At 33.9% G+C, this 57,671-nt stretch carries 61 protein-coding genes and 1 tRNA gene (1 of these 62 running past the window's edge); 37 read left to right on the forward strand and 25 right to left on the reverse strand.

The window, feature by feature from the left end:
• Positions 1 to 268: 268 nt before the first annotated feature.
• On the forward strand, positions 269 to 691 hold the full coding sequence (locus tag KO515_RS14605) for a DUF2141 domain-containing protein (protein WP_215937081.1): 423 nt from the start codon (positions 269 to 271) through the stop codon (positions 689 to 691).
• 78 nt (positions 692 to 769) lie between these two features.
• Here the strand turns inward: KO515_RS14605 and KO515_RS14610 are convergent, their stop codons facing one another.
• Positions 770 to 1,249 (reverse strand): Dps family protein, encoded by a 480-nt coding sequence (locus tag KO515_RS14610; RefSeq protein ID WP_179336220.1) that lies wholly within the window; start codon positions 1,247 to 1,249, stop codon positions 770 to 772.
• 102 nt (positions 1,250 to 1,351) lie between these two features.
• Here KO515_RS14610 and KO515_RS14615 point away from each other — a divergent pair, with 102 nt between their 5' ends.
• Positions 1,352 to 2,290 carry a LysR substrate-binding domain-containing protein gene (locus KO515_RS14615; RefSeq protein WP_215937082.1) on the forward strand — a complete coding sequence of 313 codons (939 nt, stop codon included), beginning with the start codon at positions 1,352 to 1,354 and terminating at the stop codon, positions 2,288 to 2,290.
• Positions 2,291 to 2,355: 65 nt separating this feature from the next.
• Here KO515_RS14615 and KO515_RS14620 read toward each other — a convergent pair whose 3' ends face one another.
• From KO515_RS14620 to KO515_RS14630, 3 genes are all read right to left on the reverse strand, one after another.
• Positions 2,356 to 2,553, reverse strand: a complete 198-nt coding sequence (locus KO515_RS14620; RefSeq protein ID WP_215937083.1) for a hypothetical protein — start codon at positions 2,551 to 2,553, stop codon at positions 2,356 to 2,358.
• A 234-nt stretch (positions 2,554 to 2,787) separates the two neighbouring features.
• Entirely contained in the window at positions 2,788 to 3,585 is a 798-nt protein-coding gene (locus KO515_RS14625; RefSeq protein WP_215937084.1) for a TIGR00266 family protein, read from the reverse strand.
• Positions 3,586 to 3,757: 172 nt separating this feature from the next.
• Positions 3,758 to 4,216: a DUF4442 domain-containing protein gene (locus tag KO515_RS14630; RefSeq protein WP_215937085.1), complete on the reverse strand. Its 459-nt coding sequence runs from the start codon at positions 4,214 to 4,216 to the stop codon at positions 3,758 to 3,760.
• A gap of 146 nt (positions 4,217 to 4,362) precedes the next feature.
• Between KO515_RS14630 and KO515_RS14635 the strand changes: the two genes are divergently transcribed.
• From KO515_RS14635 to KO515_RS14655, 5 genes are all read left to right on the forward strand, one after another.
• Entirely contained in the window at positions 4,363 to 4,809 is a 447-nt protein-coding gene (locus tag KO515_RS14635) for a DUF4870 domain-containing protein (RefSeq protein ID WP_215937086.1), read from the forward strand.
• Positions 4,810 to 4,903: 94 nt separating this feature from the next.
• Positions 4,904 to 5,245, forward strand: a complete 342-nt coding sequence (locus tag KO515_RS14640; protein ID WP_020896132.1) for a PadR family transcriptional regulator — start codon at positions 4,904 to 4,906, stop codon at positions 5,243 to 5,245.
• The gene (locus tag KO515_RS14645; RefSeq protein WP_215937087.1) at positions 5,242 to 7,068 is read left to right on the forward strand and encodes a PspC domain-containing protein; all 1,827 of its coding nucleotides are present in this window, start codon (positions 5,242 to 5,244) and stop codon (positions 7,066 to 7,068) included. The genes KO515_RS14640 and KO515_RS14645 overlap by 4 nt, the downstream gene beginning before the upstream one ends.
• Positions 7,069 to 7,171: 103 nt before the next feature.
• On the forward strand, positions 7,172 to 7,888 hold the full coding sequence (locus KO515_RS14650) for a head GIN domain-containing protein (protein WP_215937088.1): 717 nt from the start codon (positions 7,172 to 7,174) through the stop codon (positions 7,886 to 7,888).
• A 255-nt stretch (positions 7,889 to 8,143) separates the two neighbouring features.
• Positions 8,144 to 8,980 carry a GIN domain-containing protein gene (locus KO515_RS14655; RefSeq protein WP_252723886.1) on the forward strand — a complete coding sequence of 279 codons (837 nt, stop codon included), beginning with the start codon at positions 8,144 to 8,146 and terminating at the stop codon, positions 8,978 to 8,980.
• Between the two features lie 8 nt (positions 8,981 to 8,988).
• Here the strand turns inward: KO515_RS14655 and KO515_RS14660 are convergent, their stop codons facing one another.
• The 4 genes from KO515_RS14660 to trxB all read right to left on the reverse strand — a co-directional run bounded on the left by KO515_RS14660 (position 8,989) and on the right by trxB (position 12,715).
• Positions 8,989 to 9,588 carry a YceI family protein gene (locus KO515_RS14660; protein WP_215937089.1) on the reverse strand — a complete coding sequence of 200 codons (600 nt, stop codon included), beginning with the start codon at positions 9,586 to 9,588 and terminating at the stop codon, positions 8,989 to 8,991.
• 67 nt (positions 9,589 to 9,655) lie between these two features.
• Positions 9,656 to 10,933 carry a hypothetical protein gene (locus KO515_RS14665; protein ID WP_215937090.1) on the reverse strand — a complete coding sequence of 426 codons (1,278 nt, stop codon included), beginning with the start codon at positions 10,931 to 10,933 and terminating at the stop codon, positions 9,656 to 9,658.
• Positions 10,934 to 10,969: 36 nt separating this feature from the next.
• Complete coding sequence (locus KO515_RS14670; protein WP_215937091.1) at positions 10,970 to 11,557, reverse strand: YceI family protein; 588 nt, start codon at positions 11,555 to 11,557, stop codon at positions 10,970 to 10,972.
• Positions 11,558 to 11,731: 174 nt separating this feature from the next.
• Positions 11,732 to 12,715 (reverse strand): thioredoxin-disulfide reductase, encoded by a 984-nt coding sequence (trxB, locus tag KO515_RS14675; protein WP_215937092.1) that lies wholly within the window; start codon positions 12,713 to 12,715, stop codon positions 11,732 to 11,734.
• A 161-nt stretch (positions 12,716 to 12,876) separates the two neighbouring features.
• Here trxB and KO515_RS14680 point away from each other — a divergent pair, with 161 nt between their 5' ends.
• Positions 12,877 to 13,356, forward strand: coding sequence for a hypothetical protein (locus tag KO515_RS14680; protein ID WP_215937093.1), 480 nt, complete (start codon positions 12,877 to 12,879; stop codon positions 13,354 to 13,356).
• Positions 13,357 to 13,451: 95 nt separating this feature from the next.
• On the opposite strand, the gene KO515_RS14685 is transcribed toward KO515_RS14680, so the two are convergent.
• The 6 genes from KO515_RS14685 to KO515_RS14710 all read right to left on the reverse strand — a co-directional run bounded on the left by KO515_RS14685 (position 13,452) and on the right by KO515_RS14710 (position 16,057).
• A complete protein-coding gene (locus KO515_RS14685; RefSeq protein WP_047547597.1) occupies positions 13,452 to 13,613 on the reverse strand; it encodes a DUF1328 family protein in 162 nt (53 codons plus the stop codon).
• A gap of 198 nt (positions 13,614 to 13,811) precedes the next feature.
• Positions 13,812 to 14,261 (reverse strand): ferritin-like domain-containing protein, encoded by a 450-nt coding sequence (locus tag KO515_RS14690; RefSeq protein ID WP_215937094.1) that lies wholly within the window; start codon positions 14,259 to 14,261, stop codon positions 13,812 to 13,814.
• Positions 14,262 to 14,570: 309 nt separating this feature from the next.
• Entirely contained in the window at positions 14,571 to 15,005 is a 435-nt protein-coding gene (locus KO515_RS14695; RefSeq protein WP_215937095.1) for a hemerythrin domain-containing protein, read from the reverse strand.
• Positions 15,006 to 15,165: 160 nt separating this feature from the next.
• A complete protein-coding gene (locus KO515_RS14700; RefSeq protein WP_215937096.1) occupies positions 15,166 to 15,372 on the reverse strand; it encodes a DUF6327 family protein in 207 nt (68 codons plus the stop codon).
• A 1-nt stretch (position 15,373) separates the two neighbouring features.
• On the reverse strand, positions 15,374 to 15,721 hold the full coding sequence (locus KO515_RS14705; protein WP_215937097.1) for a hypothetical protein: 348 nt from the start codon (positions 15,719 to 15,721) through the stop codon (positions 15,374 to 15,376).
• Positions 15,722 to 15,724: 3 nt separating this feature from the next.
• On the reverse strand, positions 15,725 to 16,057 hold the full coding sequence (locus tag KO515_RS14710) for a YtxH domain-containing protein (RefSeq protein WP_215937098.1): 333 nt from the start codon (positions 16,055 to 16,057) through the stop codon (positions 15,725 to 15,727).
• A gap of 196 nt (positions 16,058 to 16,253) precedes the next feature.
• On the opposite strand from KO515_RS14710, the gene KO515_RS14715 reads away from it, so the two are divergent.
• Together KO515_RS14715 and KO515_RS14720 are read left to right on the forward strand one after the other, a co-directional pair.
• Complete coding sequence (locus KO515_RS14715) at positions 16,254 to 17,618, forward strand: NAD-dependent succinate-semialdehyde dehydrogenase (protein WP_215937099.1); 1,365 nt, start codon at positions 16,254 to 16,256, stop codon at positions 17,616 to 17,618.
• 12 nt (positions 17,619 to 17,630) lie between these two features.
• Entirely contained in the window at positions 17,631 to 17,783 is a 153-nt protein-coding gene (locus KO515_RS14720; protein ID WP_215937100.1) for a hypothetical protein, read from the forward strand.
• 37 nt (positions 17,784 to 17,820) lie between these two features.
• On the opposite strand, the gene KO515_RS14725 is transcribed toward KO515_RS14720, so the two are convergent.
• Positions 17,821 to 18,780: a bile acid:sodium symporter family protein gene (locus KO515_RS14725; protein WP_215937101.1), complete on the reverse strand. Its 960-nt coding sequence runs from the start codon at positions 18,778 to 18,780 to the stop codon at positions 17,821 to 17,823.
• 242 nt (positions 18,781 to 19,022) lie between these two features.
• On the opposite strand from KO515_RS14725, the gene KO515_RS14730 reads away from it, so the two are divergent.
• The 6 genes from KO515_RS14730 to KO515_RS14755 all read left to right on the forward strand — a co-directional run bounded on the left by KO515_RS14730 (position 19,023) and on the right by KO515_RS14755 (position 25,001).
• Positions 19,023 to 19,388, forward strand: coding sequence for a hypothetical protein (locus KO515_RS14730; RefSeq protein ID WP_215937102.1), 366 nt, complete (start codon positions 19,023 to 19,025; stop codon positions 19,386 to 19,388).
• 296 nt (positions 19,389 to 19,684) lie between these two features.
• Positions 19,685 to 20,608, forward strand: coding sequence for a FixH family protein (locus tag KO515_RS14735; RefSeq protein WP_215937103.1), 924 nt, complete (start codon positions 19,685 to 19,687; stop codon positions 20,606 to 20,608).
• A 2-nt stretch (positions 20,609 to 20,610) separates the two neighbouring features.
• The gene (locus KO515_RS14740; protein ID WP_215937104.1) at positions 20,611 to 22,599 is read left to right on the forward strand and encodes a TonB-dependent receptor plug domain-containing protein; all 1,989 of its coding nucleotides are present in this window, start codon (positions 20,611 to 20,613) and stop codon (positions 22,597 to 22,599) included.
• A gap of 27 nt (positions 22,600 to 22,626) precedes the next feature.
• Positions 22,627 to 22,995, forward strand: a complete 369-nt coding sequence (locus tag KO515_RS14745; protein ID WP_215937105.1) for a hypothetical protein — start codon at positions 22,627 to 22,629, stop codon at positions 22,993 to 22,995.
• Between the two features lie 34 nt (positions 22,996 to 23,029).
• Positions 23,030 to 23,896, forward strand: a complete 867-nt coding sequence (locus tag KO515_RS14750; protein ID WP_215937106.1) for an MbnP family protein — start codon at positions 23,030 to 23,032, stop codon at positions 23,894 to 23,896.
• 76 nt (positions 23,897 to 23,972) lie between these two features.
• The gene (locus tag KO515_RS14755; RefSeq protein ID WP_215937107.1) at positions 23,973 to 25,001 is read left to right on the forward strand and encodes a cytochrome-c peroxidase; all 1,029 of its coding nucleotides are present in this window, start codon (positions 23,973 to 23,975) and stop codon (positions 24,999 to 25,001) included.
• 124 nt (positions 25,002 to 25,125) lie between these two features.
• Here the strand turns inward: KO515_RS14755 and KO515_RS14760 are convergent.
• Positions 25,126 to 25,200: transfer RNA gene (locus KO515_RS14760), tRNA-Pro, on the reverse strand.
• A gap of 102 nt (positions 25,201 to 25,302) precedes the next feature.
• Here KO515_RS14760 and KO515_RS14765 point away from each other — a divergent pair.
• From KO515_RS14765 to scpA, 6 genes are read left to right on the forward strand one after another with little or no spacing between them, the layout of a single operon-like run.
• Positions 25,303 to 26,403, forward strand: coding sequence for a PQQ-dependent sugar dehydrogenase (locus KO515_RS14765; RefSeq protein WP_215937108.1), 1,101 nt, complete (start codon positions 25,303 to 25,305; stop codon positions 26,401 to 26,403).
• Positions 26,400 to 26,843, forward strand: coding sequence for a c-type cytochrome (locus tag KO515_RS14770; RefSeq protein WP_215937109.1), 444 nt, complete (start codon positions 26,400 to 26,402; stop codon positions 26,841 to 26,843). The genes KO515_RS14765 and KO515_RS14770 overlap by 4 nt, the downstream gene beginning before the upstream one ends.
• Positions 26,844 to 26,900: 57 nt before the next feature.
• Complete coding sequence (gene udk, locus KO515_RS14775; protein ID WP_178984805.1) at positions 26,901 to 27,506, forward strand: uridine kinase; 606 nt, start codon at positions 26,901 to 26,903, stop codon at positions 27,504 to 27,506.
• A complete protein-coding gene (locus KO515_RS14780; RefSeq protein ID WP_215937110.1) occupies positions 27,506 to 27,832 on the forward strand; it encodes an FtsB family cell division protein in 327 nt (108 codons plus the stop codon). The genes udk and KO515_RS14780 overlap by 1 nt, the downstream gene beginning before the upstream one ends.
• Positions 27,825 to 29,204 (forward strand): methylmalonyl-CoA mutase subunit beta, encoded by a 1,380-nt coding sequence (locus tag KO515_RS14785; RefSeq protein WP_215937111.1) that lies wholly within the window; start codon positions 27,825 to 27,827, stop codon positions 29,202 to 29,204. Before KO515_RS14780 ends, KO515_RS14785 begins: the two co-directional genes overlap by 8 nt.
• 55 nt (positions 29,205 to 29,259) lie before the next feature.
• A complete protein-coding gene (gene scpA / locus KO515_RS14790) occupies positions 29,260 to 31,383 on the forward strand; it encodes a methylmalonyl-CoA mutase (RefSeq protein ID WP_215937112.1) in 2,124 nt (707 codons plus the stop codon).
• A gap of 59 nt (positions 31,384 to 31,442) precedes the next feature.
• Here scpA and KO515_RS14795 read toward each other — a convergent pair whose 3' ends face one another.
• Entirely contained in the window at positions 31,443 to 34,160 is a 2,718-nt protein-coding gene (locus KO515_RS14795) for a M16 family metallopeptidase (protein WP_215937113.1), read from the reverse strand.
• A 368-nt stretch (positions 34,161 to 34,528) separates the two neighbouring features.
• Here KO515_RS14795 and KO515_RS14800 point away from each other — a divergent pair, with 368 nt between their 5' ends.
• From KO515_RS14800 to KO515_RS14840, 9 genes are all read left to right on the forward strand, one after another.
• Positions 34,529 to 35,467, forward strand: coding sequence for an alpha/beta hydrolase (locus tag KO515_RS14800; protein ID WP_215937114.1), 939 nt, complete (start codon positions 34,529 to 34,531; stop codon positions 35,465 to 35,467).
• 101 nt (positions 35,468 to 35,568) lie between these two features.
• Positions 35,569 to 38,406: a M16 family metallopeptidase gene (locus KO515_RS14805; protein ID WP_215937115.1), complete on the forward strand. Its 2,838-nt coding sequence runs from the start codon at positions 35,569 to 35,571 to the stop codon at positions 38,404 to 38,406.
• A gap of 139 nt (positions 38,407 to 38,545) precedes the next feature.
• Entirely contained in the window at positions 38,546 to 39,313 is a 768-nt protein-coding gene (locus KO515_RS14810; protein WP_215937116.1) for a ParA family protein, read from the forward strand.
• Positions 39,313 to 40,215 carry a ParB/RepB/Spo0J family partition protein gene (locus tag KO515_RS14815; RefSeq protein ID WP_215937117.1) on the forward strand — a complete coding sequence of 301 codons (903 nt, stop codon included), beginning with the start codon at positions 39,313 to 39,315 and terminating at the stop codon, positions 40,213 to 40,215. The genes KO515_RS14810 and KO515_RS14815 overlap by 1 nt, the downstream gene beginning before the upstream one ends.
• On the forward strand, positions 40,205 to 40,792 hold the full coding sequence (locus tag KO515_RS14820; protein ID WP_215937118.1) for a DUF5683 domain-containing protein: 588 nt from the start codon (positions 40,205 to 40,207) through the stop codon (positions 40,790 to 40,792). Before KO515_RS14815 ends, KO515_RS14820 begins: the two co-directional genes overlap by 11 nt.
• A 91-nt stretch (positions 40,793 to 40,883) precedes the next feature.
• Positions 40,884 to 41,585 carry a 4-hydroxy-tetrahydrodipicolinate reductase gene (gene dapB, locus KO515_RS14825; protein ID WP_215937119.1) on the forward strand — a complete coding sequence of 234 codons (702 nt, stop codon included), beginning with the start codon at positions 40,884 to 40,886 and terminating at the stop codon, positions 41,583 to 41,585.
• Positions 41,586 to 41,647: 62 nt separating this feature from the next.
• A complete protein-coding gene (gene lepB / locus KO515_RS14830; protein ID WP_215937120.1) occupies positions 41,648 to 43,264 on the forward strand; it encodes a signal peptidase I in 1,617 nt (538 codons plus the stop codon).
• Positions 43,265 to 43,421: 157 nt separating this feature from the next.
• Complete coding sequence (locus KO515_RS14835; RefSeq protein WP_215937121.1) at positions 43,422 to 44,024, forward strand: WbqC family protein; 603 nt, start codon at positions 43,422 to 43,424, stop codon at positions 44,022 to 44,024.
• 56 nt (positions 44,025 to 44,080) lie between these two features.
• On the forward strand, positions 44,081 to 44,389 hold the full coding sequence (locus tag KO515_RS14840; RefSeq protein WP_215937122.1) for a DUF6122 family protein: 309 nt from the start codon (positions 44,081 to 44,083) through the stop codon (positions 44,387 to 44,389).
• On the opposite strand, the gene KO515_RS14845 is transcribed toward KO515_RS14840, so the two are convergent.
• The 7 genes from KO515_RS14845 to KO515_RS14875 all read right to left on the reverse strand — a co-directional run bounded on the left by KO515_RS14845 (position 44,390) and on the right by KO515_RS14875 (position 50,763).
• The gene (locus KO515_RS14845) at positions 44,390 to 45,412 is read right to left on the reverse strand and encodes an endonuclease/exonuclease/phosphatase family protein (protein ID WP_215937123.1); all 1,023 of its coding nucleotides are present in this window, start codon (positions 45,410 to 45,412) and stop codon (positions 44,390 to 44,392) included.
• A 32-nt stretch (positions 45,413 to 45,444) separates the two neighbouring features.
• Positions 45,445 to 46,314: a rhomboid family protein gene (locus KO515_RS14850; RefSeq protein WP_215937124.1), complete on the reverse strand. Its 870-nt coding sequence runs from the start codon at positions 46,312 to 46,314 to the stop codon at positions 45,445 to 45,447.
• 2 nt (positions 46,315 to 46,316) lie between these two features.
• Positions 46,317 to 47,138 (reverse strand): rhomboid family intramembrane serine protease, encoded by an 822-nt coding sequence (locus KO515_RS14855; protein WP_215937125.1) that lies wholly within the window; start codon positions 47,136 to 47,138, stop codon positions 46,317 to 46,319.
• 3 nt (positions 47,139 to 47,141) lie between these two features.
• On the reverse strand, positions 47,142 to 49,001 hold the full coding sequence (mutL, locus tag KO515_RS14860; protein ID WP_215937126.1) for a DNA mismatch repair endonuclease MutL: 1,860 nt from the start codon (positions 48,999 to 49,001) through the stop codon (positions 47,142 to 47,144).
• A complete protein-coding gene (locus KO515_RS14865) occupies positions 49,001 to 49,291 on the reverse strand; it encodes a hypothetical protein (protein WP_215937127.1) in 291 nt (96 codons plus the stop codon). Before KO515_RS14865 ends, mutL begins: the two co-directional genes overlap by 1 nt.
• Before the next feature lie 197 nt (positions 49,292 to 49,488).
• Positions 49,489 to 49,995 carry a 6,7-dimethyl-8-ribityllumazine synthase gene (gene ribH, locus KO515_RS14870; RefSeq protein ID WP_215937128.1) on the reverse strand — a complete coding sequence of 169 codons (507 nt, stop codon included), beginning with the start codon at positions 49,993 to 49,995 and terminating at the stop codon, positions 49,489 to 49,491.
• 3 nt (positions 49,996 to 49,998) lie between these two features.
• Entirely contained in the window at positions 49,999 to 50,763 is a 765-nt protein-coding gene (locus tag KO515_RS14875) for a tetratricopeptide repeat protein (RefSeq protein WP_215937129.1), read from the reverse strand.
• A gap of 140 nt (positions 50,764 to 50,903) precedes the next feature.
• Between KO515_RS14875 and recF the strand changes: the two genes are divergently transcribed.
• The 6 genes from recF to KO515_RS14905 all read left to right on the forward strand — a co-directional run bounded on the left by recF (position 50,904) and on the right by KO515_RS14905 (position 56,174).
• Positions 50,904 to 51,983 carry a DNA replication/repair protein RecF gene (gene recF / locus KO515_RS14880; RefSeq protein WP_215937130.1) on the forward strand — a complete coding sequence of 360 codons (1,080 nt, stop codon included), beginning with the start codon at positions 50,904 to 50,906 and terminating at the stop codon, positions 51,981 to 51,983.
• Complete coding sequence (locus KO515_RS14885; RefSeq protein WP_215937131.1) at positions 51,980 to 52,399, forward strand: lipocalin family protein; 420 nt, start codon at positions 51,980 to 51,982, stop codon at positions 52,397 to 52,399. Before recF ends, KO515_RS14885 begins: the two co-directional genes overlap by 4 nt.
• 14 nt (positions 52,400 to 52,413) lie before the next feature.
• On the forward strand, positions 52,414 to 52,710 hold the full coding sequence (locus KO515_RS14890; protein ID WP_215937132.1) for a DUF721 domain-containing protein: 297 nt from the start codon (positions 52,414 to 52,416) through the stop codon (positions 52,708 to 52,710).
• Positions 52,711 to 52,925: 215 nt separating this feature from the next.
• Entirely contained in the window at positions 52,926 to 55,343 is a 2,418-nt protein-coding gene (locus KO515_RS14895; protein ID WP_215937133.1) for a penicillin acylase family protein, read from the forward strand.
• A complete protein-coding gene (locus tag KO515_RS14900; protein ID WP_215937134.1) occupies positions 55,343 to 55,702 on the forward strand; it encodes a hypothetical protein in 360 nt (119 codons plus the stop codon). Before KO515_RS14895 ends, KO515_RS14900 begins: the two co-directional genes overlap by 1 nt.
• Before the next feature lie 37 nt (positions 55,703 to 55,739).
• Positions 55,740 to 56,174, forward strand: a complete 435-nt coding sequence (locus KO515_RS14905; RefSeq protein ID WP_215937135.1) for a BLUF domain-containing protein — start codon at positions 55,740 to 55,742, stop codon at positions 56,172 to 56,174.
• 84 nt (positions 56,175 to 56,258) lie between these two features.
• Here the strand turns inward: KO515_RS14905 and KO515_RS14910 are convergent, their stop codons facing one another.
• Positions 56,259 to 57,671 carry the 3' portion of a T9SS type A sorting domain-containing protein gene (locus tag KO515_RS14910; RefSeq protein ID WP_215937136.1) on the reverse strand. The gene runs 63 nt beyond the window's last position, so only the last 1,413 of its 1,476 coding nucleotides appear in the window; the start codon falls outside the window, past its right edge; its stop codon occupies positions 56,259 to 56,261.

Raw genomic sequence — 57,671 nt, forward strand, 5'->3', positions numbered from 1 at the left:
AGTGATTAGTGATTAGTGAAAAATTTAAATTATTAGCTATAAACATTTAACTCTTACATCTTTTCTTTCATCTCTTTTCTTTTATCTCTTTTCTTTTATCTCTTTTCTTTTATCTCTCTACTCTCTACTCTCTACTCTAAAATACAGCTCATCACATTAAAATGACATTTCGGTAATTCCAATTACGTCAACCTGAAGTTTTGTTAGATATTTGAATCATCAACAAAAAAGAACAGTAGTTTACATTAACCATTAAATCAAACGCATTATGAAAAAATCAATCTTAACACTAGCAATCATTTTAACAGCACTATTTGGACACACACAAGAAGACGATAGAGGGATTACAATCACTATTACTATAGACAACGTGATAAACGATAACGGAAAAGTTATGACCGCGTTACACACTTCAGAGACCTTTATGAAAGGGAAAGGTCTTCAGAATGCAGAAACAGAAATAAAAGATGGAAAAGTAACGATTATATTTAAAAACGTCCTACCTGGTGAATATGCCATAATGACTATGCATGATGCCAATGATAATAAACGTATGGACTTTCAAGACAACGGAATGCCGTTAGAATCTTACGGTATCTCTAATAACGTCATGTCATTTGGACCACCAAATTACGATGAAGCTAAATTTATAGTTGAAGACAAAGACCTAGACTTAAATATTCGTTTTTAGAATAATATATACATCAATCAAAACAAAAAAAAGACTGCTAAATAGCAGTCTTTTTTATGATATAAAAATAAATCAGTCTTAAACTGTTTCGCCTAACCAAGCTTTCATCATCCAAACTGTTTTTTCTTGTTCGGTAATGAAGTCACTCATCATTGAGTTGGTACCTTCATCATTTGCATCACCTGCAGCTTCTAAAATAGAACGCTCCATTTTTAATAATTCTGAAAGTGAATCCACAATTAACTCAACTGCTTTTTCATCTTTAGAGATATTTTTACCTACAGGCACTTTTGCAGCCTTTGTATAATCTTCAAACGTATGCAATGGTGTTTCACCTAATGTTAAAATACGTTCAGCAATTTCATCTACTTTTAGATTAGCATCTGTGTATAATTCTTCAAACTTAACATGCAGGTCAAAAAATCCACGTCCTTTAATATTCCAGTGGATACCTCTTAAATTTTGATAATATAATTGAAAATTTGCCAATAATTGATTTAAATCATCAGCTAATCCTTTTGTTTTTACGGTATCTAAACCTATGCTATTTAGTTTCATAATATGATTATTTTGTTTACTCAAATTTACGAAATATTTAAGCCTTCTTCAGCATAGTTTTTATGAATACTTTTAATACTTTTATAGCCTAAATTAATAGTTATGACGATTACCCAACTAAAATATGCTTTAGCCATAGCAGAGCACAAAAATTTTACCAAAGCAGCAGAAAAATGCTTCGTCACACAACCCACTTTAAGCACACAAATTCAGAAATTAGAAGACGAATTAGACATTATTATTTTCGATCGCGGAAAAAAACCGATTGAATTAACAGATGTTGGACGTAAAATTGTGTATCAAGCTCGAAATATTGTTAACGAAGCAGATAGAATACAAGATATCGTAGATCAGCAAAAAGGATTTATTGGAGGCGAATTTCGATTGGGAATTATTCCCACGGTAATGCCAACACTTTTGCCGATGTTTTTAAAGAATTTTATAAAAAAATATCCAAAAGTTAAATTAAAAATTGAAGAGTTAACCACAGAAGAGATTTTAATACGACTTAATGATGGTCATTTAGATGCTGCCATTGCTGCCACACCTTTAGAGAGTGACAATATAAAAGAACGCGTGTTATATTACGAACCTTTTGTAGCATATATTCCAGAAAATCACCGATTAAAGGATAAAAAAACTATTGAAGTTTCTGATTTAAATATAGACGACATGTTGCTTTTAGAAGATGGGCATTGCTTTAGAGATGGAGTAATTAATCTTTGTAAAACATTTAAAGACCAAATAGATGAAACATTCCAATTGGAAAGTGGCAGTATAGAAACTTTAATCAAATTATCTAACGAAGGCATGGGAATGACCTTGCTTCCATACTTACATACATTAGACGTAAGAGAAAAGTTAGCGCCCAACTTAAGACATTTTAAAGAACCATCTCCAGCCAGAGAGGTCAGCATTATTTATCATAAAAGTGAATTAAAAATGCAAATTATAGATGCCATGCACAATGTAATTTCTGGAATTATTCGTGGTGCAATTGCTTTTCAGAATGTAGAAATTATAAGTCCGAAAGCAAAGTAATGTTGTCTACTTCCGCATGGAACAGAACTAAAAAAAGCGACTCAAAAATGAGTCGCTTTTTTTAATTATGCTTTTAAATATATTAAACATTGATTTAAGTCTGGGTTTTGATTGATTAAGGACTGAATAAAAATTCTTAGTTCTTCAAGTTCGTAAGGCAGTAATCGTCTTACTGCTTTTTGTACTTCCTTACAGAATAATGTCGCATCAAAACTAACTTTGCTGAGTACCGTTTTAGTGTACTCGTACATTGCTCGCGCCATAGCTATATTTTTTTTGGTTTTAGTTAGGTTAACAAAAAGTAAATCTCTTCTATAGGCTATTGTTTCAATTCAGTTTTAAAGATAGCAAAATTTAATAATGAAAATCATTTTCTAAAAAAGTTTAACAGCATGTTATGTTAAAAGTTTTAAACTATTCGTTGAACGCTATCGGTTTTTTAAGATAATTCTTTCAAATTAATTAATTGACTTACAACTAGTTACATAGACAAAATATTAAAATCGATTATCACCATCTAATAAATCTCCTAAACCACCAAGGATACTTCCTTCGCCTTTAGACTTTCCTCCGCTTGGCACTGAGGCTAAAACTCTACCTGCTAATCTACTAAATGGTAGGGATTGTACATATACTTTTCCTGGGCCTTGAAGTTTAGCAAAAAACAAGCCTTCGCCTCCAAAAATGGAGTTTTTAATACCTCCTATAAATTCTATATCATAATCAATACCTTGTGTAAATCCAATGATACATCCTGTATCTACTCGTAATGTTTCACCTGCTGCTAAAGTTTTAACAGCTGTTGTTCCTCCGGCATGCACAAACGCCATACCATCTCCTTCTAACTTTTGCATAATAAAACCTTCACCACCAAAAAGTCCACGTCCTAATTTTTTAGAAAACTCTATTCCTACACTTACTCCTTTTGCAGCACATAGAAAAGCATCTTTTTGACAAATGAACTTCCCGCCATATTCTGTTAAGTCGATGGGAATAATTTTTCCTGGATAAGGAGATGCAAAAGATACATTGCGCTTACCTGTAAGATCGTTATAAAAAGCTGTCATAAACAAACTTTCACCTGTAAGGATTCGTTTCCCAGCTCCTAAAATTTTTCCTAAAAACCCAGAATCTTTTCCTGAGCCATCTCCAAAAATAGTGTCCATTTTAATACCATCATCCATCATCATAAAACTTCCAGATTCTGCAATAACACCTTCTTGTGGATCGAGTTCTATTTCTACATATTGCATTTCTTCTCCATAGATACGGTAGTCAATTTCGTGTGCTGTCATAATAAAAAATGTTTTAGTTGTTACATTGATTCCTATATAAGTTGTTAAACGTGACGATTTGTTACAGCTCTTTTTTTAAACTCTAAAATCGAAACTATAAATACGCATGCTTCAAACCTAAAAACTTAATTCTCTATGTCTTTTGATTGAAACAGCATTCTGTCTAAAAACACTATAACGATTTAACTTTTAACGTCCATTCAAAATTAAATGTTGAGACTTCGACTCCATCAGCATTTACACCCTTTGCATTTAACCATACCGTTTGCCCTTCACCGGTATCAATCGCTTCCAATATGGCCTCATCTATTTTACCGCCTTCACTGCAGCTAAACGTAATTATTCCGGTAGCTTTTTTTGTAAACGATGCGTTATTAGAAGCAACTAACATCGAAATTTTTTCACCACTACTTTTAATCTTTTTCATGACGAGTGCACCTGTTGTTAATTCGGCAGCCATACCTTGAACCGCCCAAAACATAGATTTAAACGGATTTTGATTTACCCAACGATGTTTTACGGTCACAATACAAGCGTTTTCATGCAACTCTTTGGTTCGTACGCCTGTAAAATAAGCCGCAGGCAACTTAAACATTAGGTATTTATTGAGTTTAGATGGAGTTATATTCATAAGTATTAACCATATTTTTCACTAAAATAATCGAAATAATCCAACCTTACTAATGTTAAAAAAATGTTAATTTTAAGTACTATGCGTAACATAATACCTTCTTAAAGACATATATTTGTATAAGCAACTATTATATCTTTTAAGTTATGACAAATAATCACCATAGAAATCTAGCGACATTTATTCATCTGTCCACCTTTTCAAGATTTTTTATTCCGTTTGGGAATTTTATTGGACCTATAGTATTATGGGCTGCCAATAAAGATAAATCTGAATTTGTTGATCAGCATGGTAAACAAGCTATTAATTTTCAGATTAGTGTTTTACTTTATGCTATAATTTTAGGGACGCTAAGTGTACCGTTTTTCATATTTAAAGTATTCCGAGGTATGGATATTATAGACTTTAATGGATTCCATAAATTCCATATTAACATCGGTGAGCCTTCTCCTCTACTTTATATTGGAGGTGGATTGGGAGCGCTAGCCATCATAGCCTTTATTATTGAGTTAGCTTTAATCGTTAAAGCGAGTTTATCCGCTAGAGATGGACACATTTATAAATACCCATTAACCATTAATTTTTTAAAGTAAGGTTGACTGAAATCATCGCAGTAATCAAAATAATCATCAATAATCAAATCAATCAAAAAATGAACAGTTTAATTAAATTTAAGACACTCTTAATATGAAGATAGAAAACACAAAAGCACAAATGCGTAAAGGTGTTCTAGAATATTGCATATTATCTATCCTGAAGGACGAAGATGCGTATGTGGCAGAAATTCTAGGCACACTAAAGGACGCAAAAATGCTTGTTGTAGAAGGCACTATATACCCACTATTAACAAGATTAAAAAATGCAGGATTGCTCAACTACCGTTGGGAAGAATCAACGTCTGGTCCACCAAGAAAATATTATGGGCTTACAGAGACAGGAAAACTGTTTCTTAATGAATTAAACTCCACTTGGAGCGATCTACAAAATGCCGTTAACCTAGTCACTAATACAAAAACACCAAAGAAATGAATAAAACAGTCAATATAAATTTAGCAGGTATATTCTTCCATATAGATGAGGATGCATATCTCAAATTATCGCGCTATCTTGAGGCTATAAAACGTTCATTTACGGACTCTCAAGGTCGTTCAGAAATCATTGCTGATATTGAAGCACGCATTGCCGAATTATTTGCAGAGCGTATTCAAAACGAAAAACAAGTTGTTGGTGTTAAATTAGTTGACGAGGTGATTACCATTATGGGACAACCTGAAGACTATTTAGTAGATGATGAAATTTTTGAAGATGAACCACAACAACAGTACAAGCAAAAATCAAGTCCATCAAGACGCCTGTATAGAGATACAGACAATTCTTATGTTGGTGGTGTCTCTGCTGGATTAGGACATTACTTTGGAATAGATGCCTTATGGGTGCGTCTACTTTGGGTACTTTTAATCTTTGGTGCTGGTACTGGTATTTTGCTCTATATTTTATTGTGGGCTTTGATTCCTGAAGCAAAAACGACAGCGGAAAAACTCACCATGACAGGTGATCCTGTAAATATTAGTAACATCGAAAAAAAAATTAAAGACGGCATTGATACGGTGTCCGAAACGGTAAAAAATGTCGATTTAAAAAAACATGGAGATAAATTAAAAAAAGGATTTGACCATGTCTCTGATAATATTTCTGAAACCGTAAAAAATGTTGATTTTCAAAAACAAGGAACGAATTTAAAATCGAGCTCTCAAAACTTCTTTGATACCATTGGAAACATCATCATGTTTTTTCTAAAATTGTTCACCAAATTTATTGGTCTCATATTAATTTTTACGGGAATCACAGCTTTAATTGCCTTAATTGTTGCGTATTTCACAGTTGGTATTACAAATGCAATCTATTTTCCTCCTATGGATTTCTTAGATGCAGCAAATGCAGCTAACGTTCCAATGTGGTTAATGTCTACATTATTGTTTTTTGTATTTGCTATTCCTTTTTTCTTTGTCTTTTATTCAGGATTAAAAATATTAGTGAACAACCTAAAATCGATTGGTAATGTTGCAAAATTTACACTTTTAGGCTTATGGCTAATGTCCATAATCGGAATCGTCGTTATAGGTGTAAAACAAGCAACAGAACATGCTTATGACGCTGAAATTATGTCTAAAGCCAACCTTAACATAAAGGCCAACGATACCTTAAAAATTAAGATGGTAGGTTTTGATCGCTTTAATAGCTTCGTCTATAGCGACCACAATAATTTCAGGATAACAGAAGATGACAATGGTCGCAGCCTAGTATCTTCCAACATAAGAATAATTGTATACTCAACAACAGATTCTGTCGCCAAAATCAACATTATAAAAGAAGCTAGTGGCAGCAATTATAGTAGTGCAAAAGAACGTGCCGAAAATATTAGCTACGACTACACATTCTCTAATAACGAATTACAACTAGAAGCTTATCATGCATCAGATGTAGAAAATAAGTACAGCGAACAAGAAGTTAGAGTGATCCTTTATCTACCTGAAGGAGCTGTCCTTTATTCTGACGTAAATACCAGTAGATATATAAATCGTTATTACAACAGTTACAACAGTCTTTTAACGAATTCTAATGATGGGCATTATTTAAAAATTAACAAGAATGAGGTTGAATGCTTGGATTGTGAAGAAGAGGTTATTGAAGAAATAGAAATCATAGAAGAAGAAAAAGAAGAATTTATTGAAGAATCCACTGAAATCATAGAGAGCATCACTAATGAGACACCATCTCAAATTAACAAACCAGAAGTGAGCATCAAAATAAATGATGAAGACGGCGTTAATATTGAAGTTAATGACAATTGACACTTAAGATTCAACAACTCATCACTTTAAAATATGAAATAACGCTTCATAAATTTAAATTTACATTAGAAATCATTCATCAATCAAAAAACCAACAGAAATTATGACTACGTTAATCAGAATTATCCTAATTAGTATTATTAGTATTACCATGCTATCCTGCAATATAATGACAGGTATTGACGGCAACGGTAATGTTGTCGTCGCAGACCGAAGCCTTTCTGATGACTTTAGTGAAATTAAAGTCAGCCAAGGTATAGATCTCTATATTACACAATCGAATGCCATAGCAGTAACACTTGAAGCTGATGAAAATCTGCATAATCTTATTAAGACAGACGTAGAAAATGGAGTGTTAAAAATCTATTCAACAGAAAATATAAGACGTGCTACATCAAAAAAAGTGATGGTAACTGTTAAAACTATTTCAAGAATTAATGCTACGAGTGGCAGTGATGTTTATTCAACAAACACTATTAATGTTTCAAATTTAGAATTGAAATCAACCAGCGGAGCAGACATCACTTTAGACCTTAAAACCGACACTTTAAATTGCAAATCTACGAGTGGTAGCGATATGGAATTACGTGGTGCTACTGTAACATTCATTGCCGATGCAACGAGCGGAAGTGATATCGATGCTTCTAAATTACAAGCAGAAATCTCTAAAGTAAACGTCACAAGTGGAGCCGACATTTCCGTTAATACCTCTAAAGAGCTCACGGCCAATGCTACGAGTGGAGGAGACATCAAATATTATGGGAATCCTGAAAAGGTAAAAAAATCTGATAGTTCTGCAGGAAGTATTAGACAACATTAAACATGTACGCATGGCATAAATAATTATTTTTATTCAATTTAAACAATTACTAATCAATCAATTGTAAACCATCTTAGACTTCTTTTAGAGTTTGGGATGGTTTTTGCTTATCTTAGTTTATTCACTTTAAATTAACCAATATTAAACAGAAATCATTAATATTGACAACCAGAACTTCATATTAAGTTAAAAACGATAAAAAGTGACTTATTTTATGAGTTTTGTGTCTCTTTTAAAGACAGTAAACTTTAGAACATGAAAAAAACAATACTCCTTCTACTTTCAATGATGATCGCTATACCAGTAGCACAAGGGCAATCTAATGACAAAATTAAGGGTGACAGAAATGTTACTATTAAGCAAACCTTCGTCGATAACTTTAATTCTATAGTGGTAGATGGTGATTTTTCGATAGAAATCGTTTATAACAGCAAACCGTCAGTAAATATTGAAGCCGATGATAATCTTCATGAGGTGATTCAATTTAATGTAACCGACGGAGTACTTTCTTTTACAGAAACGACTCGTATTATGTCTAAAAAGAAATTGAATATTACCGTCAATTATAGTGATGGCCTTAGTGCTATTGAAACTAGAGGTGACGGAGAAATAAGATCATTAACATCCATGGAACTCGGAGATGTCACTTTAACAACTGCAGACAACTCTAGAGCCTATTTGAATATTAACGCTAAAAACTTCACGTATAAAAGTTCAGGAAAGTCTAAAACAAGATTAAATTTAACTGCTAATAACACTAAAATAGAATTAACCGATAATAGTAAGCTAGATGCTTTAATTACTAGTAAAGTTGCAGATTTTGATTTGTACTTACGATCTGATGCTGTTATTGAAGGTAATGCCAATACATCAGTGATTAGAATGGATAATTCTACCAATTTTAACGGATCAAAATTTGACGTTAAAACTTCGGAAGTAAGTCTAGAAGACAATAGCGATGTAACTATAGCTGTTAGCGAAAACATTTCTATTGCTGCCTCAGGAAATAGTGAAGTTTACCTTTTTGGAAATCCAGCTATTACCATTACTAAATTTGAAGATACAGCTAAGTTGCAAAAGAAACAACGTTAAATTAATGACTAGCTCTCTAAAATCTTAAGAGAAAATTGAATCTCTATTTTAGGAGAAACTTTTACCATACCTAACATTTTAGTAGGCGCAGTTAAATGAAAATCATTAATATCCAATGGTAAAATGCCACTAACATGTAAATCAGCATCCTTACTAATATGAATTGGAACGGTATACGTTTTCACAATATTACTTAAGGTAATTTCTATAACTGCCGAAGTAGAATCATCGTTTAGCTTTACTGTAGAAATCTCTTTTAACTTAAGCGTAATTTCAGGATACTCTTCAGTATTAAGTAATTTATTAAAGTCTTTATTAATAGCCTTACCACCACAATTAAACTCTAAATTAGGTAAGGTTAATTTAGTGTCTTTAAATTTAATAGACTCATCGTAATGATTGTATTTAATAGGTATTGCATCAGAAAGCGTGTGTATATTAAATTGACATTCAAACGTACTAACATTAGTTTTACCTTTAATTTTGAGATAACTCTCCGAAGATAAAAGCACCGTTGATTCTTTAGATTCTAAATTTTCTACTTCAGAAAACGTAGAACTTATAGACCCTAGAAAGAATAAAATGAGAAATGATATAGTTTTAAACATAACTAAATATAAAAAAAATAAGACCTCCATCTAAAGGATGGAGGTCTTTTTAAAGAAAAATTACTACTTAGAAACTGATAACTGCTTCTAACATAAGGCCATTAAACTGAGCATCTTCAAGAAGATTTCCTGTTCCATAACCACTGTATTCTTGGTTAACATATTCAGCTTTCATTAAGATATTTTGAGTTAAAAACCATCCAGCACCTAACTGAAATCTATTGATATCTATATCATCACCGCTTGCTAACTCAGCACTCACAGTATTATAACGTGCACCTAAGTATACGTTTTCAGCTTCTCCAAATCTGTAAAGAACTTCACCTGCATATTGTGTAGCATCTCTTCTGTCTGCTTCCGATAATGCTCTACCAGAAGATAATTCAACTGTACCAAATACTTCAAGACCACCATATTTTACAAATGGGTTAATCATAATTGCAGTAATTTGGTTTGAAAATCCAGGTGTAAAACGACCTGATCTAAAGTTATCACTTGTTGCTGTAGCATCTTGTAATACATCATAATATCTAGAACCTGCTCTATCTGCGTTATATAAATACACGTTTGGCGCATATCCTGTATTGTACAATGAACCTGTTAATCTAAATCTTAAATCATCTGAGATTTGCTTGTCATATCCTAATTTAGCTAAAAATACTGCTCCACCAGTTGATCCGTTAGATTCCTCTACACTTTGATTTAATTTACCATTAGTAAATCCTAACATTCCAAAAAATCCATTACCAGTGTTATAGTAAACTTCTGCTCCAACTTCTGTAGTAAAAGAATCCATGATTAAATTACCTACAAATGGGTTGTGAATTGCTTGAGCATTATCACTTCTTCTAAAGTGTGCATCACCATAATTATTTTCCATATGACCAATTTTAATAGTCGTATGCTTCATAATATCTTCTAAGAATCCTTCCTTGATAAAATCTAATTTATCAACTTGAAAATACCCACCCTTTACATAAGGTTCATTGTGGTGTCTAGAAGACAAATACGTTCTTAAATGCATACTAACACCATCATAAAGTGCTACATCAAGATCTAAATTTGCAGTTGCTAAATTAAAGTTATATCCAATCTCTTTTAATGGCACCACTCCTGAATTTTCATTATCAAGTGCTTGATACTGAAGTGCAAAGGAACCACCGATTCTAACATGAAGATCTTCAAAAGTTGTAAGCGTATCTTTCTTAGGTTCAAAAACGTTAACTCCTCTTTGATCTGGTTGTCTATAATTATCAAAGTTTCTTGGATTTTTGTCTTGGGCAGATATAGAATATCCCATTAATAGCACTATAGCTAGCGTTACGAGTTTTAATACTGATTTCATAATTATTTAATTTTAAGTTGATTTTTATTTTGATTTTTACTTGTTAAATACACTTTTGAATACGATTTTAATCGCATCACCTGTTTTAATGGTTCCTAATAAGGCTTTAGGAGGATCAATCCCGAAATCGGTCATTTTAAATGATTTTTCACCATTAAGTGAAACCTTATCTCCTTCTAGCTTAACTGTCATGTCTACAGAAATCGTTTTTGTTACTCCAGAAATAGTCATTTTACCTGAAGCAGAAACTTTAAAAGAATTATCTGATAGCTTTTCCACACTTTTCACAGAACTTAATGTAAAATCCATAGTTTTATGATCATCTGTGTTTAAAGCTTTATAAGTGTTTTTGTCCATTGAAGACTTTCCACTTTTCAGACTTTCCGCTTGTACTGAAATATTAAGGCTACCAATTTCTAACTCCGCTGAGTTTGTAATTACGATTTTACCAGATTGCTTTTCAGTTTCTAATACCCAATCATGTAAAGAAGATGTACCGTGCACTTCTAAAACAGAAGATGAATTATTTAAACTGTAATTTTGAGATGAAGCAACCTGAAAAGAAAGCAGACTACATAAAAAAACTGCAAAAAAGAATACTGAGAATTTAATTGAATGTTTCATAATATTGTTTGTGTTTTAATGATACCGCAAAGATTTGCATAAAAAGCGTTTTAAATTATGATAAATGTCATATCCCAGCCATTTCAAAAAAGAATTAGCAATTTTAACCCTTTAAAAATTGCACAAAAAAAAGCCGAAGTGGTTAACTTCGGCTTCATGTATGTTCTAATTAAATTAGTTGTAACTCGAGGTAGCAATCTCAAAGTCAGCGTCCTTAGCTGCCAAATATCGTTCTGCATCTAAAGCTGCCATACAACCTGTCCCTGCAGCTGTAATAGCCTGCCTATAAACATGGTCTGCCGCATCTCCACTTACAAATACTCCTTCTACATTGGTTTTACTAGTTCCTGGTATGGCATTAATAATATAACCTGTTTCATCTAAATCTAAATAATCTTTAAAAATATCTGTATTCGGTTTATGACCAATGGCAACAAAAAAGCCAGTAGCTTCAATGTCGTGTTTTTCGTTAGTTTGATTATTAATTACTCTTACACCAGTCACCACTTGTCCATCACCTAAAATCTCATCAGTTTCTGTATTGAATAATATGTCAATGTTCTCCGTATTTTTAACACGTTGTGCCATAATTTTAGACGCTCTAAATTCATCACGTCTCACCAACATAGTTACCTTTTTACATAATTTAGATAAATAATGTGCTTCTTCACATGCAGAATCTCCAGCACCAACAATAACAACGTCTTGATTTCTATAAAAGAATCCGTCACAAACCGCACAAGCTGAGACTCCACCACCTAACTTTAAATATTTTTGTTCAGAAGGCAAGTTTAAATACTTTGCAGAAGCACCTGTAGAAATTATTATCGTGTCGGCATGAATTTCCTTTTCTTCATTTACCCAAACTTTATGAATCCCACCTGAAAAATCAACTTTAGTAATCCAACCATGGCGTATATCTGTTCCAAAACGTTCGGCTTGCTTTTGTAATTGCATCATCATTTCTGGTCCTGTAATACCTTCGGGATAACCTGGAAAATTCTCAACATCATTAGTTGTTGTTAATTGACCACCTGGCTGTTCACCTTGATATAAAACTGGATTCATATTTGCTCTAGACGCATATACTGCAGCTGTGTAACCTGCTGGTCCAGACCCTATAATTAAACACTTTACTTTTTCGATTGTATCAGACATATTCTTGTATTTTATTATATAAACAAAAGTAGGTTTTTTGTTCAAATCCTTACAATGAAGTTATTAACAGTCATTATAACGTCATTAATTTTATCAATCCAAACGCGCTCTGCGTATAATTTCGTAACTTAAAGGTGTTTAATCCTAAAACCTTAGAAATTATGAAGTACAAAATAGTCCTTTTAAGTATGGCTTTAATGTTTATATCTTCTTGCAAAGAACACGATCAAAAGGCGATAGAAAATGTTGAAACGGGAGAAATTTCGGAAACAAGTAAGAACAAACTCAAAGGTACCTGGGAACTTGTTGGCTTTTATAATTATAAAGATAATATGGTTGTTGATTCATTTTCTAATAACACCATCTCTAGACAAGTGAAAATATATACTGACAACAAGGTGATGTGGTGTAAACTTCTAAAAACCGATTCCATAGAGTTTTTCGGTTATGGCACTTATGATTACAATGACGATGATCTAACTGAAGTTTTAGAGTTTGGCTCGGCATTTATGAATGACGTTATTAAAGAACAACAAGAATTTAATTTTAAACTTGAATTATCTGACGATCGCTTTGAGCAAATTGAAATCGACGACGATGGCAATAAAATATATTCTGAGAATTACAAACGTGTTGAATGACATTATAGCCGCTCCACTATTAAGACATAAAAAATAGCCATGAAAATCTAAATTTCCATGGCTATTACATTCAATACGTGTATGTATTAAACTATTTATTTCTTAATGACTCCTTTTAATAAAGACAGTACAAAGAGTACTATAAATATAAAGAAGATAATTTTTGCTATTCCTGCTGCTGCTCCTGCGATTCCTCCGAATCCAAGAATGGCTGCAATGATTGCTATTATAACGAATGTGATTGTCCAACGTAACATATTTTTTTGGTTTTAAGTTAATTGATTAGTACCTCTAACCTTCACTACAAAGATGGCTTATAATTAGACGTTAGCTTTGCTCATACGCTGTTGATTTTAACCGTATTACTAATACCTACAGTCTAGTATAAATACAAAGAGTGTATTCCAAAACATGGAATACACTCTCGTTATATTTCAACTGAATTTATATCAGTTTTATTTCAAATTTTCTAAAGATTTTACCTTAGATAAATCCGTCTGAATCTGATTCTTTTGAGATAATAAAATTGATTTCGTACTGCTTGGTAAACTTGCTTCTTGCAATACTTCATCGTATTCATTTACAGATGCTTTTTCACCTCTAATGGCTTCTTCTAACATAGACTCTTCATTATCTGCTGAAAATAGAGCCTTAACATCCATCCAAGTTCTATGAGCTGAACCTGTAAAACTTCCACCTTTATCTACACCTTGTCCAAAGGCTTTAATCTCTGATTTCAAATCGTGTCCAAACATTCTACGTTCTTGTGATTTACGGTTAAAAAAACTACTCAGCCCTGAGTGCTCTGTATTCTCAGCAGCTTTTGCATATCCTTTTTCTGCATCGTAATTTTTCTCTAATAAACCATTTAACTTATTTCCTACTTGTTCTGTGTATGTTTCCATTGTGTTTTCTATTTAGTTTAAGGTAACTTTGCTATTAAGATGCTTACCTATTTACATCATTAGTACTACTCATAGCACTTATTGATACTCAAAAGTAATTAACTTTATAAGGATAGATTAATTCAAATAACAGAGACATTAACGCTATTAAATACCGCTATAAAACTTAACATACATTAAGATAAGAAAAGGTTAAACCAACACAAATTATCACTCATATAACCACAATACAAAAGAAAAAGCTACCCTCTAAAATGTTAAAGGGCAGCTTTAATCCGTGATTTAATTTTTCTTTTTCTATCTATATTTTTATCGATGCGCTTTCATATAAGCAGTATATTTTGTGGCGAGTGTTTCCTTCTCTTTGTCATTAAACACCTTTCCAGATAATTGAAAAAACGAGTGCTCTTCATCTTCTAAATGGTGCTCTACTTTATGTTTTAAATCTTTAGCCACTTTTAACCAAGCCGAAGAATCCATTTCTGTTTCTTCTAACTTTTCAATAAGCTCATCAATTTCATGATGTTCAGCAATTCCATGCCTAGCGTGGTCTTGCATCATATCTGATGGAATTAAAGGCTTATAAAAATGGCGCTCTTCAGCGTTCGCATGTATCGTTAATTCTTTGCGTAATTCTTTAAATAAATCACTTCGTGTTTTGGTATCTCCAGATGTCTCCACTAATTTATCCAACAAATTGCGTTGAATATCATGGTCGTGTCTTATGGCTTCATATATGTTCATAATAGTATTGTTTTAGTTGAAGTTGCTGATATTATAGTAGATATACTTAATACTGGGTTAAACTATTTTAAATTGACTGCGTTACCAAATTGTAAGTATCACAAGACGTATTTTTTAGCATTAAAAACGTTCATCGTTAACAAAGTCATCGTAGATCATCTTACTTTTTAAATATCCATTTCTTAATTAAGGCTATAAAACTGTATTTTCCAGTTAATTTTAAAGCAGAATTCACCCAATTTAAGGGCTGTAAATCTTCCTTAAATTCATGTTTTGTCATTTTCAGTTCTTCCCATGCAATATCACGCTCTAACTTAAAACGCTTTAGATCGTTATCTATATCTTCAAATGTTTTATAAGTCTCCATATTAATTAAAGAATTTAGGTCCTACTTTTTTTATAATGTACGCGTTCAATTTAGAGCGCAGTAAATAGATGAGTATTGAAAGCACAACGTAAATCAACCCAACCAATAAGAACCCAAGAGCATGACTACCAGCCCAATTACCAAGTTCTAGAGCACCAGCGATAGAGAGAAAAACAAATCCTGCAAAGAAGAGACTTCCCACGGCTAACACCTTCGTTACTAAACTTAACGATAGCGTTAGTTGTTGAAAAATTTTCAATCTAAAATATTGGTGAGACGCTCTTATATAGCGCTCACCAATTTGAGAAGCTTTTTCTGCAGTGTGATTTATGTCGTTAAATACACTCATGGATTAGGCTTTTTTCTGTAAATTTTTATTCTTAGCTTTTAAATCTTTCAATCGTGATTCAAGCGTAGTAATCACATCTTCTGCTTTGTAACTTGCATTAGATACAATGGCTTCTACTTGATGATCTAAATTTTCTTTTTGAGAAGAAATTGTGTTCCCTAAGGAATCTCTTAATTCAGAAGCCTTTTCAGCCATTAAATCTCTTTTCGTTGCAGCTTCATCAGCTATTCTTTGTCGTGTTACACTACCTTTATCTGGTGCAAACAAGATGCCTAGTACAGCTCCCACTGCTGTTCCTGCTAATATTCCTAATACTGTATTTCCGTTATTACTCATGATGTTATGTTTTTATGTTAATTTTAATGTTCAGCACGTTGCTGTGTTACAAAGATAAATGCAACACCCGCCATAGCTTAACTCTTTAGAAAGTGATATTAGCTGTAATGCTATTTAGGATTAGCGTTAAACATTTTTGTAATAGAATTAACCTCAAATATGGAATAAATTTAAATTTGAAAAGACCTAAGATAACATGAAAACAAGTATAAAAACATACAATCCTTATAATGGAAATCATCTCGAAACGTATACGAAAGATTCCAAATCCGTAATAGACGAAAAATTAAACTTAGCGGACAGCACTTTCAATACTTGGAAACAATTTGAAATTGAAGACCGTACAGGTTTACTTCAAAATTTAGCAGATGAAATCTATAAAAATAAACAAGGGCTCAGCACATTGATGACCGAAGAAATGGGTAAACCTATTCTTGAAAGTGAAGCTGAAATTGAAAAATGTGTCTATCTCATAGATTTCTACATCAAAAATGCAGAACAGTTTTTACAAGATGATATTATAGAAACCGATGCACATGAGAGTTTTATCAGTTATGATCCTTTAGGATGCATCCTCGCTATTATGCCTTGGAATTATCCATTTTGGCAAGTATTTCGTTTTGCTATTCCAACGCTTACCGCTGGAAATGTAGCCTTACTGAAGCACGCTTCGAATGTTACAGGTTGCGCGATTGCAATTGAAAAATTATTTCTTGATGCAGGATTCCCCAAAGGTTGTTTTCAAACATTAATTACGGATCATGAAACTATTGAAGAGCTTATGGCCAATGACATTGTAAAAGCAGTGTCTTTAACAGGAAGTGAGAACGCAGGACGTAAAATTGCTGAGCTTGCTGGTAAAAACTTAAAACCATCGCTTTTAGAATTGGGTGGAAATAATGCCTGTATTATATTAGAAGATGCGGATTTAGATCAATACATCGACACCATGGTTAAAGCTCGAATGCAAAATTCTGGTCAAAGTTGTATCGCTGCCAAACGTTTTATTGTCGTCGACGCGATCTATGAAGAGTTTATAACCAAATTTACCTCAAAAGTTGAAACCTTAAATTATGGAAATCCATTAGAGGAAGAGACCACCGTATCGTGTTTAGCTCGTGAAGACTTAGCTGAAGATTTAGAAAACCAAGTGCAAAAATCGATCGATTTAGGCGCTCAAGTAAAATTTGGTAATCAAAGAGACGGAGCCTATTTCCAACCCACCATTTTAACTGACGTCACAGCAGAAATGCCAGTGTTTAAAGAAGAAACCTTCGGACCTGTTGCTGCTGTTATTAAAGTCGAAACTGAAGATGAAGCTTATAAAATTGCCGCAAATTCAAGATTTGGTTTAGGCACCATGGTTTTTACTTCTAATTACAACGCAGCAACAGAACGCATATCAGAAATTGAAGACGGAGGCTTTTTTATCAATGAAATGGTAAAATCAGACCCAAGACTACCATTTGGTGGTACTAAAATTTCAGGTTTTGGACGTGAATTATCTAAGGAAGGTATGTTGGCCTTCGTAAATATTAAAACAGTATATATTAATAAATAAAATAAAGAAATTATGAAATTTGTAAAAGAAGAGGAAGAAGAACGAAGAGATTACGTTTTTCAAAAAGATGCTAAAACTAAATTTGGAGCGAAATTTATAATACTCATCCTTATCGTATTAGTGGGAGCCGTAGTCGCTTCCGGAATTCACTTTAAGTGGTTCTAAATATATTTAGAAAAGCAAATGCATTAACAATTGTATGTTAATCATTTGCTTTTTTTGATGCCAGAACACTAATAATTAGAATTTGTGTGGCATGAAACAACATTAATGGTAACAACATTATACCCAAAGTAGCCATATTTCCAAATAGTATTTTAGAGAACACAGTACCGTGAACTAATGATTTTTTAGTTCCACAAAATTGTGCTGTAATTTGATCCTTTGTATTTAAACGCAAGGCTTTAGCTAAAACACCAATAAGCGTATAAACAACTACAAATAAAACTAGGACACCCGCAAAAAGAAAGAGCAAATCTATAAGTGAAACCACACTAAACATGTCATTGTAAAACGAGGCCGCAAAACTCTTGTAGATAATGAGAAGAATAATAGACTTATCAAATAACGTTAATTTACTACTGTGTTTACGAGCAAAACCACCCCAATAACGTTGTAAAAAAAGCCCCACAATTACAGGTACAATTATCTGAATAATGAGTTTGAGGTAAATATCAGTAAAGTCGAAATCAGTTTGAGTATTATCTATAAATAATCCCATCCATAGCGGAGTAATTAAAATACCTATAATTCCAGAAATACTAGCATTAAAAATTGCTGCAGGAATATTGCCTTTTGCCATGGATACCATCACCACAGATGATGAAACGGTAGATGGTAATGCTGCCAAAAAAAAGAATGCCAACCAAATCGTTTCTTGTGCTTCATTTTGAAGAAACGGTCGCATTAATAGAACTAATAGCGGAAAAAGTAAAAACGTTGACCCTTGCACTAAGACATGTAATTTCCAATTCTTGAGTCCGGCTTTGAGCTGTGTAGGACTTAATTTCAGACCATAAAAAAAGAATATAAATGATATTCCTATAGCGCTAATTGTATCTAATGGAATCGCACTACGCTCTATTCCCCATTCGGGAAAAAAGTAAGCCATTATTATGATTACAATAATAGATAGGACGAATTTATCAATCTTGATGCTCATGTATAACTATAATACTATTTTTTAAAACGCTAAAATACTATCAAATAATTTCATAAAAGCGTTAAGTACTTTCTAAATTCTATCAGCACTTAAATTGCTTTAAGTATTTCAAAAATCACAATTCATTAAATAGTTTTATGCATTAAATCACTTATTTATATCCCTAGCTACTCAGCTTTCTACGCATCATTTCAAATCTTAAAACATTAGGAAATTTTAAAAATTATCAAGACCTTTGCGTAGTGAAAACAGCAACACTTTTTTTAGCATTATTTATGCTTTTGAAACCTACTATTCCATTTGTGGAGTACGCTGCTTTTTATGATTATATTAAAAATGAACTTTGCGTTAATAAGGATAAGCCCCAATTAGCTTGTAATGGGAAATGTCATTTAAAAAAGGAATTAGCTAAAGCTTCAGATTCTGAAAAAAGTAATGATAAAAACCATTCGTCGTCATCAGAACATCAAGTTGTATTCTTTCAACATATTTTTGAAAACAATGTAATTTTCATCTCTAATACACAAGGTTCTGAAATTACACCAACTTACAATAAAATTTATAAATTCGATTTTATGAATTTTATCTTTCATCCTCCACTCGTTTAATTTTAAATACAAACTCTTCCTTGCATAGCACTTTTGTTTAGCGCTTACCAGCGATACAAACACGGCTACATAATACTGCATATAGTCATATCATCACATGGTATGATGCAAGTATGGTAAAACCTATGCTATACAGTTGAGTTTTCTGACAATTTTATGTGGCTATTTTAATGGCAGCACTTGTCCTTCTTAATTCTAATTAATTTAATGTTTAACCGAGTTACATCAAATTATAAGAGTTAGGACGAAACAGCTACATATCCAAGTTTTTATTTAAAATTAAAACACCCTAAGTGATGAAAAAATTCATGCTTTTTGTGGCTACACTATGTGTTGTAGTGACATCTTGTACCCTAGACAAAACAGATTACGAATCTGAAATAAGCACTGTCGTTACTGAATATATTGAATTTGACGAAGTGGTATCCATAATTGAAGGCAATTATCAAATACGTATCAATGCTTTAAACGGAACGTTTTATAAAGGCTATAATGCTATTCAATTAACCATCACCAATACACAAACTAATGAAAGTCTGAATAGCTCAGAGGTTACGTTTTTACCTATTATGACCAACTATAATGGTAACCACACCTCTGGCCCGCATCAATATAATTTAGAATATAATATTGATGACGATTATTACGCTGGTTATACTGTATTCACCAGTGAAACTAATGATTCTCAATATTGGGAGCTCTATATTTCATTTTCAGATAATGGAGAAACATATTCAGTAACCCAAAGTATAAATGTGGAAGCGCAAACGAATATGAATTTAAATATGACCGCTTTCACAGGAAGTGATGGTGAACACTATTTTATAGCCTTAGTAGCTCCTCAGAAACCTAAAATTGCAGAAAACGAATTGGTTGCAGGCATTTACAAATACAATCAACCGACAGGTGAAGCAGGCATTTTTCCAGATCCTTCACAGTTTTCATATTCAGAAGTAGAAGACTACACCTTATTACTAGACCCTAGAATGCCAGAACCTTCCATGGGAAATCATTCCTCTCCAAATAATGAAGATCTAACACAACAGGACGATGGTTTATATTATGGAGTGGTTAATTATACCATGACTGGAAATTGGACTTTAAATTTTAGGTTACAAAATTCGTACGGAGAGATTATTAAAGGTACAGAAGTCTCAACAGAATTTACACCTGGCATTGAGGGAGCCAGAAGCGAATTGCATATCGATATATTATTTTAATAATGAAAAGATCCATAACATTAATAATATTGCTTTTTGTAGGTCTATACGCTACTGCTCAAAACACAGAGACTAAGAAGGATAGTGTTGTAGCTCTAGACGAGGTTCAATTAATTACTATCATCAAAAAGAAAATTGAAACCGATATGAAAATGGCCGTTTCAGTTGATGAGTTTTTAGCGTCTTCAGATCAAATTAGTTTTATTAAACGTGGTGCTTATGCTTGGGAACCTTTATTGAATAATATGAGCTCGGAACGCTCTTCGATTACTATTGATGGTATGCATGTGTTTGGCGCGTGTACCGATAAAATGGATCCTATCACCTCGTATGTTGAGAGTAATAATTTAGCGTCGATTGATATAAAATCTGGACAAGAAGGAAACATGCATGGTGCAACTGTTGCAGGAAGTATTGATTTAAAACGAAAAAGCACTCCTTTCAATCTGTCTAAAACATGGAGTGGAGCTTATCAAACCGGATTTGAATTAAATAACAAGCAGTTTTTCAACCTAGCGAACGCCTCTTATTCTAGTAACAAATTTGTTGCTGATGGAAGTTTAGCCTACCGAAAGGCAGAAAATTATAGTGACGGCAATAACGATGAAGTCAACCACTCGCAATTTACAAAATTCAATGCATCTTTAGGCTTAGCGTACAAAACAAGTGAATTATCGTCTGTAAAAGTAGAAGCGATTTACGATCAAGCCAATGATGTTGGTTATCCAGCGTTGCCTATGGATTTATGGTTATCACGCGCCCTAATTACCTCAGCAACCTATAAACACGTATTTGAAGAGGGTTTATTTAGAGCGTTAGACACCAAAATCTATTTTAATGCTATAGAACATTATATGGATGATACGACTCGTCCTGAAAATCTAGTGCACATGGACATGCCAGGTTGGAGCACGACTTATGGATTATTATCTAAAGCTAATTTAAAAAGCAACAAGATTAGTTCAGAAATTCAGCTGAATGCTTATAATAATCTATCTACCGCAGAAATGCGCATGTATCCACAAGACCGAAGCGAACGAACGATGTTTGCTTATAGTTGGCCTGGAGTCACCACAACTTTTGCTGGGCTTTCCATCAACAACGCTTGGGAGATATCTGACAAAAGTCTATTGAATTTTGGCGGTTCTTTAGGTATCAATTACAATCATTCTAAATATGTGGAATTCAATTGGATTTTTCACCCAGGAACTCCTCAAGAAAAAACAAGACTATTACCTAGCTTACACGCGGGTTATCAGTTAGATATTAACAAGTTCAATTTTTCAGTAGGAGGTGGTTATGGCCACAGAGCACCTTCCGTTTCTGAAGGCTATGGCTATTACATTTACAATAGTTTTGATCGTTATGATTATATAGGCAATCCAGACCTTGATAATGAAATTTCGTATGAAGCGAATGCCAGCGCAGGGTTTTCAAATGACAAACTTAGCATACAAGCCCATGTGAATTATTTCTATATTGAAAATTATATCATTGGTCGTATTTTAAGTTTAGGAAGCCCAATGAATTATCAATCGATAGGTGTTAAAGGTTACACCTCTTTAGATTATTCAACCTTATTTAATTTTTCATTAAATACAAGCTATACCATTTTAGACGATTTACACTGGAAAGGCGTTCTAACTTACGCTCGTGGAAAAGATGAAAATGAAAATAATTTGCCGTTTATTAGACCTTTAAGCTACCAAACTTCACTTCATTATAAATATAACAAATTCAATTTTCAAACCTCTGTGAATGGAGATTTAGAACAAATCCATTACAGTCCAGAATACGGAGAAGATGAAACCCCTTCATATACGATATGGAATTTATCTGCAGACTATACATTCCGTATTAAAGATTATAGAACTGTTGCGCAAGTTGGAGCAGAAAATATATTAAATGAATACTATAGCACCTATGCTGACTGGGGTAATATACCAAGAATGGGACGTAATATTTTCACCTCTATAAAATTCAATTTTTAACGGATGCACAAAGTTTTTAGCTACATAATGACTATTATATTTCTGTTTGTTGTTTCTCAGCAAGCCGTGGTCATTATGCACTTTAAACTGAACCAACAAGCTATCATAAAAGAGTTTTGTATCAACATCAATAAACCCGAATTACACTGTAACGGGAAATGTCATTTAAGTAAAGAATTACAAAAAACTGAGCAAAGCGATTCTGAAAAAATAATGACTACCAAAAATTTTGATTTGGCTTTTGATTCTCATCCCGAATTTGAATTAGAACCATCAAACGTTATTAATGATAAAATAAAATTGAGGTATGTAGAATTCCACCATCAGGAACCTTATCTAGACATTTCAGTTCCTCCTCCCATGTTAGCACCTGACTTTAAACATACTTATTATTAAAAAAACATACATATCAATTAACATAATATCTAAAATGAAAAATCTTAAAAAATATATTTTATCAGCAGCCGTATTAGTTGCTTTCATGTCTTGTAGTAGTGAAGATGACAACCCAGTAGCAAATAGTGTAACACTAGAATTCAATAACACGTTCGGTGATACACCTATTATACTTGGAGATGCGACATCGAGTTCAGCAACTGTTAACACATCTGATGCAGGTCAAGTGCACCACTTTCAAGAAGTTAAATACGTAGTTAGTAACATTCGTTTAATTAAAGCCGATGGGACAGAAATTCCATATAACGTGAATGATTTGGACAATGGAGCTACCGTAGTCAATCAATCAAATCCTGAAACTTTAAGTTATGTTTTAAGTGATATTCCTGTTGGTGACTATTCTGAAATCAAATTTGGTTTAGGAGTAAGATCTGATTTAAACACTTTAGACCAAGTGAGCTTTCCTGATTTTTATGATAATGCAGGTGCAAATGATACACAAATGCATTGGGAATGGGGAACAGGATATCGCTTTACAAAAATTGAAGGATTCTACGATACAGACAACAAAGAATTGTCTTTTCACTCGGGAAGCACCTTAGAAGGCGAAGAAGGTAATTACACCCAAGGTGTTGATGCGTATAGAGATATTACATTAACACTTCCAACCACAGCAGTTGTTGGAAATAGCGCACCAACGATTTCAATCAAAGCAGATTTTGATTATTTATTAAGTGGAGATAGCTATACAGTGACCTTAGTTTCTACAGAAGATATTACTAACAATGCCACACCAAGTGCTCACACAGCTACTGAAATGATGAAATTTGTTGATAATATTGGAGGAGACTCAAACACTACAAGTCCTGGAATGTTCTCTATCATTAGTATAGAAAACTAATCTAGTTTAGAGTCGTCTGAATATAGTGTTTCAGACGACTCTATTTTAATTTGTCATGATTTTAAAGCCCTTTTAAATGAAAAAAATCGCATCTGTTTTATCCATGATAGTATTAATTATGTCGTGCAGTAATGATGATAACTATGAGCCTACAACTTTTGAAAACCCTGAGTTGGACTTAAATATACCTGCTGATTTTCCATTATTGAACAGTTCATTTTACGACAATATACCCACAACCTATGGTGTTGAATTGGGCGAAAAATTATTTACAGAAAAAAGATTTAGCATTGATAATTCGGTTTCATGCTCTAGTTGCCATATTCAAACCAGCGCTTTTGCAGACCATAATTCATTAGCCATTGGCGTTGAAGGACGCGTTGGTCTTAGGAATACTCCTCCACTTCAAAACTTAGCTTTCATGAATTTTTATAATTGGGACGGCAGTAAACTTCAATTAGAAAACCAACCCTTAGTACCTATCATTACCCATGAAGAGATGGATTCTTCAATTTTAGAAGTTATAGGTAAAATTGAAAATGATCCTGAATATGAAGACCTATTTGAAAAAGCTTATGGAGATGAAGACGTAACAGCAGACAGAATATACAATAGTATTGCACAATATGAATACACCTTAATTTCTGCTAATAGTAAATACGATAGAATACAAAGAAATGAAGGGGAAACTTATACTACAGATGAAGCTCAAGGCGCTTTAATTTTTGAACAAAAATGTGCGAGTTGCCATAGTACAGCCTTATTTACGGATCAAAGTTTTAGAAACATAGGATTTCCAATTAATCCAAATACCGAAGAAGCCGGACGCGCAAGAGTAACAGGAGATATAGAAGATTACATGAGTTTTCGGGTACCGACTTTAAGAAATATTGAACATACCGCACCTTATGGTAGTTTTGGTCAATTTGAAACATTAAGAGCTGTTCTAGATTATTTTGATAATGGGGTTATAGCGTCAGATAATCTCGACCCTATTTTAAAAGATAATAACAATAGAATTCCCCTTACTGAAGAAGAAAAAACAAATCTTATCGCCTTTCTTACAACCTTGAGTGACAATGAATTTTTAGGCTTGGAATATTAGTCTTGAAATGTCAAATATGATTTCATCCAATCACCACTGATTACTTATATAATTTTTCAATTACGAGAATAACAATCTAAAAACAAAAAAAAGCTCAGCAAATGCTGAGCTTTCTTTTAAGAAGTCGGGGTGGCAGGATTCGAACCTGCGGCCTCCACGTCCCAAACGTGGCGCGATAACCGGGCTACGCTACACCCCGAAGTTGTATTCCCAATTTCGGACTGCAAATATAGATATTTTCTTTAAAATCCAATAACATTTATTAACTTTAAACATTAATTTGTTTTAAGACATTCAAACTATGGAATTAAGAGGTCTCGTTATCGGTTTAATTTTGACATGCACATTATCTTGTGCTCAAGATAAAAATCCTAAAAACACAGAAAACACACACCAAGTTATAGTACCTGATATGGACATTCCTTGGGGGTTTACATTTCTTCCTGATGATTCAATGCTGATTACTGAGAAGTCTGGTGAACTTATTCATTTTAAAGACGGCAAGAAAACAAGTATTTCAGGTCTACCAGAAATCTATGTTCGTGGTCAAGGTGGATTATTAGATATTATTCTACACCCTGATTACGATACAACTGGATGGATCTATTTGTCTTACGCCTCTTCAGAAGGTGAAAGTTCTGGCGGAAATACAGCCATTGCAAGAGCTAAACTTGAAAACAATAGTTTAACAAATTTACAAGTTCTCTATAAAGCTACACCAAATACAACCAAAGGACAACACTTTGGATCACGCTTAGTTTTTGATGATGCTGGCTACCTGTATTTTTCCATTGGAGAACGCGGTAATAGAGATGAAAACCCACAAGACATCACAAGAGATGGCGGAAAAATTTACCGTCTAAATGATGATGGTTCTATCCCAGAAGATAACCCTTTTATTAATGACGCTGAAGCAAAAACAGCTATTTACTCGTATGGCCATAGAAATCCGCAAGGCATGACACTTCATCCAGACTCTAGACAAATCTGGACTCACGAACACGGCCCTAAAGGAGGTGATGAAATAAATATCATAGGTGCTGGTAAGAATTACGGATGGCCTGTAATTAGTTATGGTATAAATTATGTAGGTACAAAATTTACAGATATCACTGAAAAAGAAGGTATGGAACAACCCCTTCATTACTGGGATCCGTCCATTGCACCAAGTGGAATGGCATTTATTAAAAGTGATAAGTACGGAGACTGGAACGGCAACCTCTTAGTCGGTTCGTTGAAATTTCAATATTTAGACATGTGCACTTTAAAAGACAATAAAGTCATTAAAGAAGAACGCCTACTAGATGGCTTAGGACGTGTAAGATGTGTTGAACAAGGTCCAGATGGTTATATTTACGTAGGTATCGAAAATTTAGGTATCGTAAAATTGATTAGAAAATGAAAAATTTAAGTATTCTTGGATTATTAATATTACTATTTGTGTCCTGTAATTCAAACACAAAAAAAACCAACGCAACAGTTCAAAATAATACTCCTGTTGGCCAAAATAAATCTAAACTTAAAGCAAGTATAGAACGTGGCAAAATGGTATATAACGATATGTGCACCACCTGTCATTTACCAAATGGTAAAGGTATACCTAGAGCATTTCCTCCATTAGCCGATTCTGACTATCTAAGAGACAATCAAACGGAAAGTATTAAAGCCGTCAAATTTGGTTTATCTGGAGAAATCAAAGTCAATGGCATTACCTACAACAGTATGATGGCACCTTTAGGACTTTCAAATGAGGAAGTTGCAGATGTCATGAATTACATCAATAATAGCTGGGGAAATAGTATTGACAACTTTGTGACACCTGAGAAAGTTTCCGAATTATAAATTCTCAATTCTACTTAAATAATTAAATTTGCAGCAGTCAAATAAATCAAACTAAATATGCTAATTATAGGAATCGCAGGTGGTACAGGCTGCGGAAAAACAACTGTTGTAAATACCATTTTAAAAGAATTGCCAGAAGGGCAAGTTGGGGTGATTTCGCAAGATTCTTATTACAAAGACACCTCACATCTAAGTTTTGAAGAACGTGTTAAAATTAATTTTGACCACCCAAGATCAATCGATTTCGAATTATTAGAAGAACACCTCAAGGAATTAAAAAAAGGTAATTCCATCAATCAACCCGTGTACTCGTTTGTAAAACATAATCGTACAGGTGATATCATTGTAACAAAACCTAGAAAAGTAATGATTGTTGAAGGAATTCTTATTCTTTCACATGCTGAAATTCGTGATCTTTTTGATATTAAAATATATGTTCATGCCGATTCAGATGAACGTCTCATTCGCCGACTAAGACGTGATATCACAGAACGAGGTCGAGACATCAACGAAGTACTTCAACGTTACCAATCTACTTTAAAACCAATGCATCAGCAGTTTATAGAACCCATGAAAGAGTATGCTGACATCATTATCCCAAATAACAAATACAATACAGTCGCTGTCGATATCGTTAAAACCATAATCAACGAACGCTTATAATGTCAAAATTCAATATTAAATATCTAAAGCCATTCAAGAACATCTACGTCCTTGTTCTTATCGTTTTTGTGGTTTGGATGTTATTTTTTGACGCCCATTCATGGTTATTTCATCATGAGTTAAATAACGACATTAAGGAATTAGAATACCAAAAAGAACACTACCGCAACGAAATGGCAAAAGACAATAAAGCCATTAAAGAATTAAGTACAGATGAAGGTATTGAGCGTACAGCGCGCGAAACCTACTACATGAAAAAGCCTAACGAAGATATCTTCATTATTGAATATGAAGATAGTATTCCGAAACACAAAAAAGATGAGTAAATCATTATTTAATGACTTTGAAGCGTTATCTTCAAAAGCATGGAAACAAAAAATACAAGTCGATCTTAAAGGTGCAGATTACAACGATACCTTAATTTGGAAAACCAATGAAGGCATCGATGTAAAACCATTCTATCATGCGGATGAATTTGAAAGCTTACCAGAAATTTCAAATAGTAAAGCAACGCATTGGAAGATTTCTCAATCGATTACTGCTATTGATGCCAAAACCGCCAATTCCATTGCTTTAGATGCCATAAATCGCGGTGCAGAAAGTTTAATATTCAATATTGAATCTGAAAATGTTTCCATTAACGATTTGTTTCAAGATATTGACCTGACTAAAACAAGTGTTGATATTAAATGTGATTTTCTTTCTAAAGACTATGTCGAAAACATCCTTGATGTCACTCTGAGCGCAGTCGAAGAGTCTCGAGTAAATATCCATACAGACATCTTAGGCCATCTAGCCAAAACGGGTAATTGGTACAACAACCTCAACGACGATCACAGTAAATTTGATTCGATTGTAACATCAACCAACCAACTTAGTATTGACCTTAGTTTATACCAAAATGCAGGAGCAACCATTGTACAACAATTGGCTTACGGTTTAGCGCATGCTAACGAATACTTAAATCATTTTGAAAACAGTAAAGACGCGTCACTGAGAGACGTTGAAATCACCTTCAACCTAGCGACAAGTTCCAATTATTTCTTTGAAATTGCAAAAATAAGAGGCTTACGTCAATTGTGGGAAACATTAGCTTCAGAATATGGTGCCCATACCGATTGTAGAATTATTGCTACGCCAAGCAAACGTAATAAAACCATTTACGATTATAACGTCAATATGCTACGAACCACTACGGAATGTATGAGTGCAATTCTTGGTGGCGCCAATTTTATTTGCAACTTACCCTATGACACTTTATTTCATAAATCGAATGAATTCGGGGAGCGCATTTCTAGAAATCAACTCCTAGTTTTAAAGAACGAAAGCTACTTTGACAAGGTTAATAATCCAGCAGATGGAGCTTATTATATTGAAAGTTTAACGGAACAATTAGCCCAAAAAGCATTAATTCTTTTTAAAGATATTGAAGCAAATGGAGGCTTTTTAACCCAATTAAAAGAAGGCACCATACAACGTAAAATTAAAGAAAGTGCAGCTAAAGAGCAAGCCGATTTTGACACCGAAAAACTCGTATTATTAGGAACAAATAAGCACCCCAATTTAGCAGACAATATGAAAGACGACTTAGAAACAAGTCCTTTTTTACAAATTGAAAAGCGCAAAACTTTAATTGAACCAATTATTCAAAAAAGACTATCTGAAAAATTGGAAATCAAAAGATTAAACAAAGAGTAAAACTCACTATAGACAAAACCTATAGTCACGTTACACTTTTAAAACCACGTTCATAATGTCCAGAAAAAATCTTCAACATATCACTTTAAAGTCTGAAGCAAAAAGCTTAAAATCCGAATCAGATTCTAGCTTTTTAACCGCTGAAAATATCACTGTAAAGTCAACGTATTCTAAAGATGACATTCAAGATTTAGAGCACCTTAATTTTATAGCTGGTGTTGCACCAAATCTTCGTGGCCCATATTCAACCATGTATGTAAGACGACCATGGACGATTAGACAATATGCTGGATTTTCAACAGCAGAAGAGAGTAATGCTTTTTACAGACGAAATCTAGCCGCAGGCCAAAAAGGTCTTTCAGTTGCTTTCGATTTAGCAACACATAGAGGTTACGATTCTGATCATGAACGTGTGATTGGAGATGTTGGAAAAGCAGGTGTGGCGATTGACTCAGTAGAAGACATGAAAATTCTTTTCGATCAAATCCCTCTCGATAAGATGTCCGTTTCTATGACCATGAATGGAGCTGTTTTACCTATTATGGCATTTTATATTGTTTCCGCTGAAGAGCAAGGAGCAAAACCTGATCAACTCGCTGGAACCATTCAGAATGATATTCTAAAAGAGTTTATGGTGAGAAACACTTACATCTATCCACCTACTCCATCGATGAAGATCATTTCAGATATTTTTGAATACACAAGCCAAAACATGCCAAAATTCAACAGTATCAGTATTTCAGGATATCACATGCAAGAAGCTGGAGCCACTTGCGATATAGAATTAGCATATACCCTAGCGGACGGATTAGAATACATAAGAAAAGGACTTGAAGCCGGTATGGATATTGATACTTTTGCTCCGAGATTATCGTTCTTTTGGGCTATTGGTATGAATCATTTTATGGAAATCGCCAAAATGCGTGCCGCGCGTATGCTTTGGGCAAAACTCGTAAAGTCATTCAATCCAAAAAACCAAAAATCATTAGCCTTAAGAACGCATTGCCAAACTTCGGGCTGGAGTTTAACCGAGCAAGACCCATTTAATAATGTTGCTAGAACCTGTATTGAAGCTTCGGCAGCTGCTTTTGGAGGCACACAGAGTTTACACACTAACGCTTTAGATGAGGCGATTGCCTTACCAACAGACTTTTCGGCACGTATTGCAAGAAACACACAAATTTACCTACAAGAAGAAACGCATATTACAAAAACGGTTGACCCTTGGGCTGGCAGTTATTATGTTGAAAAACTAACTGACGACATCGTAAAAAAAGCTTGGGAGCTCATACAAGAAGTTGAAGAATTAGGTGGTATGACCAAAGCTATTGAGGCTGGTATTCCTAAATTAAGAATTGAAGAAGCCGCAGCTCGTAAGCAAGCTAGAATAGACTCCACTCAAGATATCATTGTTGGCGTTAATAAATACCGCTTAGAACAAGAAGACCCTATTTCTACATTAGAAGTCGATAATCAAACTGTGAGATTACAACAAATTGAACGCTTAAACAGCATCAAAGCAAGTCGTGATAATTTTGCCGTTACCGAAGCATTATCAAAATTAACGGATGCCGCCAAAACAAGTGAAGGAAATTTATTAACTTTAGCAGTAGATGCCGCGAGAAAACGTGCTACTTTAGGAGAAATAAGTGATGCTTTAGAAGCTGAATTCGGCCGACACAAAGCACAAATTAAATCATTTTCAGGAGTGTATAGTAAAGAAATTAAAAACGATTCAAGTTTTGAAAAAGCAAGACAACTTGCTGATCAATTTGCAGAACAAGACGGTCGACGACCTCGAATAATGATCGCAAAGATGGGACAAGACGGCCATGACAGAGGCGCAAAAGTTGTAGCCACAGGTTATGCCGATGTTGGTTTTGATGTAGACATTGGTCCACTCTTTCAAACCCCAAAAGAAGCCGCCAAACAAGCCGTTGAAAATGACGTCCATATTTTAGGCATATCCTCCTTAGCAGCAGGACACAAAACACTAGTCCCTCAAGTCATAGAAGAGCTTAAAAACTACGGTCGAGATGACATTATGGTGATTGTTGGAGGTGTGATTCCAAAGCAAGATTACCAATACTTATTTGATGCTGGTGCTGTAGCCGTTTTTGGTCCTGGTACTAAAATCAGTGATGCCGCCATTCAGATATTAGAGATATTAATAGATTAATGAAAAAAGGCACTATTTATAACAGTGCCTTTTTTTTTTCAAACTAATAGATAGCGCATTTAATCGTCTATTTTCTTCTCTTCTGGTTTCTTAATTTCAAAGTTTTCGTAATCTCCAGCATTGACAACCGTCCAGTTTTTAAACTCTTTAAAATAAGTCTTAATCGCTTTATTGACATCTTCAGTTGTTAAGCTTTTTACTTGCTCTTCAATATTTTTTTGAAACATCATATCCCGATCGTAATACAGATTATTATTAATAGTACTAGACAATTCATTATCCTTTGCTCTAGATACACTTTGTGCTTGCACCCAACCTTTAACAGCATCTTCTAATTCCTGCTCAGTAATACCATCTTTTATAAAACGTGCAATTTCTTCCTCAAACCCTTGCTGCACTTTAGCTTCATTTTCGGGAGCATAGATCGCATAAATATACATCGTTGAATTTTTGTCATCTTTATCTCCATCAACATTTACTCCACCACCAGCACCATAGCTCACACCGTCTTGCTGACGTAATCTAGTAGCAATACGAGAATTTAGGAAACCACCACCAAATACCGATCCAGCAACCTGTAATGCCGCATAATCTTTATCATACGCACTGCCCTCAAAGTTTAAGAAACCAAGTGTAAAGGCATTTTTCTTATCTGGTGTGATGATATTTTCATTTGCTGGCTTATTTCCTGAATACGGATCTTTAATTTCGGAATACGGTAAATCAGATTTAAAATCAGCAAATTCTTTTTCAAAATATGATTTTAACGCCTCCTCATCGATATTCCCTATCGCAACAAGGTTAGCGCTATCTGAAATTCCATAAAAGTCATCATAATAAGCTTTCATTCCTTCCACGGTCACATTATTTATCGCCTCAATTTCTTCCTCTAAGGTCATATTATATAAAGGATGCCCTTTTTTATATTTCTGATTGATCTCTCCCAATCTTTTTTGCACTAAGAATTGTGGCTCGGTTTTATTACTTTCAATACTTGCTAATTCTTCTGCTTTTAATTTCTCTAACTCTTCATTATCAAAAGCTGGAGTTTTAAGCATCTCAGTCATTAGTACCAAGGTCTCATCAAGATTCTCCTTCGTAGAGCTAATATATGCCGTTGTTTTACCATTGGATCCACTAAAGTAGATTGACGATTTTAACGCACTTAACTTGTCTTCAATGTCTTGTCTCGATTTAGATGTTGTGCCTTTATTTAACATTCTAGCTGTAAAACTCGCGATGTTGCCCTTATTCATGAGGTCATTTACACCACCATTTCTAAACGTAAATGACATGTTTACGGTTTCACCGCGATTATCTTTTTTTATAAAACCATATTCAATCTTACTCTTTTCGAGCATACCAGATTCTAATGCGTTTTGAATGTTAGCATAAGAGACATCAAAGGCCTCACCTGCACTCAGCGCTTCTTTCCCCTTATAGTTAGTTACCAAATCCTCTAAACCTTCTGTATGAGGAATCTCAACTCTCATAGGGGTTTTTGTTGGAATAAAATTTCCAACCGTTCTATTCGTTTTAATAAAATAGCGTTCCAACACATCATTGACTTGTTCTAATGTTGCCGCTTCAACACGGTCTCTATGAATAAACATTAATCTCCAATCTCCTGCACCAATAAACTCACTTGTATATGTTCCTAAATATGAAGAATTTCTTGCAATCTGATCGATCTCCTTAGAAATATTAGCCTTCGCTCTTTTAAGTTCATCTTCAGTTATTGGGTTCTCTCTTAAGCCATCAAATAAATTCAACATTGTATTTTCTGCTGTTTCTAGAGATTTGTCTGAAGGCACATCAACATTAAAATACATAAACCCAGGCTCTTTAGTAAAAGGTGAAAAACTCCAAATTGAAGCCGCTTCCTTCCCTTCTATTAACGCTTTATATAAGCGTCCTGAAGGCTGATCTGTCAAAATATTTTCTACAAGAGCCATTGGAGCATAATCCTCATGTGATCCTGCAGGTGTATGAAATAATGCCGATACTAATTGCAAATCACCAACACGACTTAACTCTACTCTTTTTTCACCATCTTGAGCAGGTTCTATTGTAGGCACATCAACTAAAGGATTTTCAGGATTTTTAATACTCCCAAATTTCTTATCTATTAAAGCTAATGTCTTTTCAGTATCAAACTTACCCGTTACCATTAATACGGCATTATCTGGTCGGTAATACTTTTTATAAAATGCTTTTAAGTTTTCAATGGGTACACGTTCAATATCTGACTTATTACCAATAGTGGATTGGCCGTAATTATGCCACAAGAACGCTGAACTTATCACCTTTTGCATAAGTATTCGCGTTGGGCTATTTTCTCCAGATTCAAATTCATTACGTACAACAGAAAATTCAGAATCTAAATCCTCCTTTGCTATATACGAATTCACCATACGGTCAGCTTCTAAATCTAAAGCCCAATCTATATTATCTTCTGTAGCATTAAACGTTTCGAAATAATTAGTACGATCATACCAAGTTGTTCCATTTGGTCTTGCTCCACGAGCCGTTAACTCTTTTGGAATATCTGGATGATTAGGCGTGCCTTTAAACACCAAATGCTCTAATAAATGGGCCATTCCTTTTTCTCCATAACCTTCATGTCTTGAACCTACTTTGTAAGTAATATTCACCGTAACGGTTTGTGAAGAATTATCAGGAAACAATAAGACCTTAAGGCCATTATCTAGCATGTATTCTGTAATGCCTTCTACAGATGCGGTTTGTTTGGGCTGTGCTTCAATGATACTTGACATGCACAACGTTAGCAGTAATACTACTAATGAGGGAAAATTTGTTTTCATGATTGACTTTGTTTTTAATTAGTTGAAAGATAAACATATTTTAAACAACCACAAATCAGTACTTTATGTTTTTCTCACCAGAATACAAACTCAATGATTTTGTATAAGGAAGGTATTAAGTAAATAAAACGTTCCGCGTTCTCAACTGCAAATACTAAACTCAATACATTATGAACAGACAAAAAATCTAAAATTCTTAAGTTAATGCCTTAGGGAGGTGACATATAAAGTTCTTATTTTAGCAACAAATCTAATACACTTGCAAGACATAAAGATCTACTAAATAAGAACCGCAAATCCTTATTTTAAACATTTAGAGCATGCTAAAAAACAGAATTATTAAAATCTTAAAACGAACGTTTTTAATTCTGGTTATGGTGGGATTATTGATTTTCTATTTTATTTTTCCGCGTTTCATTATAGAAAGACGAAATCCGATATTAGAGTCATTTAAAACTCAGAATGTTTATACTGACACTTTATATAAGAACAATAGCGCAATGTTTAAGAGAAAAAAACTAAAGTTTTTAACTTATGATAATCTTGAACAGTCCGCCCTATTAACTTACACGCATATAGCAAAACCTAAAGGTACCATCATTTTACTACACGGTAGTAGCCATACAAAAATGCATTTTTATGATTTAAGTAAATTCCTTGCCAAAAATGGGTTTAATTCTGTCGCCTTAGACATCAGAGGATTTGGTGAAAGCGAGGGTCAGTTTTTTACGTTTGGAGTTAAAGAATCTAAAGACATTCAGAAATTAGTTGATGTTTTAATTAATGAAGAAGATTTAAGCAATATTGGTATTTGGGGGCAATCTATCGGAGGTGCGCTCACAATTCAAAGTATGGGATCAGACCACCGCATTGCCTATGGTATATCTGAAAGCACATACACAGATTTAAAATCGAATATTCAAGGCTATTTTAAACGTCATACAGGTTTTAATCTAGCGCTTGTCAGTGACTTCTTAGTAGAGAGAGCTGGTCGTATTGGAGATTTTGATCCCAATGACGCCAGTCCTATTAAATATAGTAAACACATCACCCAACCTACACTTATTATTCACGGTGGCCAAGATGAAGCGATAGACATTTCTAATAGTGAAACTATATTTTCTGCAATTAAAAGTAAAGACAAGGAATTTATAGACGTTGAATCGGCCGGTCATATAAATCTTTGGGAAGTTGGTGGTAAAGCACTTTTTGATAAGATACTTCACTTCTTAAATAATCAAGCCACAACTTACAACTAAGTATTTAGTTAAAATTTTGTTATTCTTTTATATATCAATATTTTATCCATAAATTAGAAGAATATTCTTATAAAACATTAACCTATTAAATCCATCAATCAATGAAAAAATTAGTTTTCAGCACAGCAATCTTGTTGTGCCTCACCCTCGTATTCCCTTTAAATGCGCAGGTTGTAGCTACAAAATCAAAAGCTACATACAACCCATCAGACCCAATCCCTACAGATTCAAATGTAAAAACTGGCACTTTAGAAAACGGTCTTACCTATTACATTCAAAACAACCCTAAACCAGAAAACAAAGTAGAATTACGCCTGGTGATTAATGCCGGATCTATTCTTGAAGATGAAGACCAATTAGGCCTAGCCCACTTTATGGAACACATGTGTTTTAATGGTACAAAGAATTTCGAAAAAAATGAATTAGTAGATTACCTTCAAAGTATTGGAGTAAAGTTTGGAGCACACCTTAATGCCTACACCAGTTTTGACCAAACGGTGTATATCCTTCCTATTCCAAGTGACGATCCAGAAAAATTGGAACAAGGTTTTCAAATTATTGAAGATTGGGCACACAACGCACTATTAACTGACGAAGAAATTGATAATGAACGTGGTGTTGTCTTAGAAGAATACCGCTTAGGTAAAGGTGCAGACGAGCGTATGATGCAAGAGTACTTGCCAAAAATGATGCACGGCTCAATGTATGCCGAACGTCTTCCAATTGGTACCAAAGAAAACTTAGAAACGTTTAAATACGAAAGCCTAAAACGGTTTTATAACGATTGGTACAGACCAGATTTAATGGCTGTAGTTGCCGTCGGAGATATTGATGTTGCCACATTAGAAGAGAAAATAAAATCTCATTTTGCACACATCAAAAATCCTAAAAATCCAAGACCTAGACCGTCATTTGATTTACCTAACCACGAAGAAACCTTTGTAGCTATAGAATCTGATAAAGAAGCGCCATTCTCTAATGTGAGACTAATGTTTAAAGATAAGATAAATGCTAAACCCGATGTGACTTACGCTGATTACAGAAACTCTATCGTAGAGAATTTATTTTCTCAAATGATTAATAACCGTTTAGATGAAATTAGAAATGGCGACAATCCACCCTTTGTTTATGGATTCACGTATTACGGTGGCACCTATGCACGAACTAAAAATGCATTTCAATCTTCTGCTATGACGAGTCCAACCGGACAATTAGATGCGCTAAAAACACTCTTAGTTGAAAATGAGCGTGTGCTTCAGCATGGCTTCTTTGAAGGGGAGTTTGAGCGTGCAAAAAAAGATATCATTGCTAATTTGGAACGCGCATTCAAGGATAGAGATAAAATGGAATCTAACCGAATTGTTGGACGTTACATCAATAACTTTTTAGAGCAAAACCCGATTCCTAGTATCGATTGGAGATTCGATTTTACAACATCGCAATTGCCAACTATCTCGTTAGATGAAGTTAATGCGCTTATTAAATCTTATATTAAAGACGATAATCGTGTTGTTATACTCACAGGCCCAGAAAAAGACGATTTAAAACAAGTAAAAGAAGCAGAAGTATTAGAGTTATTGGATACCGTTAAAACGATGGATCTAAAACCTTACGAAGATAAAGCTGTTGCTGCTTCATTAATAACCAAAATGCCCTCAAAAGGTAGCATAAAAGAATATAAAACCGATGAGACTCTTGGTACCACAACTTTAATTTTAAATAATGGAGCAACGGTGACTTATAAAAAGACGGATTTTAAAAATGATGAAATTTTATTTGATGCGTTTAGCTATGGAGGAACATCCTTGTATTCGGATGAAGCATACAAAGCGACCTCTAACGCTAATGGAGGTTTAACTGAAGCTGGAGTTAATGGTTTTGGCAAGGTTGAGTTAAGTAAAATGATGTCTGGTAAAATCGCAAATGTGAGATTGTCAATTGGCACGTACAGTGAAGGTTTATCCGGAAATACGACACCAAAAGATTTAGAAACTCTATTTCAATTAACACACCTCTATTTTACAGCTTTAAACAAAGATGAAAACGCTTTTAGAAGTTTTGCTGACAAACAAAAGGCCTTTTTAGGCAACTTATTATCTAGTCCACAATTTTATTTTCAAGATCAATTATCTGAATTTATATATGGAAAAAACCCAAGATACACAGGATTTCCCACAGCTGAAGACATGGATAATGCCGATTATAACTTAGCTTACGAGAAATACAAGGAACGTTTTGCAGATGCCGGAGATTTCAATTTCTATTTTGTAGGTAATATAGACGAAACTAAACTCGTTGAATTATGTGAAACCTATTTAGCAAGTTTACCGTCAACAGGAAGCAATGAATCTTATAAAGTCAGTGACTTTAGACCATTAACAGGATCTCACAAAAAAATTATTGAAAAAGGTGAAGACCCTAAAAGTTCAGTGAGAATAACATATCACGGCCCTACGGATTACGATGAAAAAGAAGCACATGCTCTAAAAAGTTTAGCTGAAGTGTTATCTATTAAATTAATAGAAAAATTACGTGAAGAAGAAGGAGGTGTTTACGGAGCTGGTGCCAATGCTAGTATAAGTAACATGCCTTATGATTGGTTTCGATTCAATATTAGTTTTCCTTGTGGACCAGAAAATGTTGATAAATTGATTACTGCAACCATGAAAGAAGTTGATCTTTTAATCAAAGAAGGACCAACAGAAGTCGATCTAGAAAAGGTGAAAAAAGCTCAGATCCTAGACTACAAAGAAGATTTGAAAACAAATAAATTTTGGTTAGGGCAACTTAAAAACGCAGACTACCTCAAAAAAGACGCGCATAATATATTAAAATTTGAAGAGGCTGTTAACAGTTTAACTGTTGCTGATCTTCATGGTGTGGCTAAAAAATATTTAACCCAAGGCTATATCACTGGTATTCATAATCCAGAACAATAAAATGACACCCATATTAATGAGCAGCCTTCATAATTTCTATTGAAGGCTGTTTTTTTTTTATAGAACTGTTAACAACTTCAATTTCTTAAAGTCGTAAATAATCGTAATTTTAAGCCCGTATATTTAACCAAATTATTTAATGGGTAAAATCATTGCAATAGCAAACCAAAAAGGAGGAGTTGGTAAGACAACAACTTCAGTGAATTTAGCAGCTTCTTTAGGAGCACTAGAGAAAAAAGTACTGCTTATAGATGCCGATCCTCAAGCCAACGCAAGTTCTGGCTTAGGCATAGATGTTGAAACAGTTGCTGTAGGCTCATACCAAGTCATAGAACATTCTGCAAATGCAAAAGACGCTATTGTAACGTCCAACGCACCAAATGTAGATGTGATGCCCGCGCACATTGACCTTGTCGCCATAGAAATTGAATTAGTGGATAAGGAAGAGCGCGAGTATATGCTTAAAAACGCTATAATCGACTTGAAATCAGACTATGATTATATCCTAATTGACTGTGCTCCTTCGTTAGGCTTACTAACATTGAACGCTTTAACATCTGCAGATTCGGTCATTATACCAATTCAGTGTGAATATTTTGCGCTTGAAGGTTTAGGAAAACTGTTAAATACTATTAAAAGTGTACAGAAAATCCATAATACTGCGTTAGATATAGAAGGCTTACTATTAACCATGTTCGATTCGCGTTTACGTTTATCTAATCAAGTTGTAGAAGAGGTACAAAAACACTTTAGCGATATGGTATTTGATACGATTATTCAACGAAACGTACGTTTAGGTGAAGCGCCAAGTTACGGTGAAAGCATTATTAATTATGATGTCAGTAGTAAAGGTGCAGCAAATTATTTGAGTTTAGCCAAAGAGCTGATTAAGAAAAATGAATTATAATGGCGAAAGCAACAAAAAAACAAGCATTAGGACGTGGACTTTCGGCTTTACTGAAAGATCCTGAAAACGATATTAATTCGGCAGAAGATAGAAATGCAGATAAAGTAGTTGGTAATATTGTTGAACTTGACATTGACAGTATTGAAGTCAACCCATTTCAACCAAGAACCAATTTTAATGAAGAAACGTTAAGAGAATTAGCGTCTTCTATTCGCGAGCTCGGAGTTATTCAACCTATAACGGTTAGAAAATTAGCATTCAACAACTATCAATTGGTATCTGGTGAGCGTCGTTTTAGAGCTTCAAAATTAATTGGTTTAGAAACCATTCCTGCCTACATTAGAATTGCCAATGACCAAGAGTCCTTAGAAATGGCATTGGTAGAAAACATTCAACGCCAAGATTTAGATGCTATTGAAATCGCATTATCCTATCAACGCTTAATTGACGAAATTCAGTTAACGCAAGAACAGATGAGTGAACGCGTAGGAAAAAAACGATCTACAATTGCGAATTATCTGCGCTTATTAAAATTAGACCCAATTATCCAAACCGGTATACGCGATGGTTTTATTAGTATGGGGCATGGGCGCGCTATAGTTAATGTTGAAGACCAAATAGATCAACTCGAGATTTACGAAAAAATCATCACCAATAAATTATCTGTAAGAGCGACAGAACAATTAGTTAAGAATCTAAATTCTGATACTCCTTCTAAACCAGAAGAACCTAGCTATGAAATCCCAAAAAACATTAAAAAAGGGGTAAAAGACTTTTCTGAATATTTTGGTCATAAAATAGACGTCAAGGTTGCTAAAAATGGAAGCGGAAAAATTACGATTCCTTTTCATTCTGAAGAAGACTTCAATCGCATTAAAAAATTAGTTCAACGTGACAAATAAGGGTTTTTATAGTCTTTTAGTATGCTTTTTTTCGCTTCTTTTTTCGTTTTCTCAAACTGAAAAAGACAGCACAAGTATTAGCATCAAAGAAAGTCCTATTATTGCGATAGACACCATAGCAAGGAAAGCAATAGATCCATTAAGACCAGCTAAAGCCGCATTCTATTCTGCAGTACTTCCTGGTTTAGGGCAAGCCTACAATAAAAAATATTGGAAAATCCCTATTGTTTGGGGAGCAATTGGAACCGGAATTTATTTCTATGTGAGAAATGATACACAATTTGACCGCTATAGAGATGCCTATAAACGTCGCTTAGCTGGTTTTACCGATGACGAATTTTATGATTTAATTTCGGACGATGGACTTATACGAGCGCAAGAACAATTTAGACAAAACAAAGAGATGTCGCTCTTAATTACCTTTGGGTTATATGCACTAAACATTATTGACGCAAATATTGATGCACATTTACTTCAATTTAATATCGACGAAAATCTAAGTTTAAGTCCGCATTATCAATATAATGAATTAGAAAACACTTCAGATTTAGGATTAACACTTAATTTTAAATTTTAACATAACACGCATATGTTCAAAATGTCATCACGCAACAAAATGATGAGTTAAGAACAGCACGCAAACGTTAAAAAACAATAAAAACAAACACATGAAAATAGCTTTACTAGGTTATGGCAGAATGGGTAAAAGCATTGAAGCTATTGCAATCAATCGCGGTCATAGTATTGTACTAAAAGTATCGGACGCCAACTCTGATTATGATTTTTCAGACACCGATGTGGCCATCGATTTTAGTATACCAAATGCCGCAGTAGCAAATATAAAAAAAGCAATTGATGCGGGAATTCCTGTTATTTCTGGGACCACCGGTTGGTTAGGTCAATATGATGAAGTTATTGATTATTGCACTTCAAAAAACGGTACATTTCTATACGCCTCAAACTTTAGCTTGGGGGTAAACCTCTTTTTTGAACTTAACAAAAGGCTAAGTAAATTGATATCTGGCTTTTCTGAATACACTACGGAGATTGAAGAAATCCATCATACACAAAAATTAGATGCCCCAAGCGGAACAGCTATAACGCTAGCCGAACAAATTATTGAGCAAACCCATTATAACAATTGGACGCTAGATGAGCCAAAAGACTCCGAAATCCATATTGAAGCCAAACGTATTGAAGGTATTCCTGGCACGCATGAAATCACCTATGATTCTGAAATAGATTCTATAAGTATTAAACATACGGCTCATAGCAGACAAGGTTTTGCCATGGGAGCTGTGATTGCTGCAGAATGGATTAAAGATAAAAAAGGCATCTTTAATATGAAAGATGTGTTAAACATTGGTTAATTTGCCAACGTATTGCATCGAATTAAAATAATTTTCAATTTATACAGACAAAATATAAGATTATGACCTGGACACAATGGTTTATTTTTATACTCATTATACAAATTATTCATGGTTTAGCAACCTGGAAATTATACATTAAGGCAGGCCGAAAAGCATGGGAAGCATTTGTCCCAATCTATAATGCCGTGGTGCTGATGAAAATTATCTCACGACCATGGTGGTGGATCATCCTAATGTTTTTACCAATTGTAAATCTAATTATGATTCCTGCTGTTTGGGTAGAAACTGCACGTGCTTATGGAAAAGACAGTAAAGTAGACGCGTTATTGTGTATTGTAACGTTAGGGTTTTATCTTTTCTATCTCAATTATGCTACTGACGTTACATATATTAAAGACAGAGAATTAAAACCTAAAACATCAACCGGAGAATGGATTACCTCTATTCTTTTTGCCATAGTTGCTGCAACAATTGTGCATACATATTTCTTTCAACCCTTTGTGATTCCGTCATCATCTTTAGAGAAATCGTTACTTGTAGGCGACTTTCTAATTGTAAGTAAGTTGCATTACGGAGCAAGAACTCCGATGACAACCGTTGGTGCGCCAATGGTACATGATACAATTCCTGTTATTGGAAAGAAATCGTATTTATATGATGATAACTTCGAAAAACGAAACACGTCTTGGATTAACAAACTTCAACTTCCATTTTTTAGATTTCCAGGTTTTGAAAATGTAGAGCGAAACGATATTGTGGTGTTTAATCAACCTGCCGACACCTTGTTGAATATGAATGATTTTCATCCAGATCGAAATTATTACAAACCCATAGACAAAAAAACAAACTTAGTAAAACGTTGTGTTGGTGTCGCTGGGGATACGCTTGAAATAAGAAATGGATATGTATTCATAAATGGTGTTCAAAATCAACTACCACCAAGATCGCATTTACAGTTTTCTTATCGTGTGACTTTAAAAAAGCAACATACTAGTCAAGCTGAACAATATCAATTTTTCGACTTATTAAATAAAATTGGTATTACGGATGGAGCGCGCTTAATGAATGATGGTAGTTACACCATTTTTGCAGCCACTGATGAAGCCATTGCACATTTAGAAGTACAACCTAATATAGATATAGTAACACCTATAAAACAAGCAAAGGGTGTCGATGGCACTATTTTTCCATATGATACTAAGTACCCTTGGAACACAGATAACTTTGGTCCAATGTGGATTCCAAAAGCTGGAGCTACTCTTAATTTGTCTTTAGATAACATCTCAATATATAAACGTGCGATTGAGGAATACGAAGGTCATAAAGTAGTTACGAGAAATAACGAAATTTTTATTGACGATAAACTAGCAACATCATACACATTTAAGCAAGATTACTACTGGATGATGGGAGACAACAGACACAATTCTATAGATAGTCGCTATTGGGGATTTGTGCCTAACAACCATATTTTCGGTAAACCTGTATTTATTTGGATGAGTATCGACGGTATTAACCATGGTATTAAAAACTGGAGTTTCCGTTGGGACCGCATATTTACAACGGTAAGTGGTGGTAACGAACGCACGTCTTATTTAATTCCTTTTATTATACTTGTATTAGGAATTACGTTGTTCAATAGATGGAGACGTAAGAAAAAGGCAAACGAAAATTAGAGTGGTAATTGAGGTTTGGTCTTATTGAAAAACTAAAACATTGATACGTTAAAGAGTGCCTTTAGGTACTTAAAATAGATGACGATATATTTAATTAAATCTCATTTAATATTTCAAAACTCGTCTCAATAAAATTAAATCTTTCGGTTTTACAGATATGAATAGCCTTATTTATCCTACATATTTTCCAAATTTGGCACATTTTTGGGCGATTATAAATTCGGATGCCATACATCTCGAAGTCTCTGACAATTACCAAAAACAATCCTACAGAAACCGTTCAGAAATTTATGGGGCAAATGGAAAATTGGCTTTAACCGTTCCTGTGACTTACACTCAGAAAAACAGGCAGCTTTATAAAGATGTCAAAATTGCTAACGAAGAACAGTGGCAACTTCTTCATTTAAAGTCGTTGCAATCAGCTTATAGTATGTCGCCTTTCTTCGAATTTTATATAGATGACTTAATGCCACTTTTTGAAGAACGTTTCGATTATATCTTAGATTTAAATTTGAGATGTATAGAAGTGCTCTTGAACAGTCTTCAACTAGACATTCATCCTATTAAAACAGTACGTTTTGAAAAAGAGCTAGTAGATAAAACTGATTTTAGAAATTTAGTAAAGCGGAATGCTGTAGTTCAACCTTTTGAAACTTACACTCAAGTGTTTACTGAGAAACATGGTTTTATTTCTAATCTTAGTATTTTAGACCTTTTGTTTAATGAAGGGCCTAATACGGCGTTGTATTTAAAAAAATAGAAATTACGACTTGAAAAATAAATAGACAGTTAAGTCGTATTAATAGATAAAACAGAATGCTTCAGTCATCAATCCATTATGGTATACATTTCGGTTTACCACTAGTTGTTGCCTTAATATTTTACAAGAGCTATTGGCTTAAAGCGTATGGTATTATGATCTTAGGAATGTTAATTGATTTAGATCATTTATTAGCCAATCCTATTTTTGACCCTAACCGTTGTAGTATCAATTTTCATCCACTCCACACCTATTATGCTATTGTGGTTTATTTAGTCCTACTAATTCCTAAAAAAACACGATTAATTGGTATGGGTTTAATCATTCACATTATTGCAGATATAGCAGATTGTGGGCTAATGTAATTAGGGTAAACTCAGCGTTGTTTTTATAGGGTAATGGTCAGATAGTTTTACATCAAAAGTTTTAAAGCTATTCACCGTAAAATCTTCATCAGCCAAAATAAAATCGATACGCATCGGGAAAAATTTAAAATCAAAAGTTCTACCAAAGCCATTTCCAGCATCTTCAAACGTATCTTTTAAATCCTCACCTTTCACCATTCTATAAATATAAGAATAGGCTGTATTATTGAAATCACCAGTTACAATAGTTTTATAATTAGACTTTGATTTGTGAGCTAAAAATAATTCTACTTGGTCTTGTTGTGCTTTGAATGTGGCACCAACTTGCTTAAACAAATGACTAGAGGTTTCCTTTTTTAATTTCTCTACGTCCGTCTCAATACCTGAAGATTGTAAATGAAACGTATAAATTCTTAAGGTGTCTTTTTGTTTAACGATATCTATAAATATAGCGTTGTTATTAGTATTAGGAAATTCTAACGAACCCGAATTAACAATTGGGAATTTAGAGTAAATTGCCTGACCACCTCTTATACCTTTATTATAAGTAGCATTAAAATTATTATAACCTTCAAATTTTACTTGTTCACTCCTAGGGTATTCTTGAAGACATAAAACATCGGGTTGTTCATTTTTTACAAAATTAATGATACTGTCTTTTACGCTTTTATTCTTTAACCAATCATACTTATTAAACAACCTCACATTAAATGACATCACCGAAAAATTAGCCTCATCTTTAATTTCGGCAGACGATGAAAACTTATACATGGAATTAATATGATTCCAACCTAATAGCAACACTACCAATGACAGAAGCATTTGCTTTTTTAAGCGAAGTAACCAATAAATTAAAAAGACGACGTTAAGTAAAATAAGTAATGGCACACCTAAACTTAATACAGATAAGGAGGCAAAATTTTTAGGTGGGATATAAGGCAATATATAAGATGTAAGCAATAAAAATGCTACCAACGAATTGATAACAAATATTATTTTACTTCCTAATTTTAAACCTTTCATATTAATTTATCAAGATAATAAAGACTGTATTATTACTTTCCTGTTTTAAATAGAAATTCCTTTTCTTCAGCGGTTAGACTTTCGTAGCCACTTTTACTGATTTTATCTAGAATTAAATCTATTTTTTTCTGATTATTGAACGTATTAAATTCATCTTTAGTCTTCCCTGCGTATGTCTTTTTTTCCGGTTTACGATATACCGTTTTTAAATTAGATTTTGGTTTAAACCAACTCATTACAGTATCCATCGAACGTTCAAAACCAGTTCCAATGTCGGTACCTTTAAGAAGTTTTGTGGCATAAATGTACCCTAAAAGATAACCACCAAAGTGTGCTATATAACCACCTTGATTAAGTCCAAGCATAAGTCTAAACAAATCCAAACCAACAATTACCATGGCAATATGTTTCCATTTTACATTAAAGGCATTGAATAATCGAATTTCCGTATTTGGCATATAAGCCGCCACAAAAAGCAATAATGCAGAAACACCAGCCGATGCTCCTACCAAACTTCCATTGACACCATAAGAACTGATTGGAATGAGATTTTCAAACGCTAAGTATGCTAAGCCACCAAAAATAATTCCCAAGAAATAAATGTTCAAAACCATTTTTTGACGAAATAGATTGGTGGTCATTCGAGATAGATAATAGAGAAATAGCATATTGAACGCCAAATGAAATAATCCATTATGCAGAAAACCATAGGTTATTAAAGACCAGGGTTGAAACAGAAAATCCATGATGCCTGATGGTAATTCAAAATAAGCAAAGAGATTAAATCGCAATAAGGATTTAAATATCAAACCAATGATGAACACCACCACATTAATGGCAATGATTTTACCAAAAGCGTCGAGGTTTCTAAACTTGTATTTTAAATCGTTAACTGTACTCATAATTAGTTCCAACGGAATTTATTCATGTCATTTTTCTTCCAATACCACATAATTAAGAAGCCTATAACTGCCCCTCCAACATGCGCCATATAGGCAGTATTACTTGGACTGAAGAACGAGGTTCCTGTTATTGCCGAAATAACATCTAATAGTATAATTCCAGGAATAAAGTACTTTGCTTTAATCGGTATTGGCAAGAAAATCATCATTAATTCTGCATTAGGATTCATCATACCAAAAGCGGCCAATAGTCCCATGATACAACCCGAAGCCCCAACCATTGTACTCCTATTAAGAACATTTAAATCAAATAACACTTTAAAATTATCGCCAGAAATATCAGTCGTAAAATTAGCATCGTTCAAGAGTGGAATCATTTTTTGATAAAGAATTTCACTTTTAATATAATCACCTGAAGTGGCATCGATATTCATTATTTCATGCAATAATTCCTTACTTAAACTTAAATCAGCAATACTTTGCATCGCGGATAAATAATCAATATAATAATAACCTAATTGAAATAGTAAGGCACCAAAACCTGCAGAGAAATAGACAAACAGAAACTTTTTTGTCCCTAGACGCTGCTCAACAGGAGTTCCAAACATCCATAGAGCAAACATATTAAACAAAAGATGCGTTGGACTTCCATGCATAAACATATGCGTCACAACTTGCCAAGGTTGAAACAAATCGTTTGTTGGAAAAAACATTGAAAACAAACTATAAAATAATTTACCATCACCCAATGCAACGGTCCCAATGAACATTACAACATTAATAATGATTAAGTGCTTTACGGCATCTGTTATATTAAATCTCATAGTCTACATGAATTTTTTTTCTATATCATCAACTGCCATCGTTATAAATGTAGGTCGATTAGTTGGTGATACATTGGGTTCCTTACAGGCAAACAAACTATTTACCATATGCTCTTGTTCGGTACTATTTAACGATTGACCATTTTTAATAGCCAAACTCTTCGCCATAGATTTAGCTAATAAATCAGTAGCACTAAAATTAGTGTCTGGCACATCATTTTCGACATCGCTAATTAATTGTTCTAAAATAATAGACACTTCACTTTCTGGAACTCCAACCGGAACTCCTGTGATTGTTATTTCCTTAGTATTCAATTCTGAAAACACAAAACCGGTATGCTCTAAATCAGCTTTAAGATCCGCGATAATTTTAGTTTCATTAGGAGTGTAATGCAATTCTAATGGAAATAATAATTGCTGACTCGTAGCTTCCTTAATAGTGATATGTTTCAAAAAGTTTTCGTACAAAATACGCTGGTGCGCTCTATTCTGATCAATAACTAACATCCCAGATTTTAAGGTACTCACAATATATTTTTGCTGTAATTGAAAGGTCGTTTTCGTGGTTTCAATAGACGAATCACTAAAAATAGATTCATTTTTCGATTCACTTTCAAAAGTCACCTGACTAAAATCAGAAGGTGAATTATTTCCTTTAGATTCTAAACCAACATATAAGCTTTCCCATGACGACGTAGGAGCCGATTTGAAACCCGTATTATGACTTGTACTTTTTTGCTTAACACCTGAATCTTCAGCAAACGGATTAAAACTACGATCTACCTCAATGGCTGGTGTGGAAGCTTTTTTATCCTTGTAATCATAAGGTGTGTTAAAGCTACTCTGTTGTTCAAAATCTAAAACAGGAGCAATATTAAATTGCCCTAAACTATGTTTTACAGCAGAACGCAAAATTGCATAAAGTGTGTGCTCATCATCAAACTTAATTTCAGTTTTAGTAGGATGAATATTAATATCTATCGATTTTGGATCGACCGTAAGATTTAAAAAATAACTTGGATGATACCCATCTTTTAATAAGCCTTCAAATGCTGATTTTATAGCATGATTCAAATAAGGACTCTTTATAAAACGCTGATTTACAAAAAAGAATTGTTCGGATTTGGTTTTCTTTGAGAATGTAGGTTTACCTACAAATCCTGAAATTTTTAAAACTTCAGTTTCCTCTTCAACTGGAACTAATTTTTCATTCGTTTTAGTTCCAAAAATATGCACTACGCGTTGTCTATAATTTTCTTGAGGCACATTAAATAAGTCACTTCCATTATGATAAAAAGCAAAAGCGATATTAGGATGTGCTAACGCTACACGATGAAATTCATCGGTAATATGACGTAACTCTACAGTATCTGACTTTAAGAAATTACGTCTTGCTGGAATATTAAAAAATAGATGCTTCACAGCAACCGAAGTTCCTGTTGGAGTTACGGAAACTTCCTGAGATTTCACCTCACTGCCTTCTATAACAATGGCAGTCCCTAAATCGTCTTCATCTTGTTTTGTTTTTAGTTCAACATGGGCAATGGCCGCAATACTCGCTAATGCTTCACCTCTAAACCCTTTGGTATTCAGTTGAAATAAATCTTCAGCAGCTTTAATTTTTGATGTGGCATGACGTTCAAAACTCAATCGTGCATCAGTAACACTCATGCCTTTACCATTATCAATAACTTGCACTAAGGTTTTACCAGCATCTTTAATAATGAGTTTAATTTCTGTAGCATTAGCATCAATGGCATTTTCTAATAGTTCTTTAACTACTGATGCCGGACGCTGAACGACCTCACCTGCTGCGATTTGATTAGCAACATGGTCTGGTAAAAGTTGAATAATATCTGACATTACAAATAGGCTGAAATATCAATATAACTCAATGTAACATACGCTGCTAATAATAGAAAAGCAACGATTACTAATAGTCGAATTCGCGTGTTTTTATCACTCTGAATCTTACTATTTTGGTTCCACTCATCTCTAAAATTAGTTCTATGAAATCGTTTGCCATCACCATCATCCTCTATAAGACCATGCTTTTTTTTCAAATTATCCATACGCTCTTTTCGCTCATCATAATAGCGAGGAGTATAATTATACCGTTTGTTTTTGTTTTGTTTGAAAAATGTTGAAAACATAGCTTTTGGATTTAATCAAAGTTACTGAAAATACTAGAAAATGTCCCTTAAGGATTCCTTAAAATTATGAACAAAAAGGATGCCAGAGTTGGTTGGCAGTGTGCAGTGTGCAAAATGAAATTTTAGTTTACAACAAAAGGTCAGTATGTATCATTTTAGGCGATGTGACTGCCAACTGAGGACTGAGAACTGAATACTTAAGCAGTTTCCTTACGTAAAGCTGCCATTTTAATCGCAGCAATAGCTGCTTCAGTACCTTTATTTCCGTGAATTCCACCAGAACGATCAATAGACTGCTGCTCTGTATTATCGGTAAGTACACAGAAAATAACCGGAATATCTCCTTTTACATTAAGATCTTTAATCCCTTGAGTTACCCCTTCGCAAACAAAATCGAAATGTTTTGTTTCACCTTGAATCACACAACCAATAACAATAATAGCATCTAACATCCCAGAATCAGCATAAATACTTTTACTCATTCTGGCCGCACCATAGGTTAATTCAAATGCACCAGGTACATTCCAACGCACAATGTTTTGCTTAATAGCACCACAATCTAAAAGCGCATCAAAAGCACCTTTCCATAAGCCTTCGGTAATTTTGTCATTCCATTCTGAAACAACAATCCCAAACCGAAAATCTTTCGCGTTTGGGATTGTTGCTTTATCGTAAGCCGATAAATTATGATTTACAGTAGCCATATACTATAAGCTTGCTTCTACTTTTCCAATTAAAACATCTGCCGTTTTTGCTTCAGTTGAAGCAGAAAATTCAGATTTTATACGCTTTAAATACTCTAAAGCTTTTGTATTCTCTCCTAAATCGATAGCCACACGTGCTGCTTTCATTAAGTATAATGGAGTTGTAAAGTCATTTACGTTAGCCTTAAACGCTTGTTCGTAATATCCTAAAGCATCTGATTTTTGATCTAACTGCACAAATGCATCACCGATACCACCTTTAGCGATAGGATTCAACATTTTATCATCACTAGAGAAATTCCCTAAATGCTCAACAGCATTTTGATAATCTTTTAAATTCAAATATGCCATACCAGCATAATAGTTTGCTAAATTAGCAGCAGGACTTCCTCCATACTCATTAATAATATCTAGCATTCCGTATTTACCTTCTCCGCCATCTAAAGACATTCTGTAAAGTGAATCTGAAGATACACCACTAACAGCATCATCAAAATACTTTTTAGCTATGTACATTTCATTCATAGCCTCTTTTTGTTGTGGCTCTGCTACTAACTTATTATAACCTAAATAGGCTAAAACTATTAAAGCTATAGCTCCCACAACACCTAAAATGTATTTTTGATTTTTAACAGCCCATTCCTCTGTTCTCGAAGCACCTTCATCTAAAGTGTTAAACACCTCTGCTGTTGTTGATTCTTCTTCAAAAACCTCTTCCTTCTCTTTTACTGTCTTAGGTTTGTAGCCTCTTTTCTTATACGTTGCCATAACTTGTCATTTTGTGCGTCCGCAAAAATAAAATTTTTATTGGGATTTAAAAGCCTATTTATTTGTTATTTTTGAATTATTAATTACAAGCTCAAAATGCTTTGTTACATCAGTAAAATTAGGCATAATGCTATCTTTTCATGAATCTAAACACACTATCTTTAGTTAATTATAAAAATTTTGAAAGTCAGGTTTTTGATTTCGACGTCAAAATCAACTGTTTTGTTGGGGCCAATGGTATCGGAAAAACGAATGCTTTAGATGCCATTTATCATTTGGCTTTTGGTAAAAGTTATTTTAATCCTATTGCTGTTCAAAATATCAACCACAATGCTGAGTTTTTTGTAGTAGATGGTAATTTCACTAAAAATGAACGTACCGAAAAAATCATAGTCTCTTTAAAACGAGGTCAAAAAAAAGTCATAAAACGTAATAGTAAAGCTTACGAAAAGTTTAGTGAGCATATTGGGTTTATTCCATTGGTTATAATTTCTCCTGCAGATCGCGATTTAATTATTGAAGGTAGTGATACACGACGCAAATTTATTGACAGTGTCATTTCGCAAAGTGATAAAAGCTATTTAACGGAACTCATTAATTATAATAAGGTTTTATCACAACGTAATGCCTTATTAAAATACTTTGCATTAAATAATACGTTTAATGCCGATACACTTGCTATCTATAACGAACAACTTCATACTTACGGTACCGAAATATTTAGAAAACGAGATACGTTTCTAAAGACCTTTATTCCCATTTTTAAATCACGCTACGAGGCTATTAGTCAGAGTAAAGAAGCTATCGATTTAACGTATAAAAGCGATTTGTTTGATTCTGAATTAAAAGATTTACTAAACAAAACTATTAATAAGGACAAAGCTTTACAATATACTAGTGTTGGAACACACAAAGATGATTTAGTGTTTTTGATTGATGATTTTCCGATAAAAAAATTCGGAAGTCAAGGTCAGCAAAAGTCCTTTTTAATTGCGTTAAAGTTGGCGCAATTTGATTTTATAAAACAACAAAGTGGTGTTTCTCCTATTCTATTGTTAGATGACATCTTTGATAAGTTAGATGAAAACCGAGTCTCACAAATCATCAATTTAGTAGATGATGAACATTTTGGACAAATTTTTATCAGTGACACCCATGCAGAACGTACTGAAGATGTGATAAAACAAACGCATCAATCCTATAAAATGTTTAAATTATGAAAAACTATTTATGGCTCCTTGGCCTCGTTCTAATTAGTTGTTCTGAAAACCCAGAAACCTACATTCAACATATAGAAGGCTATTGGGAAATTGAAGAAGTAACAATGGCTGATGGCAGTAAAAAAGCCTATCAATTTAGCGAAACAATTGACTATATCAGCATCAATGATAGTTTAAAAGGATTCAGAAAAAAACTAAAACCAGGCTTAAATGACACCTATTTTACATCAGATGATGCTGAAGCTATTCACTTAAAAGTGGAAAACAACCAATTAAAAATATATTATAAAACACCTTACGCCAATTGGTCAGAAACCGTAATGGAAGCAACACCAGAAGAGTTACAACTTATTAACGACGATAAAAATGTGTATCTTTATAAACGTTACACTCCTATTCAATTAGATTTAGAATAATTAAGGAAATTACAATGGCAAAACGAAACAACGATAATCAACCCATTCAAGACATTCTAAAAGAGTTTGTACAAACCAACAATTTACAGTCTGGTTTAGACAAAGTAGAAGTACGTGAAGCATGGGCCAATTTAATGGGAAATGGTGTTAACAATTACACCTCCGCAATTGAGCTTAAACACGATACACTCTATGTTCAACTCAGTTCTAGTGTGCTTAGAGAAGAATTGAGTTACGGCACAGAAAAAATTATAAAAATGCTTAATGAATCGTTAAGAAAAGAAGTCGTTAAGAAGTTGGTGCTTCGTTAACTCTTAACTCTTAAAAAAATAGTTTTTCTTTTTAAAATGAAATTAAAATTTCTTTTTTTCGTCTTTCTCTCTGCGCACCTCTGTACAACCTCTGTAAATCTTCGTGTAATTTAAAAGTAACCCATTTACATTCTGCATTACTGATATTAAGTTCAGTTTCATATCTTACTATACCAATTATTTTCCTATTTTTAAATTCTCTATAACTCAACTTCATGACGTATTTTAAACTAATTCTATCCTTCGTACTAACGATAGGCATTTTTTATGCATTAAACACTAAGTTCGGGTCTATTCCACCCATCGGTAAATTCTTAAATCCATATACTGGAGTTTGGCAAAATGAAACCGACGAATCCATCACAGGCGAGGTTTCAATTCCTGATTTAAAAGATAAAGTTACAGTACATTATGATGCCGAATTAATCCCACATGTATTCGCACAAAATGAAATCGATCTTTACCGAGCACAAGGCTATCTTACGGCAAAGCATAGATTATGGCAAATGGAATTCCAGACCTATGCAGCCGCTGGTCGCTTATCTGAAATTATTGGAGAAGGAGCACTTAATTATGACAGACAAGAACGCAGACGGGGTATGGGTTATGGCGCTGAGCAAACCTTAAAAAAAATGGCTGAAGATGAAAAAACATCAACTTTTGTTCAGGCTTATGCAGATGGAGTGAATAGCTACATCAATCAATTAGAGTCTAAAGATTTACCTGTTGAATATAAGTTACTCGATTATAAACCTGAAGCTTGGACACCTAAGAAAACAGCATTATTATTAATGTACATGACTAAAATGCTGGCAGGAGGAGATGAAGACATGGAAAACACAAATGCGCTACGAGTATTTGGAAAGGATCAATTCGATTTATTATTCCCTGATTTCTTTGATGTAACAGATCCTATAATTCCTAAAGCAACCGATTGGAGCTATATTAATGTTCCACAAACACCGCGTCCAGCATCTCTTACCGATACTATTTTAGAGGCCGTTCCTGAGACGATTGATCAACCCAATCCTGATAATGGTAGTAATAATTGGGCCGTTTCTGGTGAAAAATCATATTCAGGTCATCCGATTTTGGCTAACGATCCACACTTAGGTTTAAACCTACCTTCTATTTGGTTTGTGATGCAACTCAGTACTCCTAACCATAATACTTTTGGAGCTACGCTTCCAGGTGCACTGGCTGTTATTTCAGGATTTAATCAACATATTGCATGGGGAGAAACCAATGCCACGAGAGATGTTATTGATTGGTATAAAATTGAATTTAATGACAATAGAACGCAATACAAGTTTGACAACGAATGGAAGGATGTTTCTGTAAGAGTCGAAGAGATAAAGATTAAAGGAAAGGAAACTTACAAGGATTCTGTGGTATACACCCATCATGGTCCAGTGGTGTATGATAAGAATTTTAAATCTGATAATGAATTATCGGGTTACGCAATGCAGTGGACAGGTCATATTCCTAGTAATGGTCAGAAAACCTTCACGGAGATGAATAAAGCCAAAAATTATGATGATTATACCAAAGCCCTAGAACATTGGGTAGCACCAGCTCAAAATTTTGTTTTTGCTTCAACCGAAGGTGATATTGCTATTTGGGTACAAGGCTTATTTCCTAATAAATGGGAAGGTCAAGGGAAATTTGTAATGGACGGTAGTAAATCTGAAAACGATTGGCAGAGTTTTATTGCACAAGAATTCAATGCCTATACTAAAAATCCAGAACGTGGTTTTGTGAGCTCTGCAAATCAGCATCCCGTAGACGAAACCTATCCCTATTATGTATTCAATGATGGTTATGAAACGTATAGGAATCGTGTAATTAATGATTATTTTAATACTAAAGACAAATTCAGTATTCAAGATTTTAAAGATTTACATAACAACAATTACAATTTAAAAGCTGCTGAAATAGTCCCTTATATGTTAGAACACATGGATGTTTCAAGTTTAACAAAAGAAGAAAAAGCCATATATAATGAAATAAAAGCTTGGAAGTTTAATAATGACATTGATGAAGTTGGCCCAAGTATTTTTAGACAGTGGTATGGTAAGCTTTACAATTTAGTCTGGGATGAAATGGATGATGACGATACACTGTTGGACACACCTTATACCTACCAAACCATTTACTTACTTAAAAATAAGGGTGATGATGATTTTATGGATATCAAGGATACACCTGAAACAGAAACTGCAAAAGATCTATTTTTATTAGCCTTTAAATCAGCCGCTGAACGACTTATAGAAATTAAGGAGGAAAAAGGAGATTACACTTGGCTTAAATATAAAGCAACTCATGCAGATCATTTACTACAAGGTTTACCTGCATTTTCAGTTTTTGATATTCCGATTGGTGGTGACCGAAGCATTGTAAATGCAACGTCTGAAGATCACGGACCGTCTTGGAGAATGATTGTAGAAATGACTTCCCCTCCAACCGCTTTAGGGATTTATCCTGGTGGACAATCTGGAAATCCTGGTAGTAAATATTACGATAATTTTATTGACGATTGGGCAGCAGGTGAATATCACGAGCTTAATTTTTTACAAAGCAATACTGCAACCGACGCTATTATTGGCACACAAACCCTAACACCTAAGAACTAATGACTAAGAATATCATAAATTTTATAGTTACAATTATATGCGCTTATATACTCTCATTATTTCTGCCTTGGTGGTCTATAATGGTTGCAGCTGTAGCGACGGCTTTATTTATTCCATTAAAACGAATAGCCGTGTTTTTTATCCCTTTTTTAGCCATACTTTTGTTTTGGTTTGTATTGAGTTATTTTTTAAGTAGTGGAAACGATTTCACTTTAGCCAAACGCATAGCTGTACTTTTACCTTTAGGTGGTAATCCGTATGTTTTAATGTTAGTCACAGGTCTAATTGGTGGTTTAGCCGCTGGTATAACTGCTATATTTGGGAAACAGTTGAGCTTGGTTTTAACTCAAAAGAAATAACTATTATCAGTACGTCTATATTATTATAACTAGAATTATGTATCAATTAAATTACCATTCTCAATCAATTTCTGGACTTTCTCCTAAAGATTTAGAAAATATTCTTGAAGAAGCCACTTCAATAAATGGAGAAAGAAATATCACAGGATGTCTCATTTACCATAATGATAGTTTTGTTCAAATCCTTGAAGGAGAGAAAAAAGATGTCCTCGAAGTTTATAAAAAAATTAAAGGAGATAAACGCCATCATAATATTATGCTACTTTATCAAAATAGTGTTGACACGAGATCTTTTACGGATTGGAATATGGCTTATCATAAACCAGAAGATCAATTCGTAGTCCAATTTGTAAATAACTTATTATTACTTTCAAAACTTTCAGATAATTCATCGAATTCTTTAACCACGTTTTGGGGACAAGTACGGAGAATTATTGAAAGTGGTTCTGTAAAACAACAGGCAATCCTCTAAGAATAGTGAAGTTTAAATTATTAGAATTTAAAAAAAAGCTCCAACCTATTCGTTGGAGCTTTTCAGTATTATATAGAAACGACGCTATTTAACGACAAGTTTTTTAATTGTTCTTGAAGTTTCTCCATTCAATTCTAACAGATACATTCCGGTACTTAAATCAAGGCGCAACGTATTCGCGCCTATTTGAAGTGTTTTTTGCATAATTAATTTACCTTCAATGCTATAAACATTCAATTCTTTAAATAGACTATTGTTATCCAAATTGAATTCTCCATCCGTAGGGTTCGGATATATCGTTATACTATGTAAAGCCAATTCATCAACACTTAAAAATCCGCAATCTACAGGATCAAACGTTACCAATCCCAAAGATGCTACATCATTTTCATGTACAATTACGGCTTCTGCGTCTGCCACTGTATTTGGTGTATCCGTTTCATCCCAGCAATTATGCATAGCCGAAACTGGATTGTCGGTGTTGTTATAAAGTGCATAAACCACACCTCCATTACCATTTTCAGAAAACACATTCTGCCCAATATTATCGGCATTATCACCCAAGTTAATCATTGATTCTCCCTGAAGTGTAATTCCCCATAAATTTCTACGAATTTCATTTCCACTAGCTACAACGACATTACCTTCTACAGATGCAACTAAATTAATTCCACTTCCACCAAGACCAGCATTTCCTTGTGAGTCATTGTCTTCAATCACATTATTTCTTATATATGCAGAAACATTGTTACTCTGTATTGCAATACCATAACGATTATCACTTATAATATTATCATCAATTACCGCATTCACACCTCCTGTACTTAATAAATCAGAAACGGAAATACCACCTACAGATGTTAACGTGCGATCTCCTTTTATAGTATTCTGAATAATTTGTGTTGGATTATCAACTAAAGTCGGTCCTAAATTAATTTGAGGACGATTGGAATTCTCTTGGTTATTTCCTTCAATATAATTATTAAAAATATAAGGAGAAACCGTATTTGTAGCGCCAGAACCAATTGCTGTAGTTTCATTAAAAGTTATGGTGTTATTAGTAATTTGAGGCATTCCTCTTGAGAGTCCAATTGCACCTCCTGTAGAAACACCAGCAACATTATTGGTAATTAAACAGTTATCAATAGTACACGTTTCTGTTAAAACACGTAAACCTCCTCCATATTGTATCGTTGCATTTTGAATGGTAATATCTGAAAATTCTTCAAATCGAAAGCCATCGTACGGTGCAGCAGGATCTATAGCTGTAAAAACGGCATTGTCTGCATCCACGTTAAAAGTTCCGTAAATGGTAATTCTAATATCCTCTCCAATTTCTAAGGTAACATCATCACTAATATTAAAAGTATCTGATGTAGAAATTGTCAAATCTTCTTGCAAAGTATATGTAGTTCCATTTACCGAAATGGTAGTCGGACTTGCTACGACTAAGTCGTCTAAAGTATACGTGCCACCTATATCTGGTGTGGTAAAACC

Origin of the sequence: Winogradskyella psychrotolerans (assembly GCF_018860545.1) — a bacterium.
Taxonomy (GTDB): Bacteria; Bacteroidota; Bacteroidia; order Flavobacteriales; family Flavobacteriaceae; genus Winogradskyella; species Winogradskyella psychrotolerans_A.

Coding starts and splice junctions, on each gene's coding strand:
- KO515_RS14740 (WP_215937104.1), top strand. CDS start 20,611: ATGAAAAGATCCATAACATTAATAATATTGCTTTTTGTAGGTCTATAC.
- KO515_RS14895 (WP_215937133.1), top strand. CDS start 52,926: ATGACGTATTTTAAACTAATTCTATCCTTCGTACTAACGATAGGCATT.
- KO515_RS14755 (WP_215937107.1), top strand. CDS start 23,973: ATGAAAAAAATCGCATCTGTTTTATCCATGATAGTATTAATTATGTCG.
- KO515_RS14900 (WP_215937134.1), top strand. CDS start 55,343: ATGACTAAGAATATCATAAATTTTATAGTTACAATTATATGCGCTTAT.
- KO515_RS14885 (WP_215937131.1), top strand. CDS start 51,980: ATGAAAAACTATTTATGGCTCCTTGGCCTCGTTCTAATTAGTTGTTCT.
- KO515_RS14780 (WP_215937110.1), top strand. CDS start 27,506: ATGTCAAAATTCAATATTAAATATCTAAAGCCATTCAAGAACATCTAC.
- KO515_RS14905 (WP_215937135.1), top strand. CDS start 55,740: ATGTATCAATTAAATTACCATTCTCAATCAATTTCTGGACTTTCTCCT.
- KO515_RS14890 (WP_215937132.1), top strand. CDS start 52,414: ATGGCAAAACGAAACAACGATAATCAACCCATTCAAGACATTCTAAAA.
- KO515_RS14835 (WP_215937121.1), top strand. CDS start 43,422: ATGAATAGCCTTATTTATCCTACATATTTTCCAAATTTGGCACATTTT.
- KO515_RS14705 (WP_215937097.1), bottom strand. CDS start 15,721: ATGAGTGTATTTAACGACATAAATCACACTGCAGAAAAAGCTTCTCAA.
- KO515_RS14720 (WP_215937100.1), top strand. CDS start 17,631: ATGAAATTTGTAAAAGAAGAGGAAGAAGAACGAAGAGATTACGTTTTT.
- KO515_RS14745 (WP_215937105.1), top strand. CDS start 22,627: ATGACTATTATATTTCTGTTTGTTGTTTCTCAGCAAGCCGTGGTCATT.
- KO515_RS14670 (WP_215937091.1), bottom strand. CDS start 11,557: ATGAAACATTCAATTAAATTCTCAGTATTCTTTTTTGCAGTTTTTTTA.
- KO515_RS14665 (WP_215937090.1), bottom strand. CDS start 10,933: ATGAAATCAGTATTAAAACTCGTAACGCTAGCTATAGTGCTATTAATG.
- KO515_RS14875 (WP_215937129.1), bottom strand. CDS start 50,763: ATGGCAACGTATAAGAAAAGAGGCTACAAACCTAAGACAGTAAAAGAG.
- KO515_RS14725 (WP_215937101.1), bottom strand. CDS start 18,780: ATGAGCATCAAGATTGATAAATTCGTCCTATCTATTATTGTAATCATA.
- KO515_RS14840 (WP_215937122.1), top strand. CDS start 44,081: ATGCTTCAGTCATCAATCCATTATGGTATACATTTCGGTTTACCACTA.
- dapB (WP_215937119.1), top strand. CDS start 40,884: ATGAAAATAGCTTTACTAGGTTATGGCAGAATGGGTAAAAGCATTGAA.
- KO515_RS14855 (WP_215937125.1), bottom strand. CDS start 47,138: ATGAGATTTAATATAACAGATGCCGTAAAGCACTTAATCATTATTAAT.
- KO515_RS14615 (WP_215937082.1), top strand. CDS start 1,352: ATGACGATTACCCAACTAAAATATGCTTTAGCCATAGCAGAGCACAAA.
- KO515_RS14845 (WP_215937123.1), bottom strand. CDS start 45,412: ATGAAAGGTTTAAAATTAGGAAGTAAAATAATATTTGTTATCAATTCG.
- KO515_RS14650 (WP_215937088.1), top strand. CDS start 7,172: ATGACTACGTTAATCAGAATTATCCTAATTAGTATTATTAGTATTACC.
- KO515_RS14850 (WP_215937124.1), bottom strand. CDS start 46,314: ATGAGTACAGTTAACGATTTAAAATACAAGTTTAGAAACCTCGACGCT.
- KO515_RS14700 (WP_215937096.1), bottom strand. CDS start 15,372: ATGGAGACTTATAAAACATTTGAAGATATAGATAACGATCTAAAGCGT.
- KO515_RS14735 (WP_215937103.1), top strand. CDS start 19,685: ATGAAAAAATTCATGCTTTTTGTGGCTACACTATGTGTTGTAGTGACA.
- KO515_RS14865 (WP_215937127.1), bottom strand. CDS start 49,291: ATGTTTTCAACATTTTTCAAACAAAACAAAAACAAACGGTATAATTAT.
- KO515_RS14660 (WP_215937089.1), bottom strand. CDS start 9,588: ATGTTTAAAACTATATCATTTCTCATTTTATTCTTTCTAGGGTCTATA.
- lepB (WP_215937120.1), top strand. CDS start 41,648: ATGACCTGGACACAATGGTTTATTTTTATACTCATTATACAAATTATT.
- KO515_RS14815 (WP_215937117.1), top strand. CDS start 39,313: ATGGCGAAAGCAACAAAAAAACAAGCATTAGGACGTGGACTTTCGGCT.
- KO515_RS14805 (WP_215937115.1), top strand. CDS start 35,569: ATGAAAAAATTAGTTTTCAGCACAGCAATCTTGTTGTGCCTCACCCTC.
- KO515_RS14625 (WP_215937084.1), bottom strand. CDS start 3,585: ATGACAGCACACGAAATTGACTACCGTATCTATGGAGAAGAAATGCAA.
- KO515_RS14765 (WP_215937108.1), top strand. CDS start 25,303: ATGGAATTAAGAGGTCTCGTTATCGGTTTAATTTTGACATGCACATTA.
- ribH (WP_215937128.1), bottom strand. CDS start 49,995: ATGGCTACTGTAAATCATAATTTATCGGCTTACGATAAAGCAACAATC.
- KO515_RS14655 (WP_252723886.1), top strand. CDS start 8,144: ATGAAAAAAACAATACTCCTTCTACTTTCAATGATGATCGCTATACCA.
- KO515_RS14810 (WP_215937116.1), top strand. CDS start 38,546: ATGGGTAAAATCATTGCAATAGCAAACCAAAAAGGAGGAGTTGGTAAG.
- KO515_RS14645 (WP_215937087.1), top strand. CDS start 5,242: ATGAATAAAACAGTCAATATAAATTTAGCAGGTATATTCTTCCATATA.
- KO515_RS14715 (WP_215937099.1), top strand. CDS start 16,254: ATGAAAACAAGTATAAAAACATACAATCCTTATAATGGAAATCATCTC.
- KO515_RS14640 (WP_020896132.1), top strand. CDS start 4,904: ATGAAGATAGAAAACACAAAAGCACAAATGCGTAAAGGTGTTCTAGAA.
- KO515_RS14695 (WP_215937095.1), bottom strand. CDS start 15,005: ATGAACATATATGAAGCCATAAGACACGACCATGATATTCAACGCAAT.
- KO515_RS14795 (WP_215937113.1), bottom strand. CDS start 34,160: ATGTCAAGTATCATTGAAGCACAGCCCAAACAAACCGCATCTGTAGAA.
- mutL (WP_215937126.1), bottom strand. CDS start 49,001: ATGTCAGATATTATTCAACTTTTACCAGACCATGTTGCTAATCAAATC.
- KO515_RS14770 (WP_215937109.1), top strand. CDS start 26,400: ATGAAAAATTTAAGTATTCTTGGATTATTAATATTACTATTTGTGTCC.
- KO515_RS14685 (WP_047547597.1), bottom strand. CDS start 13,613: ATGTTACGTTGGACAATCACATTCGTTATAATAGCAATCATTGCAGCC.
- KO515_RS14605 (WP_215937081.1), top strand. CDS start 269: ATGAAAAAATCAATCTTAACACTAGCAATCATTTTAACAGCACTATTT.
- recF (WP_215937130.1), top strand. CDS start 50,904: ATGAATCTAAACACACTATCTTTAGTTAATTATAAAAATTTTGAAAGT.
- scpA (WP_215937112.1), top strand. CDS start 29,260: ATGTCCAGAAAAAATCTTCAACATATCACTTTAAAGTCTGAAGCAAAA.
- KO515_RS14785 (WP_215937111.1), top strand. CDS start 27,825: ATGAGTAAATCATTATTTAATGACTTTGAAGCGTTATCTTCAAAAGCA.
- KO515_RS14610 (WP_179336220.1), bottom strand. CDS start 1,249: ATGAAACTAAATAGCATAGGTTTAGATACCGTAAAAACAAAAGGATTA.
- KO515_RS14750 (WP_215937106.1), top strand. CDS start 23,030: ATGAAAAATCTTAAAAAATATATTTTATCAGCAGCCGTATTAGTTGCT.
- KO515_RS14630 (WP_215937085.1), bottom strand. CDS start 4,216: ATGAATATAACTCCATCTAAACTCAATAAATACCTAATGTTTAAGTTG.
- KO515_RS14680 (WP_215937093.1), top strand. CDS start 12,877: ATGAAGTACAAAATAGTCCTTTTAAGTATGGCTTTAATGTTTATATCT.
- KO515_RS14690 (WP_215937094.1), bottom strand. CDS start 14,261: ATGGAAACATACACAGAACAAGTAGGAAATAAGTTAAATGGTTTATTA.
- trxB (WP_215937092.1), bottom strand. CDS start 12,715: ATGTCTGATACAATCGAAAAAGTAAAGTGTTTAATTATAGGGTCTGGA.
- KO515_RS14800 (WP_215937114.1), top strand. CDS start 34,529: ATGCTAAAAAACAGAATTATTAAAATCTTAAAACGAACGTTTTTAATT.
- KO515_RS14635 (WP_215937086.1), top strand. CDS start 4,363: ATGACAAATAATCACCATAGAAATCTAGCGACATTTATTCATCTGTCC.
- KO515_RS14710 (WP_215937098.1), bottom strand. CDS start 16,057: ATGAGTAATAACGGAAATACAGTATTAGGAATATTAGCAGGAACAGCA.
- udk (WP_178984805.1), top strand. CDS start 26,901: ATGCTAATTATAGGAATCGCAGGTGGTACAGGCTGCGGAAAAACAACT.
- KO515_RS14620 (WP_215937083.1), bottom strand. CDS start 2,553: ATGGCGCGAGCAATGTACGAGTACACTAAAACGGTACTCAGCAAAGTT.